Below are 57671 nucleotides of genomic sequence, written 5' to 3' on the forward strand. Positions count from 1 at the left end.
CGGAAAGGCCATCGGAGCCATAAGAGCGGCCCAGTTGACCCTGATCCTGGAAGCCGGGCTTTCCTTCGAGGCCCTGGAAAACGTTTACATGTCAGGGGCCACGGGGACCTACGTGGATGCCAGGAAAGCCAGGAAGATCGGTTCCTGTCCGGATTTCTCGAAGAAAACCGTGCAGTTCGGAAACACCTCGATAGCCCTTGCGAGAGAACTTGTGCTGGACGAGTCCAGGCTTGACGAGGTTATTGCCCTTGCCAACAGCATCACGGCCGACCACCTGATGATGGCGACCTCTAACACCTTCAAGAACATCTATGTCTGCGAGCTCTCCTACTGGACCGAGGGCATGCCCCTGAAAAAGTACACAAAATTCATGAAAATGTACAAATATCCCCCCTTCCCGGAACCAGTCCAGGCCCCGGAACTGGAAAGGAGAGCCGCAAAAGATATCGAAGGGCCCGAAAGTTCGGTCATCGAAATCGTCCGGGATATAGGGACTGTCATCGAAGTTCCCGTAGAAGACTGCATTTTTTGCAAGCGCTGTAACGAGGAATGCCCTGAAAATGCTCTGACAACCATTGAAAGAGACGGAAAACGATTTGCAAGCTGTATCACCCAGAACTGTCTGGGGACAAGTTGCAGGCGCTGTGCCGAGGCCTGCCCTGTAAACGCGCTAGACTTCAAGAATGTCTCAATGCCGAATGCAGGCGAACTGCAGAGCAGGGACGTGAGCGAGGAAGTGGCCGGGTACTGCGATTTCAAAATTTGAGAATAAACCACAGAAAAATACAGAACGACAAGAAACGACATGGAAAAACATGGAAAGACACGACACGGTAAACGGCCTGCTGGCCGTTGGATAACCGGGTTTTTTAAAGAATGGGTCAAATATAATATCAAGTATTTTTGTTTACCATTTATTAACCACGGAAAACACGGAAGCCGGCCTGCGGCCGGTGAGTAAGTTGGATCTTTATGCAATAGGATTCAAAAACGACCCTTTGATTCATTAAAGATGACTAAAAAATACCGGAAAACCGTAATTTCCGTCTTCCCCGAGTTCCGCTTCGGGATCGCAGTAAATCAAAGATTTACTGGGAGTTGCACTGCAAGTGCAACAGCACGAGGTCCGTTTCGCTCGCTTTGCGAGCTCAAGAGGACTAAACAACACCAGAACAACCTTAAATATCGTCTTTCTGCCGTCTTTTTCCGTGTCTTCCGTGTGTTCCGTGGTTTGAATGCACACACCAAACACCCCCTCACACAAAAACACAATATGTATGAGTATGAAGCAACTCCCAAAATAAAACCTGAAGTTATATTTTCATCATTCCTAAAAAGAATCAATTCGGAACTCATCCGGATAGCAAAATTCGGTTATAAAAAAAGCTTATAAATAGTTCCGGTTTTTCGGGGAAATGGGGGCTGCACATGCCCGGGTTAATGGGACATGTGCTCTTTTTTTACAGCATTGCGTTTTAATGGTTTGATCCCGAATGATTTAGAGCTGTTCGAAAAGCAGCATGTTGTTCAGGACGGACTGGATCTTCCAGTAAACGAAGTTTCTATAGCTGGCGGGGTTCGGGATGTCGTAGATTGCCATCCCCCCGACGTTCCAGGAGACGTTGGAGACAAGTTCGCTCCGCTGCAGTTCGTCCACGAATATTTTGAGCTTGCTGAAGTCGTCGATGTGTTCCCTCCAGTCTGCGGCCCTCATTTGACTGTCCCTGTCTTCCTCCGTCATTTCCACTTTCTGCAGGGCGAAGGAATAGGTCTCAAGCAGCTCGATGTTCGTTTTCGAGGCGTTCTTGACAATAGGATTTCCCTGCCTCATGCTCTCCCTTAACCTGTCCGTAAAACTGAAAATTTCAGCAGATACCAGTTTGTTATCGACTATCTTTTCAAGTAAATCTTTTATCTGTTCCATGGTTTTCTACCCCTGCTTAAATAAGGCCCAATAGAATGATTCCTCAATGAGCAACTTTTCTACGGTCAATTTCTCAAAGAGTAAATTTTCAAATGAATAATCCTTAATGGAGTATGTCTTCAAAGAATGAAAAAGTATGAGCAACTCCTAAAATAAGATAGTCGGTTTTCTGTATTAAAATTACCTTTTATTTAGGAAGATCTCCCTGAAACAGGAAAAGAAAAACAAAATATTAAAAGGTAAACAAAACGAGCTCAAAAAGAATATACACATAAGATGTTTTGGTAAATCGAAACTGAAAAAACAGACATAGAAAATTTGGTGGGATAGCGCGGATTTGAACCGCGGTCCAAGCGTCCCAAACGCTCGAGGATGGACCAAGCTACCCTACTATCCCACTTGGGTACTTCCCCTCAAAGGTCATCATCATATATATAGTTTCCGATTGGGAAGTTATATTTCCTTTTTTATTCCCAGCGCCTTACCAGATCATTTTCAATCCCGAGCAGATCAAGGGCCCGGCCTGCCATGGAGTCGATAATATCATCGAGGGTCTCGGGCCTTGAATAAAAGCCGGGACAGGCGGGGAGGATGCTTGCTCCTGCTTTTTTAGCTTTCACCAGGTTTTCCAGGTGAATAAGGTTCAGGGGAGTCTCCCGGGGCATGAGGACGAGTTTTCGTTCTTCCTTGAGGCAGACGTCCGCAGCCCTTGAAAGCAGGTTGTCCCCAATCCCGTTTGCAATCGTGCCCAGGGTCTTCATGCTGCATGGGGCAATTACCATCCCTCCGGTCTTATACGAGCCGCTCGCGATAGAGGCTGTAAAGTCTTTGGGGGCATGGGCCCAGGTGGCAAGCTTTTCCACTTCTTCCGGAGAATAATCCGTTTCGAGCTCTATGATCTGCTTTGCGGCCTCCGTCAGCACAAGATGGGTCTTTATACCCTTTTCTGCCAGAGCTTCCAGAATCCTGATCCCGTACCGGACCCCCGAGGCCCCGCTGATCCCTACTATGATTTCCATTGTTTTTTCCACTCCTCAGTTTTTACTACCTGGTTTTTACCACTCGACCTTTTTACTCATCAACTTCGTCAATAAATTCTGTAATCATTTTCTCCGAAGCCAGGACGATCCACTCAATCTCCTCAGAGCTTATGTTATCAAAATGGATCCCCACCACAAACACCGTTGTTTTCCGGGTGGCCCTGCTAACCTGCCTGGCTCCTTCCAGAGCAATCCGGTCGTCCCGGTGGCCGGGGAGGGTGATTACCGAAGAACTCGCACGCTGGCTCTTTTCGTCAAAAAGTCCCACCGCCACGGCCCCGACGTGTTCTTTTCCTCCGGTCAGGGTCAACAGGTAGTCTTTCCCCAGTTTTTTGATGTCGAGTACGAGTTTGATTCTTCCGGCTTCACTTTTAATGCAGTTCAAAACAAATTCCCTTCCCCGATTTCGCTTAACTTAAATTGCTTTGAATTTTTCTTTATGTCAAAAAAGTCCTTTGCCGCTTTTTCCACGGCATCACAGTGTTCTTTCGGGCTGTAAACCCCTATCCTCCAGTTGTCTATGTGGGCCTCCTGAAGAATGGACACAAAATGAGAGGCTTCGTTTAAGGGGATTATCTTATGGTCGGTTTTTATAAGGCCCCGCATTTCCAGCATCTCGGGCATCTTCGGGATGTCTACGAGAACATCCTCGGGCTCGACTCCGGCCATACTGGCAATCTCCCGTTCCAGCCTGCCGACCTTTCCCCTGTGCCTGAGCACTCCTCTCCCCACCTCTTCAAACCCTGTGTAGAGGGCCCGCTTGTAAAGCCTCCGTTCATCCAGCCTCCTTGCCAGATCGCTCGCATGGCCTCCGGCCTGGCGCATGGCGGCCACAAGGTCGATATCGTCCATCCCTTGGAGCCTTGAAGAGTCAAGTTTCTTTTCTTCGATCATAGTCTCCACGGCCTTTGAGCACATGGCCTCCGAGATGCGCGTTACGTGGTGGTAGTAGACCGAAGTGTTCATCCAAAACCTGGAAACAAGCAGGGACTCGGCGGCTTTCAGACCCCCCAGGGCCACAACCAGCCTGTTTTCAGAGAACTGCATTTTATTAATCAGGCGGTTATAGTCCACGACCCCGAAGGCAACCCCTGTGTAATGGGCGTCTCTGACCAGGTAGTCCATCCGGTCCACGTCGATTTCACTGCTAAGGACCTGCCCTATGGAAGATTCCCCTTTGATATGCCGGGCAAGTTTTCCGGGATTTAAGCCGTGCTTTTCCAGGACCTCCCCGATTTCTCCTTTCCCGATAAGATCCTTTACGTCGTCGTGCTTCCTCCGGGTATACCTGCTAATTATGTTTTCCGTCACGTGGGAAAAGGGGCCGTGCCCCACATCATGTAAAAGGGATGCTACTTTCAGTTCGATTTTTTGGTCCTCGGACACGGAATCAACATGTGACATCAGCATGGATGCCAGGTGCATGACCCCCAGGGAATGTTCAAAACGGGTATGGTTGGCCCCCGGGTAGACCAGGTTTGAAAAACCAAGCTGTTTTACCCGCCTGAGGCGTTGCATTCGGGGAGTGGAGATAAGGTCCTGGGCAATATCGTCCAGTTCAATGTAACCGTGCACAGGATCGAGGACAACCTTCATCATTTTTAAAACAGATGTCATGAAAAACTCAGCAGGATACCCGTGCCTTTAGGCATGAGAGGAATGCGTCAACTCCACCCCTGCTACCATTTGAATTAATGTTGTTGTTCTTGCAGACAAACGCTCACAGAATTTTTTTACATTGACGCTATCTGATATTTTATTTCCGAAAATATCCATTATAGCAAAATGTCCTGAAGCCCGTTTGCCTTTTACGATACCAGTTCCTTTTATGGTTTTGATTCGGTCGAATTTTCGTAACCCAAATAATTTAGCAGTCGGGATTTTCTTCTCAGATCTTTTGCCCCTCGTTTGCTGGTAGTCCCCCGAAGAAACGTGTTTTTTGTGGTAAACAGTGTTATCCGGCTTTACCTTTTCCCCGTCCTCGCAACAGATAGCAATAGCATCATTATAGTGAGTTTTTGGAAGCTCTAAAAACTGTTCTCTCTTAAACTTGGTCTCAAAACCGAATGTTTCCTCAAACTCCCATTCTGATTTTTTAAGCTGGCTCTTGATAATTCCCATCTCTGTTGCGTGCTTGGTTTTTGATCTCTTTTTCTTTAGTTCAAACTCTCCCGCATGGAGTGCCTCGTGACAGGTACGGCATAAGGTAATCAGGTTATCGGGCGTATCGGGTCCACCATCGGACCTGAAAATTATATGATGGCACTCTAACCTTTTTTCCTTTGATTTGCCTTTGCAGTGCTGGCATTTGTACCCGTCCCGATCCAGTACGAAAGCCTTTGCATTGTAGAAAGCCTTTTGTGGGCCTTCCTGATACTCAATACCTGAAACTTTCGGGTTTGTGATCCTGTGAATGTCAAATGAAGCTGTTTCTACCTTCCACTTCGTAACTGGTAAGATGGATTCCACAAAGTTTTTTTCTCTGATATGTGATTCCAGCTTGCTTCGAATGGAAGGGGCCAGCCTTCCCTCTCTTTTCGAAGCTGCCCGATTATTGAACCTTGCGGGCCTGTACCGGGTTTTCCTGCTTCTCCGGTTTCTTCGGTACATCCTCCTTTGCTCCATCTTTTTAGAAACGTCTTGTCTTAACTGGATTTCCGATTGATAAATTACTTTTCCGTTAGCAATAGCAGCACACCCAATAACTTTAGATCCGGAATCGACTCCTGCAATAATGGGCTGAGTGTACTCCTTACTTTCGTAAAGCAACTTGATAGTGAATGGTATTTTTCTGACCACTTTTGCCTTACCGGTTTTTAGCAAAATTCTGGCTTTTGCCGGGTTGGTGGGCATCAATGGATTTCCATCTATGTTCTGTACAAATACAAACATTTGTAATTACTCCTAATTGAATAGGGTTATGCGTATCCGGGCTTGATGGAGTCAATTCCGGAATTCGACTTCCTCTCGATCTGATACTGAAAGGTTTGTGTGATGAAAGCACTGTCCCTACCTCTCAAGACTGTTTAACCGGCATCCTTAGAGCCTGAAACTGAGGCGGTATTTCAGGGTAACTATAATATTCTTTCGTATCGTTTACCGAATTTTCTAAGCTCCTTAATCGGTGATCTGGTCAACCAGGGCACATTACATGCCCGTCACTTTAGTGGCGGGTAGTTGACTATATATTGAGGTTACCATTATCAATGCCTGCGTACTATTAAAGCTAAACCAAAAGCTGAACCAGTTCCAGCAAACTCTACAAAAAAAAACTAACAAAGGTAAAAACTCATGATTATATTTTCAGGCGGCACCGGCACTCCAAAATTGCTTGACGGGCTCAGGACCGTTTTTCCCGAATCCGAACTGACCGTTGTTGTGAACACTGCCGAAGACCTCGAAGTCTCAGGAAACCTGATATCTCCTGACCTTGATACCGTGCTCTATCTCTTATCGGACCGGATCGACCGGAAGAAATGGTGGGGAGTCGAGGGGGACACTTTCAGGACTCATGAACGCATGAAGGAACTCGGAATCGATGAAGGAATGATGATAGGGGACCTGGACCGGGCAACTCACATCCTCCGCTCGGCTTTCCTGAAGGAAGGAGACAGCCTAACGGAGGCAACCGAAAAACTCGCGGCCCTCTTCGAAGTCAAAGCGTCCGTTCTCCCGATGTCCGATGCCCCCGTCTCCACCTTTATCGAAACTCCCGAGGCCCCCCCAATGCATTTCCAGGACTTCTGGGTGGGAAAACACGGGGAACCCGATATACTCAAAGTGGATATCCGAGGACTTTCCAAGGCTGCCCCCTCGGAAAAGGTCCTCGAAACCCTTGAAAAGGACGACCTGGTCCTTATAGGGCCGAGCAACCCCATAACAAGCATAGGGCCAATCCTGGGCCTCAAAAACATGCGCGAGCTCTTAAAAGAGAAAACCGTCATGGCCATCAGCCCCATCATAAGCAACGCCCCGATAAGTGGGCCGGCAGGCAAACTCATGGAAGCCTGCGGGCTTGAGGTCTCCTCCTTCGGAGTTGCGGAGCACTACCAGGATTTCCTGGACTTCTTCATCTTCGATGAAAGGGACAGTGCGGAAGAATCCGCTTTTGAAAGCCTCGGGTGCGGGGTGGCAAGGGCCGATACCCTCATGACCTCGCAGGAGAAGAGTGCGGAACTTGCCAGCTTCGTACTTGAAATTTTCGAGGAACTTGCCTGAACAGGGCAGACCTCACCTTTTTTCATTTTTAGGGTTATTCTTCTTTTCAAGCTTTTTTCTGCGAATATTTTGCATTTTACATGCCGGGCAGCTCTTATAATTTCTCTGTTTGCACTGCCTGTATCGGCTGAAGAAAATGGAGAAAGGTAAACCGCTGTTGACACAGAAATGAAGTTATTATTTTGCCATAGGTCACCGTTTTTACCATTGATTTTTCGATTTCAATATTTTATTTCCCATATTTATATAGATTGTCTCTGTATAATTAATATTTTACTGTATTGCATGGTTTTGGAAGAAATACTAAAAACCAAAATATAATAAAAAGTCTCATTTTTTTTGTTTAACTGTGTAAGATATATGTAATAAGTCCTATATAAAATAGCTCTTTTTATCAAATGTAGGTATTTTTTTATAATACTTATAATCAATTTAGTAATACTAAGTGTAAATTATTATCACTATAATATGCATTTAGTTAGGATATTGGCAATATTTATAACATCGAATCTGGCTGTAGACTGTTGGTTCAAAAAGGTCTTGTTTTTAGAGTACTCTAAGGATCCGCAACGAAATAACCTACGCAATTTAGCATTTATTGTAATTTCTATTGGCGACCTTGATCATGAAAATCAACACACCCAATAGAAATTATGCATAGGTTATTCAGTGACGACTCCTAAGGTATTTATTGTGTGAACTTTCCTTTTTTACCGATATTTGGGCAGCCGTATTTACTAAAAAACATGAATAATCTGGAAAAACGCAGGATTTGTAAAATTTTAAAAATTTCTGGAAGATGTCAATTTAATATTGAAAAATCAAAGGAGATTTATTTAAAATGGATAATGGAAAAATACTGCGAATCGCGTGTTTGATGACGCTTGTTTTTGCACTTGCCGTAATGCCTGCATCGGCTGCAAACGGCAACGAACTTGCCAAAAATATATTCAATGCAGCTGAAAATGAAATCGGAGAAATCGGGGAAAACACCATTATAATTACAAACCTCGGCTATCCTGAGGATACCTGGGCATACAGAGACGCATTTTTTGAACAATTTTTTGAAAACGACCTGGTCTTTACGGAAAACCTGGTAAATGTCCAGAACCCTGCAATAAGCCCCCTCTGGTTTGCTTTCTTTGATAAAGGATCCGGAAAATGTACATATATCAGGGTTGAAGGAAAAGATGTTGCCTACCAAGCAACAGAAAGGATCGATTTCGCTTACCTTGATGCAAATCAGGCCAATTGGACTGAAAAAATGAACAACAAGGTTTTTGAAGGATATGAATTTTCAATTTTCACAATTGCCAATGCTTGCGTCAGAGGAATTGACTATGAACTTCTCCGCTGCCTGGAAATCCACAACCATTTCTGCCCTGGAGTGTTAAGTGGATACATGATTGCTCAGTGGATGGAAACCAACTACCCTCTTGAAGACAGCCAATCTTATACAGTCTTTGGATGTCCGACCTGGTGCAAGGAAGATGTTTTCATTAAACTCTGGGATTGTACACCTGGAAAACACAAGTTCTGGAATGGAGAACTTACGGAAGAACAGAACGAAAAATTAGGAGGAAATCCGGCCGGAATTTTTGTGGTCTGGGACTCAAAGAGCAACTCCGGGAAAGCAGTTGTTCTAGACTATGACAGCTCGATATGCGAAAATGACCCTGCTGATGAATGGTGGGCTTCTAAGTACAAGATGGTCCTTTGTCTGCTGGACAGCAGCTATGACGAAGTTGTCAGTGAAGCTGCCTGCATTGATATCAATGCTGATAACTTTGCCCGCATGAAACTTGCTGACGTAAACCCCTATGTGGAACTTGGATTACTGAATCCGGCAAAAGAAGGCACAGATGTGCTTTTTAACAATGCAAAAGAAGAACTGGGTCTGGGAGAGGAAGATAAATTCAGCCCTGAGAATACCCTAATTATTAGCAACATAGGTTGCCCTGAAGGAACAGAAGCCTATATTAATGAATTCTATCCCACGCTTCTTGAAGAAGGCTTGAGTATTACCGAGAACTTCATCAATGTTCAGAACTCAAAATTCAGCCATCTCTGGTTTGCTGTCTTTGATAAAGACTCTGGAAATTGTGTATTCACGATAATCGAAGACGGAGAAATCACTTACAACTCAAAGGAAAACATAGATTTCGATGAGCTTTATAAATCCCTTGCAGCCCAGGCTGCCTGGAACCAAAAAATAAAAGACAAAGTATTCAAGGGCCAGGAATTTGCCATCGTAACCATAGCAAACGGCTGGGCAAAAGGAATGGACTCGAATCTGGTTCGGAGTGTTGAATTTCACAACCACTTCTGTCCGGGGGTATCCAGCGGATATATTATCAGTGAATACATAGAAGAGCATTATCCTCTTGGAGATTCTGAAAAATATGTTGTATTTGGCTGCCCTGTTTGGTGTAAGGAAGATGTGTTCCTTAAACTCTGGGACGCAACTCCGGGTATCAGAAACTACTGGGCAAAAGACCTGACCACTGAAGAGATAAACCTTATAGGAAATAATCCCGCGGGAATCTATGTGATCTGGAATTCAACTTCCAATTCCGGAAATGCGGTTGTTATGGGCTTTGACTTTGATGTAGTCAGAGAAGAATGCGGGGCCAGGTCCGACGACGCAGGCTGGGCTTCCAAGTATCTTATGGACGAGTGGCTTATAGACAATCCAAAAGACAGCAGGGTTGTTTATGAAATAGCCAGCTACGAAATTGATGCTGAAGACCTTACAGAAATGAAATTGGCAGGTGTAAATCCCTACGCAGTTCTTGGAGTTATTTAAATAATTAAGGACTATGCTGCTTTGGAATTTATCCAAAAAATCCACTGCATGTAAATATACACAGAGAGGTGTGCCTATGGCATGCCCTCTATATTTTTTATTGTTATAATAAATGATAAGCTCAGGCAAGCAGGGGGAGTTCACATCAGTAAGGCCGGATGAATAAGACAAAAATGCCTGATATATCTATTATTTCTTCTTTTTTCGATGAGTTATATCCTTCTTATTATAATTAGTTATTAAATATTAAATGTATCAAATATTCTTTTCACTGATATCGTTATCTATTATGAATCCCATGCATAAGGCGACAAACCATAATTTTCCTTCAATTTATCCAAAAATTTTCCTTCAATTTATCCAAAATCACGATTAACGGCTATTTATCAAGGGCCTTCTTTTCCCTTAAGTTCATATTATAATGTTTAATTTGTTTGATACCCGGTAGAATTTAGAATTATTTTTGGTATTTTTCCGGCCGGTGAAGGCATGGTGCTTACCTCCGGCCCATCTTTTAGATATTTTAAATTTTAAACATATACTAATCAATTAAAGAGTTAAAACCATGCTTAAGAGACTGATAGATTCCCTCGTGAACGCTCCTATTATCAAAAGGGGAGAGTACAACTATTTCATCCATCCGATCTCGGACGGAGTCCCTTCAATCGAACCCTGCCTGCTTGAAGAGATTGCCGATCACATCCGGGAAATCGCAGACACTAACGTTGATTTTATCCTCACCATTGAGGCCATGGGTATCCCCGTTGGAAGCGTCCTTTCCTTAAAGACCGGCCTTCCTTTATCCATTGTCAGGAAACGCCCCTACTTCCTTGAAGGGGAAGTCGAGCTTTCTCAGAGCACAGGCTACTCGAAGGGCAGCCTCTACATAAATGGACTCAAGAAAGGCGACAGGGTCCTGATCGTGGATGACGTTATCAGTACGGGAGGGACTCTCTCCGTACTCATAAAGGCCCTTCAGAATATGGGGGTTGAGATAAGCGATGTTGTGGCTGTGATCGGACGAGGGGTAGGCACCGATAAGTTAGAAGAACTGGGAGTCAAGCCCAAGATCCTCGTTAGCATTGAAGTGGGCGAAAAAGGCGTGGAGATTAAAGATGTCTGTGAGAATAAGTGAAGCTTTTGATTTCCGGCCTGAGTATATAATAAGCGTTATCCGAAAAACCGGGGCAAAAGTTGTCGGATTCCAGTTTCCCGAGGGCCTGAAAAGAAAAGGTCCCGAGCTTGCAGAGCGAGTGGAAGAGGCAACAGGTGCGGAAATCATGATTTCAGGAGATCCCTGTTTCGGGGCCTGCGACCTGGACCAGACCCTGCTCTCAAATGTGGACCTCCTCTTCCATTTCGGACATGCCGAACTTGAAGATACCGAGCTTACCCGGAAAATCTATTTCATCGAGACCCGCTCGGCCGTTGATATCGTGCCGGTAGTCGAAAAAGCTGTCCTGGAACTCCGGGGGCAGAGGATAGGGCTAATTACCACGGTCCAGCACGTCCATAAATTACCCGAGGCCTGCGAGCTGCTTGAGGCCCACGGGAAAACCTGTGTCGTGGGGACCGGAGACTCCCGGATTGCGTACAGGGGCCAGGTGCTCGGCTGCAACTTTACGGCGGCCCGGGCCGAAGCCTGTGACGAGTACCTTTACATAGGGAGCGGGGACTTTCACCCCCTCGGGGTGTCTCTCTCGACCAAAAAAAGGGTCCTTGCAGCTAACCCTTTTATGGGGGAAGTCCGGGAAGTGAACCCCTCAAAGGTCCTTCGTCAGCGCAGCGCGGTGATAGGAAATTCTCTGGACGCAGAGGTCTTCGGTATAATTGTTTCAAGTAAAAACGGGCAGATGCGGATGAAACTTGCTCGCTCCCTCAAGGCCCTTGTGGAAAAACACGGGAAAAAAGCGCACCTTATCCTCATAGACCTGGTCATACCCGAACAGCTCCTCCAGTTCAAGGTGGACGCTTTTGTAAATACGGCATGTCCCAGGCTTGCCATTGATGAGGCCGGCCGTTTTCCGGCTCCCATGCTAACCCCCCAGGAACTTGAAATAGTGCTAGGAGAAAGGGAATGGGAGGAACTCGTCCTGGACGAAATCACGGATGACAGTATTTAAGGAATGAGTCAAATATAATATCAAGTATTTTTGTTTACCATTTCTTAATCACGGAACACACGGAAACCGACCTGATGGCCGGTGAGTACGCCGGGACTTTAAATACCCGAGTTTCGTTTCGGGATCGCAGTAAATCAAAGATTTACTGGGAGTTGCACTGCAAGTGCAACAGCACGAGGTCCGTTTCGCTCGCTTCGCTCACTCAAGCGGACTAAAAAACGCCAGAGCAGCCGTAATTGGCGTCTTCAGGCATTCTTTTTCCGTGCTTTTCCGTGACATTCCGTGGTTTGGATGCACACACCAAATGTCTCAATCAACAAAAATACAACCTGTATGGGTATAAAGTGATTTCCTGACTGAAAATATGAAGTTATTTTTCAGCCATTCCTAAGCTACCCCGGTGCCGGAGAAGGGGTAAGCCGTCCCGAAAAAGGGGCCTGATTGTGGAAAATATTTTTTTGATGATGAATAAGTATATAACAAAACAGGGAAAATGAAACAGAGAAAACTTGAGATGCTGCTTGAAGAGGTAGAGGCTTTTGTCGAGCCGGACCTTGAGCTTGAGCAGTATCCAACTCCGGCTCCGCTAGCAGCGGAAATTTTACATTTCGCCTACATGCAGGGAGACCTTGAGGGTACGGTACACGACCTGGGTTGTGGAACCGGAATACTTGCAATAGGGGCAAAACTGCTCGGGGCAGAAAGGGTGGTCGGGTTTGATACCGACGAAAAAGCCCTGGTGACTGCAAGAAAAAATGCGGAAAAGATGGGAGTCGATGTTGAATTTATCCGCTCCGACATCTCTGAAGTTTCAGAACCTGCAAAAACCACCCTGATGAATCCGCCTTTCGGAGCCAGGGTCAAGGGAAAGGACCGACCTTTCCTTTCGGCAGCATTAAGAACGAGCGAGAGGATATATTCCATACACAACCGCGGAAGCCTCGCTTTCATCCAAAAGTTCATTAAGCCTGCGGTAATTACACATTCGTATGTGGCCGGGTTTCCGATCAAAAAGACCTTTGATTTTCACAAAAAGGAACGTGAGGTAATTGAAGTGGAAATATACAGAATAACCCGGTCCTGAGTTTCACCTGGCTGCTAAAAATCCGCAGGAAACGGATAACAGATATATTGAAGTGCAGCCTGACTCCTGATTTAATCACGGTCAATTACCCCCTAAAACCTTCGTCTGAGGACTCAGGTTTTTGAGGAGGGGGCTTGTTTCGACAAGTCCCTGATTGAATAACCTTTCGTTATACTGGTCATGATATTCGAGAATACTCCACACGTTCTCGGAGATTTCGATCTGGATTAAACATCCCTGAGAGGAAGGGAAAGTGTTCAGGCCGTTAACAAGCCAGTATAACAGGGGCGATGTGGACCCACTCCTGCAAAGGAGGACAGAACTACTAAGGTCACTGTTGACCAGGTTGAATATGTCATGATACATTCGGAGACTTCCTCAGGCCAATTCCCTATTGTGTAGCATTAAAAAGCCCTGAGAGCCAGGAACGGTGCGCTACACATGACAGGCATATCCAGCATTGGCGGAGGGGAGATCGTTTCAAAAACTACGTTACCTGCTACGGGAACCTGTTTCAAAAGCAGAGTGGAGAAATCCAAACGTGGAACGGAATGCCTGAAAGTTGACGATATTCCTCCCAACTAAAGTCGCAGGCATCCTGCCTAAAAAATCGCATAATATACCATCGCTATTTATGATCATTTGAATGAGGGATTATGATTAGAATCCGGAAAAAGAATAAAACCAGCAGAAGAAAATTATCCGCTCCAGCTAATCCTAAAGCCGGAAAACCCCTCCCTGATAAACCCGAACCAAAGGCCGTTCCGAAAAAGGAAAATGCTAACAGGGGAAAAGAGGAAAGAGGAGGGGCATATGAAAATAAGGGGCAGCGAGAAAAACCTGGGTCTGCGTCTTCGGGAAAGCCAAGACATGCGCCTTCGGGAAAGCCAAGACATGCGCCTTCGGGAAAGCCAAGACATGCGCCTTCAGGAAAGCCAAGACATGCACCTTCAGGAAAGCAAAGGTCTGCACCTTCGGGAAAGCAAAGGGAACCCGTGGAAAAAGAAGAACCTGTTCTTGAAATGGGGGAATTTGTCCTTCCTGGAGAATTTGTAGGAACAAGCGAGGAATTCAGAGCAGGAGAAGGCACAACCCTGATTTCCGGAGACATCTTCTCCACAGCAACCGGTCGGGTGGCTATCGACAGAAAGGGCAGAGCCGTATCCGTGAAACCTGTTACCAGCACGCCCAACGTAATTAAGGACGGGGACATAGTATACGGGAGAGTCTCCGGGGTCAGGGAGTCAGGAGTAGCAGTGGAAATCGCAGCTGTCGAAGGCCGGACCGAAAGAGCAATCGTGAATCTGAGCCTTGGGGACATCCATGTTTCCAATGTAAGGGACTCTTATGTCAAGCGACTCGCAAACGAGTTTGTAGTAGGAGACCTTGTGCGGGCGAAGGTCGTGGACTGCGGAAAGATGCGCCTTTCAACGAACGGAGAATCCCTCGGAGTCATGAAAGCCTACTGTTCGGACTGCAGGGAAGAACTTGTGCAGGATGGGAAAAAGCTTAAATGTCCACACTGCAATAGAATCGAAACTCGCAAACTCTCTGCGGAATACGGAAAGGGGATTTACTGATTTGTCCCTTTTTACGTGGAGCCTGAAAGTGTATGGCATTCCTCCCACAATTAAAGTTACAGGCATTCTGCCTGAAGGATCGTGAAGCCTGATGGAACTAAATATTATTTCTAAAACTGAAACTGAGCTTGAAGTTGAATTTAAAGGCGAGACCCATACCCTTCTCAATTCCCTGAAAGATAACATGGTAAGAGATAAGAGAGTGGAAATCGCTTATTACGACATGAAACACGTAAGCATCAGCGAGCCCGTTCTTTTCATGAGAACCAACGGTGAGGACCCCCTTGTGGTCCTGAAGGACGCAGCTTTGGCCCTTATAGCCAATTGTGACGAGTTCACCGAGGTTTTCAAAAAGGCCGTAAAAGCCTGAAAGAAAGGCAACATAAGAAATTTCATTTGCACCTGCCCCCGGATATCCGGGGCTTTTTGCTTTATTTTTCTCGGATTTTTCTCAGATTTTTCTTTGAACGTGTTAATAATTTCCGATAGTTTTTAATATTTGTTCTTAAGTTTTCATCTTCAAGGTTTTCCGCCCTTGCTTTTGCAATACTTTTTTATGAGTGTCCACTGTAAGATTGGGTATATATGCGGGAAATCCGCCAAATAAGAGGTATTAGATAAGGACGAGCAACATGACACTTGACGATTCATCCCTTCAGAAATTTGGATTTATCAAGCGGGAAACGCTTGGAAGTATAAACATCGACCCCCTCCAGACCGGCGGTATCCTGACGGAAGCGGCCCGAAAGTCCCTTGTGGAATGGGGGGATGGCTACTCGGTTTGCGACTACTGCGGGGGGATACTTGACCAGATAAAAAAACCTCCTATACAGGAATTCGTGCACGAGGCCCTTCCGGAGTTTCTGGGCTGTGACGAGGCCAGGGTCACGAACGGGGCCAGGGAGTCAAAGTTCGCGGTCATGCATTCTCTGGGAAAACCCGGGGACTGGGTAGTCTTCGACGGCCTGGCTCACTATTCTTCCTATGTGGGAGCCGAAAGGACGGGCCTGAATATTAAAGCCGTACCCCATGAAGGCAGTCCCGAATATTATCTGGACCCCGAAGGGTACGGGACCGCAATCGAGGAGGTAATCAGGGAAAGCGGAAAACCTCCGGTAATGGCCCTTATTACATATCCGGACGGAAGTTACGGGAACCTTTTGGACGCTAAAAAGATCGCTTCTATCTGCCACGACTACGAGGTCCCGGTCCTCCTGAATGGGGCCTATTCTGTTGGCAGGATGCCCATTAACGCGAAAGAACTGGGCGTTGATTTCGTTGTGGGAAGCGGGCACAAGTCCATGGCGGCCTCGGGCCCCGTAGGGGTTCTCGGAGTAAGTGAAGAGTATGCGCCGGTTGTTTTCAGAAAGTCGCAGTACAACAAGGCCAAGGAAATAGAACTCCTGGGCTGCACCGCAAGGGGCGCAACGGTCATGACCCTTATGGCCTCTTTTCCGGAAGTTGTGAAAAGGACCCGGAACTGGGACCATGAAGTCGAAAACGCTCGCTGGTTTTCGGCCCGGCTTGAGGATATGGGCTTTGTACAGCACGGGCAAAAGCCCCACTCCCACGACCTGATGTTCTTCGAAGCTCCCAGGTTTTTCGAGATTTCCCAGAAGGTCAAGAAGGGCAGGTACTTCCTCTATAAGGAACTCAAGAAGAGACAGATTCACGGGATCAAAGCCGGTCTTACAAAGTACTTCAAACTCAGCACCTTCGGGCTTGGCCGGGAAAAGCTTGGCATTGTTGTGGACTCGTTTGAGGAGATCCTGCAAAAATACGAAGATCTCTAATATTCTCTAAAAAGGCAGGGGTCCGGCAGAGCTTCCCGGCCTCCGGCATCTTAGAAATCTTTATAAGACTGTTTTTTGGTTACAGGACCGGAAGATTCCGAAAAAAATATTGTTCCCTTGTGCCGGGCCAAACCCCTTCCATTCCCGGCAAGTATTTATATAAGAACACTCATTCAATTACTCCGATTAGAGGGGCTGTGGCCTAGCCCGGCATGGCGATGGGCTCCAGCGGATAAATGATGAACAACGGGTCTACTGAGCTTCTACCCGACGGGGTGAGGCAGTGAGGAACCGTTGGAGCACTGATATGTGTTCAAAGAACGTTTAGCTGTTTAGGCAGCTGTTCGGAGAGACCCGTCGATCGTGAGTTCGAATCTCACCAGCCCCACGTACCTTTTTTCTATATTTTTTGGTTTTTATTTGGTTTGGTTTTTATTTTTTGGTTTTTTGGTTTTTATTTGGTTTGGTTTTTATTTGGTTTGGTTTTTATTTTTTGGTTTTTTGGTTTTTATTTGGTTTGGTTTTTTGTTTTTTATTTGGTTTTTGGTTTTTGGTTTTTTGATATCAGTACCCTGCGGCCGAATACATTGTAATGGTTTTTGCTCCTTCCATATTCCGCTTTTTTCAGCCAATACTTTCACATAACTTCCACAAAGTTTAAGGGCCTGAAGTCTTATCCTCCCCTCACAGTTAATAAAGTTATTAGTGGAGTTTATCTGCTTGAAAAGGGAAAAAGAGGAAATTGTTGTGCTGGCCCGGGCCGTGCACGATGAGGACAGGAAGGAAGGTAAGTCATTTTATGCGGTAGGGGTCAACGAAAAGGGTGAACTCCTGAGACTCCAGTCTATCAGGTCCAGATATGGAGAAAGGGAGTCCGAGTTCGGGAAACTGGATTCTCTGGAAGTTACCTTCACAAGACCCGAACATGGCCTTTGCTGGGAGAATCGGGAGGTGCTTGGACACAGGAATCTGCACAAGCCTCTCAAAAAGAGAAAACTAGGGGAACTCTTTCTCCCTCTGACAAGCTCTCTTGAAGAATTGAATGAGGAAGGCGCAGGCCTTGGTATTGTCAGGCCCGAGCTGCTTGACGTGGAAATCAGGGTCAGGGATACAGAATTTTACGACCGGCAGCGCTATTTTGAGCTGTTGCGAGAAACCCTGGAAAAAAGAGGCATGGACGAGAATGAAAATGGAGACAGAGTTAGAAGTGGAAGTAGAAGTAGAAGTGGAAGCGAGAACAGGTCCGGGATACCGGTGGAGTTGAACTATACATTCAGGTGCAAAGGCGAACCCGACTGTCGGGGACACAGTGCCCTCCTGGCCGATCCGGATTTAGTTGAATTTGTCCGGGGGCTGGTGCGAAAAAACAGAAGGAAAGGGGAAAAGGAAGAGGAATCCGGGTTCATCGAGAAAAAACTCAGGGAACGGTTCTTTGATTTCATGAGGGAAAAAGAGCTCTTCTTTATAGTGGCCAGAAATTCCGTGTTCCGGGCCTGGATGGTTATCGGCCTCTTTTATCTGGAAAAGGACAGGAAGCAGAAAAAACTTATTGAATTCTGTGGCAGTCCTGACCCGGCCCCTTTTTTCACTCCCGCCTGAGCACAGAAATGGGGTTTTGAAGGATTGTAGCCTCTGCATTCCTGACCCCTTCAAAATGATCTTCTATACGGCTAAAGGACGTTTTTATAATATTAAGACTTAAAAATGAATATAAGAGCCTTTAAAACACAGGAAGTAAAAAATACAGCTCACAGGCTCTAAATCACTTGAAAAGAGGGACCATTAATTAGAACCACAGCCCCATGCATATCAGAATCCAACTTAAAAATCATTTATAAATCTAATACTGAATATAAACCTGAAAATGGACTTATACTTAATACAGGGGCTTTAAGTCCCGTGAAAGGAAAACTAAAATCTGGAAGGAGCCTTAAACCCTACACGATTCTAATTTTTCTGCTGGCCCTGACAATCCTCTGCGCCTGGCCAGTGGCCGCAGACACGAATGCCAGCGACCCGATTCTTGAAAATCCCGGTGAAGGAAATGATAGCGAAGGAGCCGTCGCCGAAGAAGAGGAAAAACTGACGCTGGAACCCACCGGTCAGATTCAAATTTCAACGGTCCCGAACGGTTCCGAGATCTATATAGAGGGAGCCTACAGGGGCAAGACCCCTGCCCTGATAACGGGAATCCCGGTTGGGGATTACGAAGTTGTCCTGAAAGGGAACGGCTATGACGATGCCTACGAAAAGGTTTTTGTCAGGCCCGGGGAAACGGAGGTAATCTTCCGAAACCTGGGCGTGAAAAAAGGGGTTCTCAGCATCTCTTCAGACCCTTCCGGAGCAAGCATTTACCTTGACGGGAAATACAGAGGAGTGACCCCCAATGTCTTTGATGCCGAGATCGGAGCCCACACACTTGAGTTAAAGAAAAACTGGTACGGCACGGTTTCGCAGGAGGTTGTCGTGTCTTACGAAGACCCCCTCGTGCTGGAGGCAAAACTTCACATCAACCTGCTGTTTTCTGCTGCGGGAGTACTTTTTATCCTCTTTTTTGTGCTTTTCGCAAAAAAGCATCCCGAGGTACTCAGGGTCAAAGTCCCCACAGGCAGTGGCGGATTAAAAAAGTACGGGAAAAACACGGGCCGGAAAGATAAAATAAAAAAGAAATTCAGGCCCGGATCAGGACCTGAATCCGGGCTCGAATCAGGGTCCGAATCCAAATACCTGGTGGATCTGGATAAACTCCCGGAACCTGAATTCAAATACAGCAGGGAAATTCGAGAAAAATAGTTGAAGCTTTTCTTGCTAAATATTTTAGCATTCAAGTTCCTTATTCAGGAAAAGCTCCAGCCGGTCCATGCCTTCTTTTATATTTTCCAGGTTGTTTGCATAGGAAAAACGCAGGTAACCCTCGGCTCCTTCTCCGAAATCAATTCCGGGGGTAACGGCAACCCCCGCCTCATTAAGAATGCGCCGGCCCAGTTCGAGGGAATCGTTGCTGAACTTTCGGGCATCGGCCAGTACGTAGAAAGCGCCTCTGGGTTCGCTCTGCACGTCCAGGCCCATCCCGATAAGCCTTTTTAACATGTACTGGCGACGTTTGTTGTAGGTTTTGACCATCTCGGCGACATGGTCCTGCGGGCCTTTGAGGGCTGCTATGCCGGCTTCCTGGACAAAGCTGTTGGCACAGATAAAGAAGTTCTGGTTAAGTTTTTGGAAGGGGCGGACACACTCTTTCGGACAGATAACATAGCCCAGTCTCCAGCCGGTCATGGCGTAAAGCTTGGAAAAGCCGTTCACGACAAAAGCGTTATCGGTGTATTCAAGGATGCTGTGTTCCTCTCCGCTGTAGACCAGACCCTGGTAGATCTCATCCGCTATAATGGGGATGTCTCCTGCAACCTCAGCCATTCCTTCCAGGCTCTCTGAGGACATCACATGCCCACATGGGTTTGAGGGACTGTTGATAAGCACGGCTTTGGTGCCGGGGTTCAGGTACTGCTGCACGGTGTCGGGCTCAAGGGCAAAACCGTTTGTCTCGTTTGTGTAGACATATGCAGGTTTCCCACTTAGATATTTTACAAAGTTGGGATAACAGGAGTAATAGGGATTGGACATGATGACTTCGTCCCTCCTCTCAAGAAGGGCCATGAAGGTTAAGAGGAGCGCGGGACTCGTACCTGAGGTTACGACCACCTGCTCAGGACTCAGGTCCACTCCGAATTTCTCCCTGTAAGACTCCACAATAGCCTCCCGAAGAGCCGGGAGACCCTGGCTGTGGGTATATTTAGTAACCCCCCGGGCAATCGCGACGCTTGCAGCCTCGCAGATATGGGGAGCCGTGGGAAAGTCAGGTTCTCCAATTTACAGGTGGATGATGTCTCTACCTTCAGCTTCCAGTTTCTGAGCGCTTTCCAGTACTTCCATTACATAAAAAGGCGGGATGTCCCTGGCTCTTTGGGACAGGACACATTTGGATTTTTTCTGAGACATGAATTAACCTTTTAAAAATGATTGGGATAAATGCCACAAATGTAAAACGAATATATGCCTGAACCTGCCTATGTATTCAATACTTATATATTCTGTGGAATGTAGACGCTCTTCCCTGAAAGGAACGAGCCCAAAAAAGTTTTCTCGAGCTCAGTCCTCAGTTTTCAGCTCTCAGTTTTCAATCCCCATACCGAATTTTCTCGATTACTTCCACGTCGGGAGCTGTCCAGGCCTGTTCTTCAAGTGTCTTTGTGAAATTTCTCTGGAAGGTCTGAAATATTTCCAGGTTTTCAGGGATTACGGTCAGGTATTCATAGTCTCCGTATGCTCCTGTGAAAAAGGAGCAAACAGTCTCATCAAACTGCTCTTCAATCCGCTGCGGGTACCAGAAACCGTTCTGGGAAAGCAGGACCAGGATAGGGGCAGGAATCGGGGTATCTCCCGAATAAATGTACAGCCCCACAAAAATCTCTTCTGCGGATTTTGAAATCACCAGCTTTTTTTCAAAGCCGGGCTTTCCGAGTTTAAGAAACCAGTCTCCTTTAAGGAGGTCTCCAGGTTTTTCAAGTAACCTGTGAGCATTCAGGATTTTCTCGGCAAACTGCTGGATTTCCAGAATCATGCTCCTGCGCTGGGCTTCCGGCATGTCCAGACAGGACCTGCAAAGCTCCTCTCCCGAAAGCCGAAGCTTTTCGAGTTGTTCCTTCACTTCAGGCCGAGCTTCGGTTTCGGTTTCGGTTTCGGTCCGGAGGCCTGCCCCCTGCTGCCCCATATACATTTCCGGCTGATTTACCATAAGCTTAGCCACCCCTCAATATTATATATGGTCTTTAATTTTTATAAATATTGGGGGTATGGCCGTCGTTTTCCTGTTTTTTTCAAACTGTTAGGAAGCTCAGCCTTCCAGCAGACTGTTCCCTTCCGGTGAGCTTTCCCAAAGCTCTCCTCTCCCTCCGCCGACCTCAACCGGAGGCTCCCTCTCCCCTCCTTCTCCGGAAGCAAGCCACCTGACCCCCAGATAAACAAAAGGCGTATCAAGAAGAGCAAAACCAATTTTGAGAACCCAGTAAGGCAGAACCATCAGGAAGATGCGGTAAGAGGTAAATTCCGGGGTCAGGTGATAGAACGCTATGAACATAAAGATAAGCGAATCTATAAACTGGGAAACGATCGTGGAGAGGTTGTTCCGCAGCCAGAGGTGTTTTCCTCCGGTTTTCTGTTTCCAGAAATTAAAGGCCCAGAGGTCGTGGTACTGGGCGACCAGAAAAGCAATAACGCTCGCGATGATTATGCGCAGGGAACTTGAAAAAACGCTTTTATAAGCTTCGTTTCCCTGATAAAAAGAGGCAGGGGGAAAATGGGTGCTTACGAACACAAAAACGACTGCCAGACAGAGGGCGAGAAAACCCGAATGCACGAAAACTTTCGAAACCTCTTTTCCCTGGACCTCTTCCACAACATCAGTTATAAGGAAAGTAAAAGGGTATGAAAAGACCCCTACGGAAGTTATAATTCCAAAAAAGCTTATTATCTTACTCCCCAGGAGGTTGCCAATAAGCAGGGAACTTACGAATACCGTAAGCAGGAGCTGGGTTTTATATTTTATGTTTTTCATGATCTCACGGTGGGGGGTTTTTAAAGAAATTAAAGGAAATTAAAGGATTTTGAGGGGTTTTTACGGGTTTTCATGGGTTTTTATGAGCTTTATAGGAAATATAGGGTTTTTAATGATTTATAACTTTTGTATAATGTCCAAAGAAAATTTTGTACATTAATGCTTCTTACGGCAAGAGGCTCATCTGTAAGGTTCCACCCGCCTGAAAAGGTTTTCGGGGTCCCGGTCCACCTCATCGCAGATGATTTTATGAGGGATTCCGGAAGGTAGGACGGAATAAGCCCTGTTATCGGTCAGCCTGAGCCCCCAGGTCTCGTCCGTGAGCAGAAAATAAGAATTTTCAAGCCTGACTCCTTTTGCTTCGAGTCCCAAGCGGATTTCAGGGTCCGAAATGTCCTGCCGGATCTGTTCGGCGGCTGTTACCTGAGTCCCCTGCCCTCCTTTCTTTATGAGGTAGAACCGGTCTTCGGAGAGCACCCGGTCAGCAGAACGGATAACAAGCCGATAGTAGGTCCTGCTTTTTGTGGATTTTTCCCGCTCGTTTTGAAGGTATAAAACGCTGCGCCCGTTATGGGCAATGTCAGAGAGAATATCTTCTCTTCTTGAAAAGGACTCCACGTTAAGCGTCGGGACGTCCAGGTAAACGACCGGGAACTTTTTGGACAGGGAGTCGGCGGTCGCCTGATGGGTCTTTTCTCTCGGGACATATTCGAAGCTGAGCCGGATTTTGGATTCAGAAAGGTCTTTTCCAGGCTCTGCTTCAAATTCGACCTCAAACCTGGCCTCAAACTCTAAAGCCTTCCGTTGATATGCCTTTACCGCTTCCGTGGAATCGTTGTAAATGACGATTATCCGGTCCCCGGCAAAGAAAAGCTTTGCAAGGGAGAGGGCAAAGTCCAGGGCCGCAAGTTCGCATTCAAGGTTGCTTGCAGGGAGACCTGATACTTTTGTTGTGGACTGGTGGACCGGTTTTCCGGCCCTCAGGACCATGCAGCCTATATAGGAAGCTTCGTTTTCGTTGTAAGAAGAATCGCAGTAAATCTCAAGCATGACTAGTTACTCCCTTTTTATATACAGATGAAAAGTTGAAGGAAAATGGAATTCTTTCTCATCCGCTATTGTTTGCATCACGATTGTACAAAAATATTATGATTAAGGGCTCATGCCATGATATAAAGGGGATAAAAACAAAAAGTAGCCAGGATAACAAAAACAGTATAAACAACAGAAACAGGTTGGTCAATAACTCCTGCTTTGGAGAGGTCTTCAAAGACGTCTTCTTGTCTTTGTACCCAAAGTTCTCGTTTGTCTTGGCCCTGAAGAGATTCCCATCCCGGGTCTATCCGGAAGATTGAGGGGGTCCCCAAGTCATAAATCAGATAAGTCTCTACTCTTTTAATACACATGAGCAAAGTTTCAATTGTCCGCTGTCCCGATTATTCAAATGTAAAAGAGGCCATAGCCGAAGCTTTGGACCTTCTCGGAGGCCTTGAAATAATCATTTCTCCTGGCGACCGGGTCCTCCTGAAACCAAACATCATTGCGGCCCTGCCTCCGGAAGCAGCGGCTACGACCCACCCGACCGTGGTGGCTGCGATGTGCGAGCTTGTCCTGGAGGCAGGAGGAATCCCGGTTGTCGGAGACGGGGCCGGGATCTCAAGACCTGGAGCCACCGCAAAAGCTCTGAAGGTCTCCGGAATCGAGGCCGCCGCCCGAAAAGCCGGAGCTGAGGTCGTTAATTTTGAGACCTCGGGCTATACGGAAATGGAAGTCCCGGCTCCCCTGCAGTTTCCGAAACTCTACCTCGCAAAACCCGTGCTTGAGGCCGACGTTGTAATCTCCCTCCCGAAACTCAAGACCCACGAGTTGACCTACTATACGGGCGCGGTCAAGAACTTTTTCGGGGCTCTTCCCCTGAAAATGCGAAAAGAGGCCCACCTCCTGGGAGAGCATGAACCTTTCGGGGAAGCCGTGGCCGACATATACTCGGTAATCAAACCCCACTTTGCGCTCATGGACGGGATTGTCGGGATGGAAGGGAACGGCCCCTCCCACGGTACTCCGGTAAATTCAGGGCTTGTCCTGGCAGCTTTCGACTGCGTGGCTCTCGATATCGTGGCTGCCGGTCTCATAGGTTTTGATCCGATGCAGATCCCAACGACTGCGGGAGCCCTCAAAAAAGGATATGGAGACCCGAATCCCCTGATCCTGGGGGCTTCTCCGGAATCCGTGAAAATGAAGTTCAAACCTTCGGCAGGGGGAATCACAACCCTTCCTCCATTCCTGACCCGGCACATGGGCAAATTTTACAGTATCAAACCCCACATCGTGCAGAGCGAATGCACCCACTGCGGGGCCTGCTACCTCAACTGTTCCCCGAAGGCTGTGGAAAAGCAGGAAGACGGCAGTTTCAGGATAAATGAAGATCTGTGTATCCTCTGTTATTGCTGTCGGGAACTTTGCCCGAACGCTGCGGTGGAAATGAAAAAATCCCTGCTTGCGAAGTTTTTGACCCTGAAAGAATGAGACAGGAATAAGGTAGCTCCAGAACCCGGTTAATTTTTTTTCTGAATATTCACCATAGTTCGGAGGAGATTAGAACCCTGGTTGAAGGAATAGGGGGCCTGAATGCCTGGTCCTGAACAGAAATTCGGGACGAATCCCTTCTCCTTTCCACCTCTCATTTTAAAAAAATATTTGCAAAGTCTTGTGGCCCGTTATAAGTTTTTCTTTTTATAGTGTGATGCAAGCCCTTTTATCATAGAAAGCCGAAAATAAATATAAAAATTTTTGTTGAGATACGGAAAAAATACTATCAGGAAAAGTATTTTCAGCTTATTTATTTCAAGATAAAAGGTGATTCAATGCTCCAAGCTTATATTGAAACAGACTATGCGCCGGAAGTCTGCACACTATGTAAAGGGTCAGGATGTTGGGAAGGAGGAATCTGTAAAGCCTGCGGAGGACAGGGTAGTGTTCTTGTTGCCCAGCCTGCCAGGATATGTCCTGTTTGCGGAGGCACGAGCCAGTCGGGAGACGGGGTCTGCAGGGCCTGCGGAGGAAGCGGTTGGGCCCGGTTTTAACTTTGCAGACGGGAAAAAGGGGGTCCCCGTCCTTGACAATTCCGGTTTGCCAGAAATGAGAGGGGGGGGAATTGATTGTATTACTTTTCTTTTTTGTCCTCTACGTTTTCCAAGAAGCCCTCCCCACGAGGAGTGGGTAGATAATACGCATTTTCTCCGTCATCCTCTTCCTTTTCAATGTAGAGTGCATCTTCAAGCATGCTCAGGTGGAATTTAGCCTGATAGTCGTTTAACTTAAATTCCTCTTTTATTTCTTCATAGGATTTTTCCCCTTTTCCAACGGAAATCAGGATGTTCCGGCGGAGGGTGTTCTGGAGAACCTTCAGGCCGAACTTGTGGTCTTCGGTGGGGTTCCTTGTTAGCTTTCCTTCCCTTTTTACTTTCTCAAGCCATTCTTTTTTTCTGGCGGAATCGTCTGTGGACATGATGGATCATTTCTTAGTTTCGTCAGATCATTTAAATAGATTTTGAAATTAGTATATTTTTTATGAGATCTTATTATATGAAGGCTCGATTCAGATTAAAATGTCTTATGATGTAAAAATTAAATAGATGATACCGCATAGTACGTAAAAGTACCCAATAGATATAATTAGTATCCATAATAAATTATATTGTATCCACTATAAAAGCAAAAGAAGTGCTCAATCTGCTAAAGGTATCAAGAAATACATTAAGCATCAGAAATATTTGACGAAATAATTTCAATGCTCCATTGCTATTCCATGAAGCATTAAAGTAAAAGAAAAGAAGAAAGATTAGAAATCGAGGTCGAGCCAAATTGATAATTAAACGTGTTGAGCAAATCCAGTTTCATTCCAGGGAAATAGGGGATTTGTGCCATAAATCCAAAAACCTGTATAACTTCTCTGATTATATTATCAGACAGGAGTTCTTCAATAACGGAAAATGGATCAGGTACAATAAACTTTATGGGCTTGTGAAGGCCTCTGAGCCTTACAAAGAGCTTCCTGCTAAATCTGCTCAACAGACTCTAAAAGTACTTGACCGTAACTGGAAATCTTTTTTCGAAGCTTTAAAATCTTACAAAAAGAATCCTGAACTTTTCACAGGCAAACCAAAGCCTCCAAAGTACCTGGAAAAAAACGGGGAATACCTGTTAATTTTTACAAATCAGCAGGTCAGTATCAAAGACGGAGTGCTCAAGTTTCCCAAAGTAGTTCCGTTATCCATCCAGACAAGACTTCCTGATGATACTAATTTGAGAGAAGTCAGGATCATTCCAAAACACGCAGGATACACCTGTGAAATTGTTTTTGAAAAAGAAATCGAAGATCCCATACCTCTTACTTCCGGTCGAGTCCTGGGAATTGATCTTGGAGTTGTCAACCTTGCAACTATTGCAAACAATTTTGGAGAAAACCCAATTATTGTTAAGGGCGGGGTTGCCAAGTCAGTAAACCAGTTTTACAACAAGCAGAAAGCAAAGCTCCAGAGCACTTATGAGAAACATGGGATAAAGACCGGAAAGGGTGTAGAAGTACTTACCCATAAACGAAACTCACGGATTAAAGACGTACTCCACAAACTGAGCAGGGCAATAATCAACTATGCTCTGGAAATGAACGTGGAGAATATCATTATCGGAAGCAATCCTTTCTGGAAACAGAAAACCAACATGGGCAAGAAAAATAATCAGAATTTTGCTCAGATCCCCCACAGTACCCTTATTTCAATGGTCGAGTACAAGGCTGGAGAGGTTGGAATTTCGGTTGAACGGATCGAAGAATCCTATACAAGCAAATGCTCTTTCCTTGATAATGAGCCAATGGAACACCATGAAGAATATCTCGGAAAACGGGTCAAAAGAGGGCTTTTCCGAAGTGCCACGGGAGTTCTTCTTAACGCTGATGTCAATGCAGCATATAATATGATTAGAAAAGCAATCCCTAATGCCTTTGCAGAGGGGATAGAGGGTGTTGTGCTTCACCCTGTTAGTGTTAATCCACTATACAAAGAACAGTTTAGATCACAAATTTATAATAGTTTGTGATACTAATTAGGACTTTTCATAGCATAAGTTTATGAAAAAGAAGTTAATTGTTATCTTTGCGGTTTCAGGCGACTTTGAGCCATAATTTAGCGATTTTTCATTTTTTTGATTGAAACCCTGAATTTGCAGGAAGAATTCGTTCTTCAATCAAACTCAAAATTCGGCAGCCAAAGACTTTAATCAAGAAGAAGTATTTAAAAGATTATAAGCAATTTCAAAATCCGGTTATTTTTTAATTTACACCAATCACTTGATTTTGGAACTGAGTCTTGCAGTACCAAAAACTATTTTAATAAAAAGCAACATGTAAGGCAACACTGACAAGCGTGCGACCGTGGTTTAGCGGCTATGACCTGAGCTTCCCAAGCTTAGAACCCGGGTTCGAATCCCGGCGGTCGCATCCTGAAACTTCTTTTTGTCATCTGTTTTATTGTTTTTGATATATTTTATCATAATTTTTCAGTCCTGTACTCCACTGTCTATTTTTGACCCCTGCATTACAATAATTTTTGGGGCAGATGGGATCTAATTTTGAGTTGGGGATTTCGTTGTTTGAGAAAATCCTGGCTGAGAAATCTCCCGGAAACCAGGAAAAATATCCGGACATGGTATAACTTTATAAATTTGTTAATGAATATTAACTTTATAAATAAAAAACATTATATAGATTATTATAAAGATTTTATCCTCTAAACCTTATTTTATCATACAATTTGATTTTTTCAGATTGTGGGGAATCTGTACTAAAATTTTGATTAATGGGCAGAATATGGAGGGGCTCTATGAAGACTGAAGTACTGTTAAGTATCGTGGCAATTGCAGCTGCACTTTTCCTTGTAGGCGGAAGCACCTATGTGCATTTCAATGATGTGGAAGTGGCAGGGGTCAATAATTTCACGACCGGGACTCTTGACCTGATGGTAGAAGGCAACGATGATGTACGGAAACTATGAATTTTTCAAATATCAAACCCAGGGACAGCAACACTTCAGCAGCCAGCTGGCTCATTACTAACGGGGGATCAATTGCCGGAAATCTCAGCATCAAAATTAGTTCAACTATATAAGCTGGAGTCACCTTCCTCGATGTTTCTAATTGAAAATTAGAAACTCCTGTTAAACCTATGGTTTAACACGACAGCCGAAGGCTGGCAGGTGGGGGAGGAATGCGTCCTCCTCTACAGGGGCCGGATTTTCACTGAAAACGTTTATATGATGTAGCGTGAATTTATATATTGCATGGATTATATAAAAACATTGGAACTAAAAATCCTAAATCCTGATCGTGATTTAGAGGAAACCATGCAAAAGTACGCAAAAGGGATGAATTACGTTTCTGAAATTGTTTATGGAAACGGGGAACCAATTTCGTCAGCTAAATTACAATCTTTAGTTTACGCCCATCTAAGGGAGGAACTGGGGCTCAAATCTCAAGTAAGTTGCAACATTCCAAGACAGGTAGCAGGAACTTACAAAACAATTGTTGAACTTATAAAAATCGGAATGAGTCACTGGCAAAGGATAACCTATTCCGCAAGTTCTATGACTCTATCCTACAAAAGAGATTTCACTATATTTCCTGATTCGGTGAGCATTACAAGTTATAGTTCTGGAAGAAAAATTTATAAAATACAAAATTATGAATATGCTTTACAGTTCTTTTCAGAACCGTGGAAATTTGCAGCTTCCAAAGTAGTGAAACATAAAGATGGAGATTACTATTTTCATTAAACAGTATCAAAGGAAATAGAGGAAAAGCCAATTACAGAAGCATCTAACTTTATGGGTGTCGATGTTGGCTTAAACTATTTAGCTGTAGGTTCTACAACTGATAAAAAATGTGTTTTTTATAAAGGAGGACACATTAAAGACCTTCGTAACAGATACAAGAAACTTAGGGCAAGATTACAATCTAAGGGCACTTTATCAGCTAAAAGAGTTATAAAACATCTATCTGATAAAGAGAAACGGCTTATGAAAGATGTAAATCATTGCATTTCTAAAAAAATAGTTTCTTTTGCACTTGAAAATGAAGTATCAGTAATAAGTCTTGAAGACATAACCGGGATAAGGGAAAATACAGTACGGAAAAGAAAAAAAGTAAATAGGTATCATCATAGCAGTTGGGCATATAGGCAACTACAGGATTTCATAGAGTACAAAGCAATTGAAAAAGGTATTTCTGTAGAATATGTTGATCCTGCCTATACATCTCAAGCCTGTTCCCGGTGCAACCACATACAGAAAAGTAATAGAAAGAAAAATGATTTTAAGTGCAAAGTCTGCAGTTTCGAGCTTCATGCAGACCTTAACGCAGCAAGAAACATAGAGAACAGAATACGAGAAGCCAGGTATATCTTGGAGTCTCGGGGGTGCCCGTCAACCACCCAGACGAATAAAATGATCTGAGAGCATAATCAGGGATATTCAAGCCCCTTCCTCGGCAGCCGGAGGCTGACAGGTGGGGGTAGTTGACTAACAAACAATGAAAATACAATTACAGAACCTGAAAAAGATGTAAACGACATAACAGACGGCTCCGATGGGGGAGAACTTGGCGATTTTCTTAAAGTGGTCTTCTGGATGGATGTTGATAAGAGTAATGACTGGAATGATGGGGATTACTATCTTAAATCAGAAGGGGGGTTGATCCTGAAATCGTGGATAAATTCAAAACCATAAGTGAGAGTGTCGAAGAGGTTTGTGAAATCACGGATCTGCGCGTCCGCTGGGTCGGACACAGGCTGCACGCGGAAGTCAACGCGACCGTGGACCCGAAACTTTCGGTTACAGAAGGGCACGAAATTGGAGACACTATCCGGGAAAAGCTTCTGGAAGATTATTCATATATCTCAGAAACAACCATCCATGTGGACCCCCTGACAGCCTCGGGAGAACACTTCCACTGCAGGCCCGGAGAATTGAAGGCAAAAAAGGCGGTACATACCTGATGCCTTTTTTTCTCCTATTCCTTTTCTTTTCCCTCTTCCATTTCGCCCTTCTTTTTTTTCAACTTTCCTAAAAAATTTTCAATATTTTTTTTCACTCAGTAAACACAACTTCCACCTGTTTTACGTCCCAGAGAGCCTCGAGTTTTTCCACGATATCCCCTTTGATAGCTGACGCGAACTGGTGGTCCAAAGGCAGGTCCACCACGACCCTGATCACCCCATCATCCACCGAAGTCTTCAGGACAAGCTCGGTCCGGATGACATCAAGGCCCGTTAGCGGGTTCATAACGTGCTTGAGCCTCCTTCTGACCACATCCACAGTCGTGGGCTCCTTTTCGGTCACAAGCCCGTGCCGCTCTTCGTAGTCCCGGATTGCCGAGCGCAGCCCCTCCACGGCAAGCACGGAACAGTGTGCCTTTATGGGAGGAAGCCCCCCCAGTTCTTCCGAGGCCTGTTTCCAGGTGATTTTTTTGGCATCTTCGAGGCTTTTCCCCTTTGCAAGTTCGGTAATTACCGAGCCTGTGGCGATATTTGAGGCGCAGCCGTAGGACTCGAATTTCACGTCCTCGATTGTCCGGGTCTTCTGGTCAACCTTGAGATAAACGGCTACCATATCCCCGCAGGCCGGGCTTCCTTCAATGGACTTCCCATCGGGGTCCTCTATTTTCCCCACATTTCTCGGGTGGCGGAAATGTTCAAGCACCTTTTCACTGTATGGAAACTTCATATTCTTTCCCTCCCCATTCTTATTTTCTTCCCCATATCTCATTTCTTGCCCAGGGGACTGATTTCCCTGAGTTGAGCCACCACTTCTTTTACGTTATCTATTATAGCGTCCGCCTCTTCCATACGGTTATACCTTCCGAAGGAAAAGCGCACCGAACCGTGAGCCCTCTCGTGGTTTCCCCCTATCCCCAGAATCACATGGCTTGCTTCCAGGGAGCGGGAAAAACAAGCCGAGCCCGTGCTCACCGCAAAACCCCTCATGTCCAGGTGCAGGGTAATCGACTCCCCCTCCACGTAATGGAAAGTCAGGTTAGCATTCTGGGGCAGGCGGGAATTCCGGCAGCCGTTCAGGATCACGTCCGGGATTTCGGAGAGCGCCCGATCGATTACCCTATCCCGCATGGCCTCAAGCTGCCGGGTCTCTTCGGGTGTTACCAGCTTGACAGCCTCCGCAAAGCCCACAGCTCCCGGGATATTCTCAACCCCAGCCCGCCGGTTTTCCTCCTGAAAACCCCCGTCCATGAACTTATGAAGAGGTGTCCCTTTCCGAACGAAAAGCCCCCCTACTCCTCTCGGACCGTGGATGGTGTGCGCAGAAAGGGTCACCAGGTCCACCGGCAATTTTCCCACGTCCAGGGGCAGCCTGGTAAAGCTGTGGGTCGCGTCCGTGTGCAAAAGAACATCCTTTTCCTTACAAATTTCGGAAAGAACCCTGAGGTCCTGGACTGTTCCTATCTCCTGGTTGGCCTGCTGGACCGAAACCAGGACCGTATCTTCCCTTATGGCCCCCTCGAGGGTTTCCGGGTCCACTTTCCCTTCCGGATCCACGTTCAGGTAAGTGACGTCAAACCCCTGTCGTTCAAGGGCCTTTGCCGTGTTCAGGACAGGAAAGTCCTCTATCCTGGAAACGATGATGTGCTTTCCCTTTTTGGTCTGAAGGGCCGAGACAACACCTTTGAGGGCCATATTACTCGATTCCGTGGCCCCTGATGTGAATACGATTTCTTCGGAGGCTGCTCCCAGTTTTCCGGCTATGTTTTCCCTGGCTTTTTCAAGCCCCTCCTTTGCTTCGATTCCCATCGAGTACCCGAATTCGGAAGTAGCTACCGCATAGATCTCTAAAAAGTAAGGCTTCATGGCCTCCAGTACCCGCTCGTCCAGCCGGGTACATGCGCTGTTGTCAAGATATGTCATATCCTCGTACATTCCAACCCTCCCTCAAATTCAAATGAAAAGTGTTATGCTGGCGCCTCTGGCTTCCTGGATATAGGTGCCAACCGCCCCCCAGTCGTCCACCCATTCCGTCCGGATTTCCTCTTTCTTAATTCCCATGATTTCCATGGTCATCTCACAGGCAATGACCTTTCCGCCAAGTTCCTTATAGTCATTCATGAGCTTTTCAAGAGGAGCAACATTTGCCGCTTTCATACGGCCCGCAACCATTTTTTTCCCCAGCCCCATCATGTGCATTTTGGAAAGCGGGCCCTTTTCAAGTTCTCCTTTTTTGAGCCGCATAAGCCCCCAGAAGGTGAAGAAAATGGAGGCCTCCATCCCCATTGCAAGGGCCCCGTTTCCTATTATAAGCGCACTGTAAAATTTGTCCATATCCCCGCTGTGAAGTATTATAACCGCTTTTTCGGACTTAAACTCCTTCTCAGGCATTTTGTGTCCCCCCTCAGTATCCTGATTTCAATCTCCCCTTCTCTCCGGCTCTTTATCGCCGGATCTTAATCTCCCACTCCTTTCCTCCCTCTTTATCCTCTATCCCGAGCACTTCAAGTCCTAGGGCCTCGCAGGCCATCGGGATTTCCTTTTTGGATGCCGGATGCGTCCCCTTTACCAGCACGAGGTCCCCGGGCGAGGCTTTCCGAAGAGCTTTCCTGCATTCCACAAGCGGTACCGGGCAGGTCTCTCCCCGAACATCTATTTCTACTTCTGTCATGTCCTTTCCCCCAGATTTATAGAGCTTTTCTCAACTTTTCAGCCACATTTTCGAGGTCAGAACTGTCCGTTTCGGTCCAGACCACCGACTTGATCCCTCTGCCCCCATCTCCTTTCTTTCTCGGGATCACATGCACGTGGACGTGGGGTACTTCCTGGCCCGCAACTTTCCCGTTGTTGATCCCTATGTTCGAGCCTTCGGCCGAAAAGGCCTTTTCAACGGCAAACGTTATTTTTCTGGCAGCCTCAAAGAGCGCGGCCACGTCTCCGGCCCCCATGTCAGTAAATTTGTCAAAGTGCTTTTTCGGGGCTATGAGGGTATGACCTTCGCTTGCTGGATTTATGTCAAGAAACGCAAGAATGGAGACGTCTTCATATACTTTAAAGGAAGACAGTTCCCCGGATACAATTCTGCAAAATAGGCAGTCGTCTCTCATGGATTCCCCCCATAATACTTTTTAGGTTCAAGCTTATATTATATTTCTGTATTCAGATTTTTGTTTCCGGATTTCTGTGCTGCAGAATTTTATCCATGGGAAGAGAAACCTGTTCATCCAGGCTCAACAAAAACATTTTGTAACTATTCAGCCTACTGATAAAAAAAGCATAGTTTCAGCTAATGTTGCAACTATCGGATAATAGCGGCGCTCCATTGAGCGCCGCTCGAATAGCATCCATGACATTCAAGCTATTCTTTCTAATAGTGGATATGTATCCCCGAATTCTGCAGAAAGCTACCGCTCCTTCGATGCTTCGGAAAGTTCCCGAAATCTTCTGTTGTAGCTTCATCATTCTGATGTCTCGCTCTGCTTGATTATTATCAAATGGAACTCTCAGGTCATTGAGGAATTTCAGAATCCTATCCTTGTATTTTATGAACCTATCAAGGAGATTCTTTGCTTTTGTTTGTGCTGGTCTTCCTCTTTTTTTAACCTGTTTTGAGAGGTCAGGAGGTGGATTTTCTTCAATTCCCTCTTTAATTATTTTATCGTATATTTCCTCGAATGCCCTGACTTTTATTGGATCTATTGGAATTTCCATTTCTCTGCATTCGTCGGTATATTTTTTTACTTCACTCAGAAGTTCATTTACTTTTTTAGCCCATTGCTGCTCAAAATTCTCTTCAACTCCAGTGAGGTCCCTCTTAAGATGAGCATTGCAGAGAGCATGTTCACATCCATATTTGTTGTATGATGCCCAACCATCATGAACTACTACCCCCTTGTATTCTGGAAGAAAACCCAAAGCATTCATTGCCTCTGATCCTCTTTTTGGATGTACAAAATAGTATGTCCACAGACTGTTTGAAACAACATGGAGCCACCATTTTGTCCCTAAAACCCTCATTCCTGTTTCATCACAATGTACAGAATAGGCTACCCGTAGATGTTCGAAAACAGCTTTTTCGAAAGGTTCCAATTTCTGGAATAATTCCTTTTCAGCTCTTTTTATGGTAGCAGGGCTGATACGTATTCCATAAAAGTCCTCTGACAAATCACAAATCCGTTTATAAGGAATCAATTGAAAGTTCCTTAAATATACAAGAGAGGATAAAAGGCGAGGTCCATATTGAATAGGGAATTTTATAGAGTCTGGAAAAGTACCTTTGTTTATTTTCCCACAGTGAGGGCATTTCTTGGACTCAGCACGATGTTCGGTAAATATGATGTTCACAGGAGGAATATCAGCTTCTTGCCTGCGTTCACAGTCCCGAACTTCAGTATCTTCAAGATCATGACCACAATTTTCACAGCAGTGAGGGGAATGAAATATTATATGGTCAGGATCCCCAACCATTTCGAAAGTACTTCCAGAATGACCTTTTTGACCACCAGGTTTTTTCCCACTTCTTGTGCGGCTACTCTTAGGTTTAGGTTTTTCATTCACAAAAACGTCAGTAGAAGGAGGTTTACTGCTGTTTTGGCTGTTTTGATTTAGACGAGCCTCTAAAACCCTTACACGTTCCTCAAGTTCAGCAATTTGAGAAGCCTGTTTCTCTATGATAGTCTCAAGTCTCTGAATTACAGCAACGACTGCTTCAGGGCCTTCTTCATAGATTTCAAGAATCTCTTCACGTGTAAGCATGATACTGAAGAGATAGAGTTATTTTATATGCAATTTTTCCTCGAAACGAGGAAAAATTGCCTTTGTTCAAAGTATGGCTGAATAGTTACAACATTTTTACAAATAATGCCCCATATTTCACTAATTGTATTCAAATACATTACAAGGCCTTTCCACTGAAGCATTTACTTTGAAGAAGGCTTTCTCGGGAAACATCCCGGAGGCCGGTATTATGAAAAAGAGGAGGACTGAAAAATAATGGGCGAGATTCTAAAAGGCGCAGGAGTCGGACTGGTCTGCACAATAATCTTCTATTTTATCCCCGTGGTGAACGCGGTGGCTCCTTTTCTGGGCGGGCTGCTCGGCGGGTACGTGGCCGACGGAGGAGTCGAGGGCGGGCTCAAGTCCGGGGTTTTGATGGCTCTACTTATGGTAATTCCGGGCTTTTTGCTTGCCGGAATACTGGGGGCTGTCCTCGGGGAAATCCCTGTACTGGGAGCCCTCCTGGCGGCCTCTACCGTAATAATCACCCTTTTCGTTGTCGCCCACACGGCGGTGCTGGGAATCATCGGCTCAATAATCGGAGCTCTACTGGTTGAAAAAAGGATGATCTGACTTCTTTCTCCCTGCCAAAAATTCGGTCCGGTTGATCTTGTAGAGTTTCCATATTTTTCAAGTCTCCGGACCAGCCAGCTTTATCTATCACTTTAAATATATTATATATCGCTGAAAAGGAAGGGAAGAGTTAGAGCAGCTTTCTGCCGCAGAATATTTTAAAAAAGATAGAAGGTGTTTGATTCCATGAGTGACTCAACCATTGAAGGCCTCAACTTTACCCATGTCGTTCTTGAGGGGACTCCCTACGAAATCGGCTATATGCAGGGAGAGACTATCAAAAATTATCCAGAGGCTGTGGCCTTTTTCACCTCAGGGGAAGGACAGTTTTCAGACCTTGAATTTGCAAGGATTCAGGACGCTTTTGATGATTTCTGTCCCGGCCTCAACGAGGAACTTGAGGGTTTTGCCGACAGCCTGCAGGTCTCTCCGGAGCAGGTCGTCTATTATGGAAATACCTTTCTCAGGGGAGGAGGGGATTCCCCCGCCGTGCGGAGGGACGTCGGATACAGGGATACCGGAAACTGGGATACCGGAAACTGTGGCCATATGGTAGCTCTTCCCCCTATCACCGAAAACGGGCATGTGCTTGTGGGGAGGAATTACGAGTTCAGCGACAGTATGGACGACCTCCGCCTCTGTACGACCCGGGTCCGGGGAAAAGCGGCCCACATTGGCTTTTCCACCTTTATTTTCGGAAGGGGGGACGGGATGAACGAGCACGGGCTCTCCGTGACGATGTCCTCTGCAGGGCTGCCCGTGGGGATGGGGGAAGGAATGCAACCTCCTCACCAGGACGGGTTTCATTTCTGGGCCTTAATTCGGGCCCTGCTCGACCAGTGCAGATCAGTAGAAGGGGCTCTTAGCCTTGTCCTGAACATGCCGCTTTGCTGCAACCTGAACCTGATAATCGCGGACCGCTACGGAAAAGCTGCTCTCGTTGAAATCGTCGGGGAAAATAAGGCTATAAAAAGCCTTGACTCCGGTTCGGAGGAACAGTGCCTCTGGTCCGCAAACCACCTGAGCCTTCCCGAAATGGTCGAGCATCTGCCGTATGCCATGAGAAATTCCCTGGTCCGTTCCGGGATCATCGAATCAGGCCTGAAACAATTTGATGGAGTAGAGGAGAAAAAGGAGGGGGGGTCCCCCCAATCCCACTCGCCGGCAATCGGGAGGGAAACTCTCCGCAAAATCCTTTCCGACCCCTATCCTGAAGGGCTCTGCTGCCCCTACTATAACGAGTTTTTCGGGACCCTACGATCAATGGTCTTTGACCTGACGGCAAGGGAAGCTGAAATCTGTTTTGGGTCTCCGGCCCTTAACGAATGGCATACCTTTGATTTCAAAAACAATGTCGTGCCCGGGATCTATAAAGCAAAAATCGTAAAAGAGAAAGCAGGACCTGAGTTCTGGGAAATGTTACCATTAAAGTTGTAAATTTGGATTCGTCCATAACCCATACTTTTTTATTTTAATAATCCTGTATTTTATTTATACTCTATGTTTCTTGATAAAGTTTCAAATTGCCGAGGGCTCCACATGGACAAACAATTTTATGAAAATACCAATGTAATTGATTCCGTCAAAAAAGATGGGTTTAAGATTGAAATTCTTGAGTACAAACACCTGAAAGGCAGCAAGGACGCCTCTCTTGCCGAAGAGCTTTTCTATGTCAGGAATGCCGGCATGTCCCTGAAACAGGTCAAGGTGACCCTTGAGGACAGCGCCTTAATAACCGAGGCCGGGGCCCTGTACTTTCACAAAGGGAACATTGAGGCTGTCGCAAACATAGGAGGTATGGGCGGGCTTGCCAAGAAGCTGATTAAAAACAAGCTGACAAACGAATCTACCTTCAATCCCATGTACAGGGGGACAGGCGAAGTCTTCCTTGAGCCGGGGTTCAGCCATTTCATAATTCTTGAACTTGACAACGATTCCATTGTCGTTGACAAGGGGCTTTTTTACTGCTGTGAAAAGGGGCTTGAGGTCGGGGTTGCAAGCCAGAAAAACCTATCTTCAGGCTTTCTGGGGGGAGAAGGCTGGTTCCAGACCAAAATTAGCGGGAGCGGGATCTGTGTGCTGGAAATCCCTGTGCCTCTGGAAGAGATCCTCAAATACGAACTGGAGGATGAAAGGATTCAGGTCGACGGGAATTTCGCCCTGCTCCGCTCGGCTTCCGTAAAATACAGTGTCGCCAAATCAGGCAAAGCTTTCATCGGGGCCCTTACGAGCGGGGAAGGTCTCCTGCAGACCTTTGAAGGCACGGGCAGGGTCTGGCTTGCGCCCACGCAGCCCGTCTACGGGAGGCTGAAAAGGGGAGTCACCGGATTGTCCCAGGCCGGTAAAAACATCAACAACCCTACCTGAGACAGGAGGAGGCGCTTTCTTCACCCGGGAGGGGCAATAACTTTAAGTGCCCCTCCGAACCTGTACCACTTCCCAGTTCTCTTTATTCTGAAGATTTGTTGCCAGTAGTTATTCTGTATTCAAACATTTCAGCATTGAAGGGCAGGACCCCCATCTCCCAGGTCCCCGGTGTTGCTCCCTCAGGCAGGCTGTAGGTCTCGATGTACGTTTTCATGCTTTCATGGTAAAGTCCCGAGTAATTAACTTCCCAGGGCGGGAGGTAATCGGATCCCATATCCACAACTCCGCTGTATTCAGTACCTGTTAGTATGGGAGTCACGGATCCTTCGGGACCCTTGAGGGTTAGCTCAAATGAAGGGTCATCTCTTTCCCGGTCAGGGTCGTACCACTGGTAATAATCATACTGTTGCGAACGGACTTCAATTGTTACCGGACTTTCTGTCTGTACCTCAAATGTTTTTAAGTATGGTTCGGTGGGCTGACTCCACACATTAAAGTCGAGATAAATCATGCCATTGAATTCCTCTATCGAAGGGTCGTCGATGTTCATTTTTATATTGCCACAGTAATGGCCCCGTGCCCCTTCAGGTACTTCCAGATGCACATTTACTGTTGCGATTTCTCCCGCTTTTACTTCAGAAGGCGCATTTATCGTAATGGCATCTATTCCAAAGGCCTGTCCCGGTGGATATTCATACATCATTTCCCCTTCCCAAACTTCAGGCTCAATGGTGATATTGTAGTCCGCTATGTTCTTTAGCATGATCTTGTAATCATATTCCTTACCGGCTTCTACCATGTCCCCTATATACGAGGGGAAGATCATGATTTTAGGAGGAGTCCAGACCTCAATACTGAGGGACATACTGTTGATGTATTCAGGATAGGAGCCGTCGTATTCGATGACATCTTCCGTAAAAGCAATTTCCACTTCATAGTACCCGGAGTCGGCGTCTTCCGGGATATTAACTTCGATTTCAAAGCTTTCCTCTTCTCCGGGTTTGATTTCTTTTTCCGAAGGGCTTATACTGATCCAGTTTTCCTCAATATAATTCTCAGCGAATGGAGGTATAATTACCTTTGAGCTTGCGTTAATAGCTTCTTCATTCAGGTTTTTCAGGATCACATTTAGCGATTTATTATCCCCTGCCTGTATCCATAAGTTATAGTACCGGGGTTCAATATCGAGTTTTGCAAATTCGTATGAACCCTCATATTCAAAAAATTGTTCAGGATCGGGAATCTCTTCAAGTGCAGGAAAACCCTCTGAGCCAGAATATACGCCTGTGGCCCTCAATATCGCGGTTTCCATAGTTAGTTCGCCCATAGTGGGAACCGTAGTTACGGCTGCCATCGCCGGGGTCGTTATGAGGGAAAGAATAATCAAAACAGCTATTCCGGAAAGGATTACCGTTCTCGGAGACCTTATGTATCCGTTCATCTGATTCCTCCGTTGTTTCTGATTCTTGATTCTTAATTTTTTTCTGTCTTTTCCCGTTTTTCGATGGCTCAATGATAATTAAGAAATCGTTTTTATTATAGTACGAGTTTTATTCATATTACTATTTGCTTTTAACGGCATTATTGGCAGTTAATTTAATTTTCAAGGATTATTAGGATGTATTTTATCATTTAGAAGATTAATATAGAGTTATTATTAAAAATAACTATTTTTAGTACATTTTAGGCTTATATTAGCCTAAAAAACCGTTATTATTCCTTATAATCCGTCTTAAATTCTTTTTTAGAATTCAAAAATCTACCTTCAAAATCATTTTTCCGGATAAATCCCCACCGTCTATTTGTCATGATTGATATTTATAATATTTTTTCAGTTCAATTATATTATTATACTTCCTGTTCTCCTATAACTCATTGAAACAAAAAAGATTTGTCTCCTGCATTCCCTGCATAACTGTGATTTATCCCGGAAATTCCGGATTTTTCGGCAACACAGCACTTTAAATCCGGAAAACTAAAAATTAAAAAATCGTTTGCAAAAAATTAAAAAATCGTTTGCAATGATTGAAATACTTTATCCGAAGTGAAAATGTATGTTCTCAACTCAAAATGGTAGTCTGGAAAAACTTTGCGAAATCTCGTTGACTCTTGGTGACATCTCCGAAGATATCTTTGGGGGTATATGCACCAGAAATAACTTACTCCATAAAATGAGATTTACGGGCAAAAATAACCCTCAGGAAGAGTCACGCTACATGTGTCTTGGCCTGTGCAGGCCTGTTAAGGTAGAGGAAGAACTTGTCTACCCCTATGCAAGCGGGACTGCTTCCGCAAAGTATGCCCTCCCTCCCGCTCGTTTTCACTTCTTGCTTCCCTACAAAAACACCGAAGGAACGGTAAAGGCTCTTTCGCCTTCCGAACTGGAAACCGGTTATCCATTGACTTACAAACGGGTGCTGGAGTTTGAAAAGGAGTTCCACCACAACGACTCTCCTCTCGACTCCGCCGACTGCTACAGTGTACAGGGCAAAAAAATCCTTGAGTACCTGGGCACCCCGAAAATCATCGTTAACGAGTACTATGGGCTCCAGGCCGCCTTTGACCCTGCCGGAAACCACCTCTTCGGAGAAACCTGCGGCATTGTACTCAAAGACCCCGAAAAATACAATTACGTCACAGCGGTCCTTAACAGCCCCATTGCAAAACAGCTCCCTGCGCTCTGCAAGCATGATAATCTTTACTTCAGCGCCCTCGCTCCCGAAGTCCTGAGACATTTCCCCATCGCCTTCCCGGAAGACGAACTTACGGAAACCCTCATCTCCACCCTCTCCGGCTATCTTAGCTTCCTGCAGGGCCAGAAATACGCAGAAAATGCCATGTTCGGTTCATCGTCCCGCTACGACGAGCTTACAGCTTTCTACAGAAACCTGATAGATCTCCTGGTAGTGGACACCTACATCACAAACGACCTTGACCCCGAATTCCTGGAAATTCTCAAAACCCATGTCTCCGGATTCGAAGGATTCCCAGGGGCTGAAAATAAAGGGATGCCCGAAAACGAGGAAAAACTGCTGGCCGAACTTCAGGCTGTCAGGGAAAATCTCCTCGGCGCTCCCGAACTCGGAAAGTGCAGGTTCAGCGGCAGGTTTACAAACGTCCTGAACGGCATTTGTGTGTGCTGAACAGGATTTAATTTTGTACTGACAGTGCTTTGCCGGGATTTCAACCGGGGGCCGGGAACTTCACAACCTATTTTATCCCGGCCCCGAAACCGGCCCAATTATCTTTCCTTCTCGACTTCACGGCCAGGTCAATGATTTACATTTTTGTGGAACTGCTGGCAGACACCGTGGAATAAGGAAGTTTTTCCGGCAAACACAACCTTTTTTATCATGACGTTATTGGTCTTTATCCCGGAACAACTCGTCGGGCATATGCACCGGGGGATACGCTGCCGGATGGATATTAAAAAATTGTGGATATGATAGTCCTCAGCCTTTACCTGCCAGGTGGCAGCCTGCCTTAAATTATAAATATCGTTTTCGCTGTTTTTCTTTTATGGAATTGAACCCTGAAAATGAAATCATTGAAACACTTGCAAAGACAATCCTCGTTGCCGCCCGGACCGCCCCCAAGGGAAAAGGCGTTGACGATATCGTGACCTGTCTCCTCGATTCCGGGGAAAAGGCCGAACTTGCCGATAAAATGGAAAAACTTGCCGACATCAAAGGCCTCAAATTCCTTATCCGGGACGCTGCAAACGTAAGGGACGCTGACGTCCTTGTCCTTATAGGCCTGAAGGCCTCCGGGACGAGCGACCTGAACTGCGGAGCCTGCGGCTTTACAACCTGTAAGGAGATGCGGGAATTTGAAAAGGTTGAGAAGGAGTTTAGAGGCCCCCAGTGCATGATAAAGTACCTGGACCTTGGGATTGCCGTGGGAGCCGCCGCAGCAAGGGCAAAAGACCTCTGCATTGACAACCGGGTCCTGTATTCGGCAGGGGCCGCGGCCTGTTACTTCAAAATGATCGACGCCGATGTGGCAATGGGGCTCCCACTGAGCGTAAAGGGAAAAAACATATTCTTTGACAGACCCTCTACGAGAGAGCCCTCCGAGTGAAGCGTCAACTACCCGCCCCCTCTGCCGAAACCTGCGGAAGCTCCTTTTTAAAGGGTTTTTGCAGGGTTCAGAGGGTTCGGAACTTTTTTTATGAACCTCCACTGTTCTGTGCCGACTTACTTTTAATTTTCCAGGGACAATCACTAAAATCTTTGATTTAAATGACAAAATAAATATACTTAAATGTGGATGGACATATATTTATATATAAATCGTGTTAACAAGCAATTAATGTCAATTACTTTACAAATCGCGTTGCAAATTATGTTAAAAGTCATGTTAAAAACAACTTTATAATTCTATATTTTTAGAGGAAAAACATTTTATGACTTCGGCATGAGTCCCGGCCGAGTCGGATCATTTAATTGAAAAACGGAGGGCATAGTATCATCCTTCAACTCCATCCTGCCGCTTACCCTTATATGGGTATGCTAATTTTATCGGCAGTTTTATCAGTCCTGCTTGCGGCAAAAATGCTAAAAGCGTTTGATTACCGGAAGGTTCCTTTCGCAAGGTATTTTGTTATTCTTATGCTCTCCATGGCCTTATGGTCAATTTTTTATGCAGGAGAGCTGGGCAGTATGGACCTGAATTCCAAGTATTCTTTTGCCCGACTCCAGTACCTGGGAATGGCCATTACTCCGGTTGCATGGTTCATGTTCTCGGCGGAGTACTGCGGGATATCCCTGCACTATATCCGCAGGATTGAGAAATTTCTATTTATTGTCCCGGGCCTTACTTACCTCTCAGTCCTGACCAGTGATTACCACAGCTTCCACTATAATGGCTATTCCCTTGATTTGTCAGGAGCTTTTCCTTTTCTGATATTCGATCACGGACCCTTTTTCTGGGTATTCTGTGTCTATTCCTTTATTTTGATCTTCCTGGGACTTTTGTTTTTTATAAGACAGTTCATCCATGCAGGGGCTCCTTACAGGGCCCAGGCCGGAATTTCCCTCTGCGGGGCCGTAATGCCGGTTGTCGGAAATCTGCTTCATGTGGGAGATGTGGGAATCTTTGCCCTCCTTGACCCGACGCCCTTTCTGTTTACCCTTAGCGGAATACTGCTTTTCTGGAGCATTGTTCACTATGAATTCCTGAACCTTGTCCCGGTCGCCCGGGAAAATGTAATTGAGACTATGCAGGACGGCTATGTCGTGCTGGACCCAAGGGGTAACATTGTGGACATTAACCCTGCGGCTCTGGCCCTGACGGGCAAAACAAGAAAAGACCTGCTTGGAAAACCTTTAAAGGACATGTTCGGGGGAGACTACGATCTTTTTTTCTCCGGGGAAGGAAATGAAGGTGAAGAGCGAGAGGGAGGAGCGGATAAAGGGGAAACAAACGAAGAATGCAGAGTAAGTAAAACAGAAGAGATATGCAGGGGAAGGAGAACAGGGGAAGAATGCAGAGTCAATGAAGCAGAAGGAGAACATGAAACAATATTCCCCGATGGACTTTCAATAAAAACCGGTTCGGAAAAAGGGTTTTACAGTCTATGCACCACCCCCCTGGCCTCCGGGGCCTGTAAGGATGGGAAACTGATCGTTATCCGGGACATTACGGAGACTCATCGATATCAGGAGGCCCTTAAACAGGCAAACAAAAAAATAAACATGATGAGCAACATCACCCGCCATGACATCCTGAACCAGGTCAATGTGCTTTCGGGTTACATGGAGCTGCTCTACGAGTTTCTGCCTCCGGACGTTAAAGCCGAGCCGAAGGTGAAAAAATACACGAATAACCTCAAAAAAGGGGTAGAAACAATCCATTCCCAGATCCTTTTTACAAAGGACTATCAGGATCTTGGGGTCGTATCTCCCGTATGGCAGCCCGTAAGCCAGCTCTTTAGAGAAGCCGCGTTTACCTTTTCAAATTCCGAGATTCACTTTTCCATACAGGAAGGAGACCTGGAGGTATATGCCGACCCTCTGCTCAGGAAAGCCTTCTACAATCTTTTTGATAACGCAAGTTCCCATGGCTTAAAAGTCAGTGAAATTTCAGTCAGTTTCCTGGAAGTCAAAGGTTCTATGCTTATTGAGGTCCGGGACAATGGCATTGGAGTTCCCGCCGACATGAAAGAACATATCTTCGAAAAATCAGTTGGGAAGAATACGGGACTCGGACTTTTTCTGGTAAAGGGAATCCTTTCCATAACAGGGCTGGACATAAAAGAAGTCGGAAGGGAGGGGGAAGGGGCAGAGTTCGTGATAACCGTGCCTGCCGGAAACTGGCGAATAATTTGAAAGAAAGTTAAGCTCAGGCGAACTCTGAAAAAAATTGTAAGAATTAGGGGTCGAGGCTCAGACGATCAGATATTTGCTATCCTTTATCTGGACTCTTGTATCTATTCCCAGGACTCCTGCAATCTCGATTCCTTCGCTTCCTACTTCGGCCAGCCGGTTGTAGATATCTTCCCTGGTAATGTATTTCTCGGTCCTTCTGCCGTCGGATTCCTCTATCTTGACTATGATCTCTTCTTTGTTGTTTCCTTTTGTCAGGCATTCCTGCACAATCGTCCCGTACTGTTCGGCAATGACTTTCAGGCAATCGAAGACCTGGTTTCCCGATACGGCATCTTCTTCGTCAAGCAGGACTTTTTCGAGCAAATAGGACCGGATACTTCCCTTGAAATATTCCTGGGTTTTGTCCGGAATCCGGGCCAGACTTTCCTGGTCTATCATCCCGGAAAGGTCTTTATCGGCACTAATTTCCCTGTCTTCGTCATAGACAAAATATCTGGAATCCCCGCCTTCGATTTTAAATTTGTGGCTTGCTTTTTTGTTTTCGAGGACGAGCCTAACATTTTTCTGACTGTCGTATTCGAGAGAAGTAACGATAAAGTCCGAAAGGTCCTGCATTTTAATTTTATCTTCTTTCCTAATCAACCCGGTCCGGGTCCAGGTTGGGAGACTAAACTGGCCCAGGAGTTTGTCAACAGTCAAAACGTCATCCGTTAACTCCAGGTTATATCTGTATTGCAGGCCTGAAACTGCTCCCCCCATCTTTCCCGAAAAGGCATTCCCGTTTGCGGATATCTCAAAATTTTTTTCAGCTCCGTAAACGCCGGAGACCAGAAATTTGTTCAGAGCTTCCAGGATCTTTGATTCAAATTTTTGATATTCATGAGCAGACTCCTTTTCTATTTTTTTGAACTCTGTCTCAAGAATTTCCCGTCTCTGTCCGACATGTTCACTGCATGTCCCCAGCACTGCCTCCACACAGGGCCTGAGCTCATTGGAGTTGGTTTCTTCCGCGAGTTTCTTTACCAGCGAAATGAAGCGTTCCTCAAAGAGGTCAAGCTCATTGAGTTTATTATCCAGCGCAACAAGCGCTTCTCTATTCCTGCCCTTTATTTCAATTATTGAATTTTCCAGAGGGATTACTTTTGCCGTGGTCTCTATAAAAAATTGTAGATCACTGATGAAATCCCGCTGTACTGGCAGTTCTGTAGAGTCCTGGTACGTATATCTCATAAAAGCACCCTGAATATCTGAACAACACTTAGGAATGAGTCAAATATAATATCAAGTATTTTTGTTTACCATTTCTTAACCACGGAACACACGGAAGGACACGGAAACCGGCCTGATGGCCGGTGAGTACGCCGGTCCTTTAAATACCCGAGTTCCGCTTCGGGATCACAGGAAATCAAAGATTTCCTGGGAGTTGCACTGCAAGTGCAACAGCACGGGGTCCTTTTCGGGAGCTACGCTCCCTCAAGAGGACTAAAAAACACCAGAGCAGCCGTAATTGGCGTCTTCAGACATTCTTTTTCCGTGCTTTTCCGTGGTTTGGATGCACACACCAAATGTTTCAATCAACAAAAATACAACCTGTATGGGTATAAAGTGATTTCCTGACTGAAAATATGAAGTTATTTTTCAGCCATTCCTTAGATCCTAAAACCCTCAGTTACCCTATGTTTCGTATATAATACACAGATTCCAAAACATTGCCATAAATATGAACTTTTAAATCTGCCTGCAAATCAAGGTAAAGAACCATGGATGAACACGAATTTCGGTTATCTGTGTTTATCTGTGTCCATCCGTGGTTTATTCATAAACTTTGGAATCGATGTAATAGTCTATTTCATGAACTACCCCCTTCTATAATTTAGACCCTCCGATTGGTAGAAGGGGATAGTTGACTCAGTTCTCCTGCGGCCGGGGGGACCCCCACCCCCGGCTTCCTTTAGAGAAGGATATCCCTTACCGGGTCCAGAATCTCATTTATGTATTTTGTGGCCGCGTTTTTGAGGTCCATCGGATGTAAATCCTCTGCCGCAAAAGCGTTTTCGAGTTCCGCATAACTTTCGTATGTAAGGTTCCCTCCGAATTTCTCCGGACGTTCAATGATAATTTTTTGGTATCTCGGGAAGATATGATAGCGGAAGAGGGCAAGGATCGGGTTTTCTTCCGTGTCTCCCATCTTGCAGAAGGCCTTTTTGAACTTCTTTTTAATCTCATCCGCCGTATCGTCCACGGAAATGAAGTTGTCACTTGAGGAGGCCATTTTTGTCCCGTCGAGCCCGAGGAGAATGGGGGTATGGATGCAAACAGGGGCCTTAAAGCCCAAGCTTTTAAGGTTTTCCCTGGCAAGCATGTGGATCTTTCTCTGGTCGATGCCTCCGACAGCCACGTCAACCCCGAGCATTGCGATGTCTATGGCCTGCATAAGGGGATAGACCATCTGGGAAACCGTAGGGTTGTCCATTGCCCGGCCCACCTCGTCCATGCTTCTTCTGGCCCTGTTAAGAGTCACATCTTTTGAAAGTTTGAGGACGTTGAGCATATACTCGGAACCAAGCTGGTATTCTGAACCGTATACGAAATTTGTCTTCTCTTCATCCAGCCCGAGGGCAAGGAAGCAGCGCCTGTTGTAGTCCGCAACTTTCTTTACCTCTTCAAGAGTGCCCTTTTTGTTCAGGTAAGCGTGCACATCCGCAAGCAGGACTGTAATTTTGAACCCCGCTTTTTGCAGGTCGATTAGCTTGTTTACGGTAAGGACGTGCCCCATGTGGATCTTTCCACTTGGTTCGTACCCCACGTAAGCTGTAGGGGCTTCTTTTTTCCTGAGAAGCTCTTCCAGCTCTTCTTCGGTTATAATCTCCTGAACATTCCTTTTTATAAGCTCAAGTTTATCCATTGCCTTTACATTCCTGCCGTTTATCTTTAAGTTTAGTCTATTATTTATCTCAGACAGCAGAAGACTCCTTCCTCGACAGTTCCGACTTTGGAGGAACTGGCAGGTGGGAGATGAATGCGTCGAGACTAAGGCCCCCATTTTTTGTTTAACAGGGGACCTTAATGTTGTTTGACAGTGACCTTATGTTCTGTCCTCCTTTGCAGAAGTGGGTCCACATCGCCACTGTTATACTGGCTTGTTAATGACTTGAACACTTCCCCTACCTCTCAGAGATGTTTAATCCAAATCGAAATCTCCGAGAACGTGTGGAGTATCCTCGAATATCATGACCAGTATAACGAAAGGCTATTCAACTAGGGCTTACCGAAGCAAGCCCCTTCCTCAAAAACCTGAGCCATTAGGCGAAGGTTTTAAGGAGGGGTAGTTGACGTAAATATGTTTAAATTCAATTTACCCGGGCCGGTTTTTTGCGAACCTGAGTTTTTATCCTATATTGAAAATCTCAGTTTATATTAATAAGTTTCCGTAACGTAAATTATATTATGTTGACAACGGCGTTCAAATTTAGTTTTGAGAGGATATTTTGAAATTCCTGTCACATGCGTGTATGACAATATGGAGATTAATCGCATGTCGGCATAGATTTCCCGGTTCTCTATGACAGCTTTTACAGCTTTTACAGCTTTTACAGCTTTTACAGCTTTTACAGCTTTTACAGCTTTTACAGCTTTTACAGCTTTTACAGCTTTTCTAATTTTTAAATTCAGTCTTCATTTTGTCTTTTGAATTTATGAATAACATCCCGTATTATTATGATGTCTGCGGCTGTTATTACCCAGCGATAGGGGATGATTACACCTTTGCTGTTCATATCAAAAAGTTCCCTGTTAATATCAGAAACCGCAAGTCCGCTGATTTTCTGGTCCTCTACGTTAATCACCAGATCCTGCAGTTTTCCCACATATACTCCGCTGCTCGTGTATATGTTTAAGCCAAAGAGTGATGTTAGTTCTTCCCGCATGATATCCCTGCTTTATAAATTTATTCAATATTGCTTTCCTATCTATACGAAAAACACACTTATATAGCTTACAGTTTTTTGAAACATTATCCTCCTGTTTTAGAGGAGATAAGCACCGTTTCTGAACGATCTATTTTATAATAGTCTTTGATATATATCCAATTTGTTGATCTCAGGTAGCAATTTTTTATTGATTTTCTTTATGAAGTTAAACGGCAGGCTGGCGGGAGAAAGTTTGAGTAAAAAGTGAGAGTTGGGATAAGAATTTGGGTAAGAATTGGGGGAAGAGTTAGGGTAAAACTCAGCTTTCAAAGAAGAGCTATTTTTGCCTTGATTTGCCACAAAAATCAGTGGCAAGGAAGATCCGTTAAAAAAAATATTTGTAAGGCCTAAGTTCTAAATTACATTTAAAAAGCCTATTGTATCTGTTTTTTGAAGAAATATCTTTATATACGTAGAACCTAAATTTATATCATGGTTTTTTTAAAACAGAAAATAATCAACGGTAAAAAATACTGGTATATTATTAAAACTGGCAGAATTGATGGAAAAGTGAAAACTATATTTCAGATATATTTAGGCAATGCCGAAAAAATATTTGAAATGAAAAAACAGAGTGAATCATTGCCCTACATGAAACTGAAATCTTTTGAGTACGGCAAACTTGCCGCACTTCTTCATGTGAATGAAGAGCTTGGATTCGTTGACATAGTGAACAAGCACACTATGAAAAAATCAATCGATGGTTTAAGTGTCGGAGAGTATCTTTTACTTGATATAGTGGGGAAATCTCATGGAGTTTTAAGTGAAAACGGTATTGGGGAATGGTTCAAAAAATCGGCCTTATCTTTTAAGTGGAAATTCCGTATCTATTCAGCTACCTCTGTTTCTAACTTATATTTCGTATAAACTCAACAATTACTTTTTTCATATAGATTAATATAAAAATCATCGGATTTTGGAATGAGGTTTATGAAATGTGAAGAGATTCTTACTCAATGCCGTTCAGACCCTGAATCCATTGTTTCATATATTGAGGATCTTGAGTCTCGGTATGAAGATCTTGGATCTCGGTATGAAGATCTTGGATCTCGACACGAAGAGCTTGAATCTCGGTATGAAGATCTTGGATCTCGACACGAAGAGCTTGAATCTCGATATGAAAATCTTGAATCCGAAAACACCGAACTTCGAGAAAGACTTAATGAGTTAGAATCTCGCCTAAAAAAGAATAACCAAAACCAAAAAAGAAATCGACTTCCCTCTACTAACAATTCTACTGATAAAATACCTCAATCAAAAGGTTCACAAAAAGGAAGTTTTAGACGTCCTGGCGGCCAAAAAGGGCATCCTGGTTCTACATTAAGGATGATTAAAAATCCTGATAAAACAATCATTTATAAGCTACATAAATGTGAACATTGTGGTTGTAACATTGAGAAGATTGAAGTTATAAATTACGAGAAGAGACAAGAATTTGAAATAATTGTAAGGCGTAAAGTGACCGAACATCGTGCTGAGATCAAAAAATGTCCTTATTGTAACCGCAAAAACAAAGCTGCTTTTCCGAAATCAATTACAAAACCTGTCCAATATGGCAATATGGTTTTAACAATTGCAATTTACCTCCGAAACTACCAATTGATTCCCTATGACCGAATCAAGAAATTATTTAAAGATGCCTTTGGATTTGATATAAGCGTTGGTACAATAATTAGGGCAGAAAATAAGTTATTTCACAAGTTGAAAGGTGCTACAAACCACATCAAGAAGCAACTGATAAAAGAAAATGTCATCCATGGTGATGAAACTGGAATCGACGTTGGTGGTCAAGGGGAATACTGCCATTTAATCTCTACAAAAAAATATACATACTATTTCCATAATAGGAGTCGAGGATCAAAAGCAATGAATAAAATGGGAGTGTTGCCTAAATATAGAGGAATTATAGTCCACGATTTCTGGAAACCCTATTTTAAATACAAATGTGAACATGCGGCATGTAATGTCCACATTCAAAGAGAACTTAAAGACATTTATAACATATTCAAGCAAGTGTGGGCTGAGGAGATGTCTGATCTCCTATATGAAATTAAAAAATGCGCAGACTTTGCCAGAAAACAGGGCATACAAATAGATGAAGATACGCTCAAGACCTTTAAAGAAAAGTATCAGTCAATACTAATGAAAGGATTTGAGGACAATCCTCCACCTGAAATCTCGAAAGACAATGGGGTTAAAAGAGGAAGAAAAGCGCAGAGCGATGCAAAAAATCTCCTTGATAGACTTTCAAAGTATGAAAAAGAAATCTTGAGGTTTGCTACGGATCTAAGAGTTCCTTTCAGTAACAACCAAGCAGAAAGAGATCTCAGAATGATAACAGTTCAGCAAAAAATATCGGGAGATTTTAGGAAACCCCATGGAGCAGATGTTTTCTTTAGAATTAGGGGATACATATCTACACTAATAAAGAATAATATACCTACTATAAGTTCACTTCATGCGGCGATTGAAAATGTGCCACCCTTACCCTGAATAGATACGAAATTCCCTCATAAATTAAATTGTCAGAATTTTTTGAATCATATGAATTACATTGATTCCGACACAATGAAAAATATTGAAGACGATTTGTGCCGAGTTCTCATCGAAAAAGGACTAACCCCTTCAGTACTGTTTGTGGATGAATCAAACTGGTTCACTTATGCTACCAATTATGATGAAAAAAGTGAATTGCTTCATAAAGGGTATAACAAAAAGCATCGTAAAGACAAAAATCAGGTATCTGTAGCGCTGGCTGCTAATGATTACAACTTACCTTTTATTCACGAGACATATCCAGGAAATGTGCATGATTCAGAGGAATTTTCAGGTCTGGTTGACAAAATAGTAAACCGTCTAACCGAATTGAATATTTGTTCGGAAGACCTTGTTCTTGTTTTTGATAAGGGAAACAATTCAAAGGACAACATTGAAAAAGCAACTTCAAAGATGAATTTTGTAGGGGCTGTAAAAGCAAATCAGGCAGATGATCTTCTTGAAGTGCCATTATCTAAATATCAATTTTTATATGAAAGCTCAGAAGGCCACAAAATTTATGGCTATCGGACAAAGCATCAGTTTTACGGGACAGAATTTACAACAGTAATTACTTTCAATGAAGGAACTCACAAACTTCAAAAAAGAACTTGTGAGTCAAATATGTCAAAAATAACTGAGAATCTGGAAGACCTACAGAGGAGACTGGAAAGCAACAGAGGAAAAGCAAGAAACAGGAGCAGTGTAGAAAAAGAGGTTGCAGACATTATTATCAAAAAATACAGAAGTATGGTGAAATATGAAATTACTGATGCTCCTGAAGGTAAGAAAAAACCTCAGTTAAAGTTCTGGATTGACGAAGAGAATAAAAATAAGCGCGAAAATTCATTAGGAAAAAATATACTATTTACAGATAAGCACCGTTGGCACACTAAAAAAATTGTGCAAACATACAACAATAAAGGCGCTATAGAGGATGATTTTAAGCTATTGAATGATCACCTGCTTGTCCCTGTGGGACCGGTGTACCACCACAAAGATGAAAATATCAAAGTTCACGTATTTCTGTCTATAATTGGCTTACTTTTCTACAGATATTTAGCCTGGGAGACAAAGAGATATGGTCTTTCTATGAGAAGACTAATTGAAAATTTGTCCGAAATTAGGCTGGCAGTTATCCAGGATAAAGAATCAAATAAGTGTAATATTATTCTGGAAGAGATGAGTACAAAGCAAGCATCATTATTTTCTTTCTTGAACTTGGGTAATTACCTGCCACCCCAATAAAAACGTCATCAGTAGGATTATTCATTCCTTAGGCCCACACAAACAAAGCCGCTTGATAACGGAAAAACATGCATCTTTGAAAGTAAAGTAAAAAGCTAAAATATGCTTCAGAAGCCTGTGGGACTGGACTGTTTCAAAAATGATGCAATTATATCAATGGAAGTTATCTGTAATTTTCAGACGAAAAAAAAAGGAAATAAAGAGGAAAAGAAGAAAAGAAAAATGGTTCGGGGAGAATCAATTAAAGCTCCAGTCCCAAAATTCCCTGCCGAATAGAATCAGAAGATTTTTGGAGGGTTTCAAGCTGGCTTTCGCTAAGTTCGAGTTCCAGGACCTCTTCCACCCCTCCAGCCCCTATTTTTGCGGGCACCCCGAAGTATATGCCTTCCTGCCCGTACTCTCCCTGCAGATAAGCGGAGGTCGGGACTATTCTCTTCGAGTCTTTAAGGACAGCTTCCACCATTTTTACAATCGAGGCCGAGGGGGCATAAAAAGCGCTTCCTCTCTTAAGAAGCTCGACAATTTCAGCTCCCCCGTTCACGGTCCGCTGGACCAGCCTGGAAATAGCTTCTTCTGAGAGCAGTTCCGGTAGGGGAATTCCGGAAACCGTTGTGTACCGGGGAAGGGGCACCATCAGGTCGCCGTGGCCCCCTATGACCATGGCTTCCACATCCCGCCTAGAACAGTTGAGTTCTTTGGCAATGAAACTTGCAAACCGGGCCGAGTCCAGAACCCCGCTCATCCCGAAGACTTTCTCGGATTCAAATCCGCTTGCCTTCAGGGCCACATAGGTCATAATGTCAAGGGGGTTCGTTACATTGATTATGATGGATTCCGGGGCGTATTTTGCGATGTTTTCAGCAACGTCCTTTATAATCCCCGCATTCGTAGTTATCAGGTCCTCCCGGCTCATCCCCGGTTTCCGGGCAATCCCTGCGGTTATCACTACCAGGTCCGAGCCGGCAATGTCCGCATAATCGTTACTGCCCGTAATATCAGTATCATATCCCATTACCGCCCCGGCCTGCATAAGGTCAAGAGCCTTTCCCTGGGGCAGCCCCTCCACAACATCAGTCATGACGATTTCGCCAATTTCCATTTCAGCAAGCCGCTGAACAGCAGTTGCTCCAACATTCCCCGCACCAATAACAGAAATCTTTGCCATTAATTTTACACCTGCAGCTTAGAGTTTTTTTTGTAAACTCTGTCATTATTATGAAGATTAATTTGTTTGGCTTAATTGTTTATACAGATTTTATTGACCCTACATTATTATTTTAATATTTATCATTTTGTTATTATTAATATTTACCAGGTTCACAGAGAGCCCGTTGACTCCCGAAACATCATTTTTATTAAACATTACTTTCATTGTTGAATTAGAACATGTTGACAAATACCTATATTCATATCCAGGGCGTAGGAAAAACGCTCGAACAAAAAATCTGGGCTTCCGGAGTCCGAAACTGGAAAGAGTTCCTTGAAAAACAGGAAGAACTCCCCATATCCTCTGCAAAAAAGGCCCGAATCCTGGAAGAAATAAAAGCATCTTCCGAAAGGCTGGAGGCCAGAGACTACTGTTATTTTTCCAGTTCTCTTCCCTCCTCCGAGCACTGGAGGGCTTACCCCAGGTTTTCGGATTCCGTAGCTTTTGTGGATATCGAGACCACAGGGCTTTCTCCGAGCAGGGACTACATCACTGTTGTAGGGATTTACGACGGGAAGGAAGCAAAGACCTTTGTAAAGGGAATTGACCTGGATGAGATCGTCGATGAGTTTGCAAAATACCAGATGCTGGTCTCCTTTAACGGGGCCCGTTTCGACCTTCCTTTCATAAAGTCCGAGTACCCGGAAATCGAGTTTGACCAGCTTCACATTGACCTTATGTACCCCCTGAAACGCATCGGGTACAGCGGAGGCCTGAAACATATAGAAAAACTCCTGGGCATCTCCAGAAGTGATGACACGGAGGGGATGAGCGGGTTTGATGCGGTCCGCCTCTGGAAAAAATATGAAAGGGGAGACCGGAAAGCCCTTGAACTGCTCCTTGAGTACAACAGGGAAGATATCGTAAACCTTAAACCGATTATAGAAATGACCTATCCGGAAATGGTTGAAAAGGCCCTCGAAACCTGCAAGCACTGAGTTTGGATACTGAGCTTTAGGGGCAGAAGGGCCTGCTTTAAGGTCCCGTTTCCGGGAAAGGGTAATTCTTTCATAGAGGATTGCTCCCTTTTTCGGAAGTTTTCATTTCATCAGGTTTTTCACTTGATCGTATTTTTAACTTCATTTCACAGTTTATAATCGATTAATTTTGATCTGCTGTAAAAAGTTGATAAAAGAGGGGTAATTAAATGACAACAACTTTGAAGTTCGGGGATAATGTTTCGATGGCAGACGTGAGAAAACTCTCTGCCATGAAGGACGTTGTTTTTGACAGTGACTGGTTTGAGGAGGCCGGAGACCGGGAGCTCTATTATATGTTCCGGGACCTTGCTAAAAACGATTCGGACCTTGAATTGATAAAGTCCCGGCACCTGAGGTACGACATTACCCGGATCCCGGCCGGGATGCTTGGGTCGGAGTATGTCAAGACTCTGGGGCATTACCATCCCAAGGTCTCAGGGACAGGGGTTTCCTACCCTGAACTCTATCAGGTCCTGGAAGGTTCGGCGACCTATCTCATTCAGAAGCGGGTGGAGGGTCGGGACGATATAATCGAAGATTTCGCAGTGCTTGAGGCAACGGCCGGGGACTGCGTGCTGATCCCCCCGGGCTACGGGCACGTTACCGTAAACGTCTCAAACGAGGAGCTTACGATGGCAAACTGGGTATGTCGCGATTTTTCTTCTATCTATGAACCCATAGGAAAACTCGGGGGGGCCGCCTATTATCTGCTTGCTGCAGGCGTTGTTAAAAATCCGGGATATAAGGATACACCCCCTGTACGCTACCTGAAGCCCAAAGACTTTCCGGAGGCCGGGCTGGTTTCGGGAAAAGATATGTATGACCTCGTGCATGAGGAGGATAAACTTGGGTTTATTACAGCTCCCCAGGATTTTACCTCCTTCTTTGAAGGCGCGCTGGACTGATGGAATTACAGGGAGAGAAACAACTCCTACCCTACACACTCTGGCCACGTTTTGCTACTGCCCTTTGCCTGATGTATTTCTTTCCCGGATACCCTGCGGCTTCCGTTCATGATGCCTGGCTTTTGCCTGCTGATCTGTGAGCTGTCCTCTGTAAAAATGTGGGATGGGTAAACTAACACATTAATTATAATAAGTATGAATGCCTTGAAACATTCAAGAGGAATTAAGATGGAAAAAAATGGCTACCGCATTCAATTCACATCATCGAGGATCAGGGACCTCATGTTTCGGACCACCTTTGATCCAAAGACCATGGAAGGAGATGTCATACTCAACGTTTCTATGATTGACAGGGAGGACCTGGACGATGTACTTGGAATCTTCAAGATGGTTATTTCAAGCGGGCTTTCCGTCAGTCCCTATTTAAAAATCATCTCCGAAGGGGAGTCCATAGGGGATCTCAAAGTCGAAAAAGGAAAAGTGGGGATAGGATCCGTATGCAGTGTAACTATTGACGGGGTCCTGCTAAAGGCCGGTATTCCCATAAACCCGAAACTCGGGGGGGTTGTCCAGATAAAGAACGGTACTCCTGTCCGTTTCACGGACGTTCTGACCTATGAGAGCACAACTGTAGATCCTCTTGAAGTCCTGATGTCTCAGGGCATTACTTCAGTTTCGGACATGCTCAGGAGCGGGTCCGGCAAGATCCTGGCCAACCTCAGGGAAGCCCCCATGATCGCAAGGGACGATATAGAAAGCCGTCTCGCCGATATGATGGAGGCGGGTTTCAGCGGCATCCTGGAGGTGGGTGAACCAAACACCAGGGTCCTGGATGTGCCCGTGGAAAGGGACCACCTGGGAATTGTGGTCATTGGCGGAACAAACCCCATGGCTGTTGTCCAGGAGTACGGGATTCATATCGATACGAGTGCAATGTCCCAGCTTATCTCCTTTAAAGAAATGACCCGTATTGAAGATCTGGTCTGAAGCCCGGACCTTTCTGAATCTTATTCTATTTATTTTTTTAATTGTCCCCCTATAAAGGAGTCCAGTTTCTGCGTAAATTCGTCTCTCGTTCCTTCTGGAATCGTGGCCCCTGCGGCAATATCATGGCCTCCTCCGGCTCCTCCCACCTCTGCCGAAACCTTTTCCATGGCTTCCGAGAGGTTCACTCCTCTCCGGAGAAGATCCTGGGTGGCCCTACCCGAGACTTTGATTCCGCCTTCGGTGTTTGCAAAGGCGATGATGGGCAGGTTCCGGTTAGGCACGATTGTTGAGCTCATACCTGCAATGATGCCCACGATGGTTTCCTTGATCTCCGAGCCCGCATCGAAGTACTGGATATTTTTAAGCTCTGTCACACCTTTTTTCTTGACGTACACAAGCCCGTTTACCAGATTCTGCCGGTGTTCCGCAAGCAGCTTGCGGGCGTCCTCATAAGCTTCTTCCCGGTTACCCATGCAAACGGCAAGCCCTATCTCAGCGTGGTCGTAACGGGCAGTTGCGTTGAGGAGAGTTGCGTACTCGGAAGCGTCCCGCATTTCTGTGCCCTCGCGTTCCTTGAGGAGTTCGTAGACTTCTCCTACAAGGCGCTCAATTTTGTAGGTGGGAAGCCCCATGTGCAGGCAGTACTGAACAAGGCCCGAGACGAGTTTCTGTTTTTCAGAAGGCTCCATTTCGATCCAGCGTCTCCACCTTTCTTCTTTGCTGAAGCGGAGGCCCTGCCCCTGCAAAAAATCCATACAGGCGTCTTCGTCGCCCGTCAGGCCCGGGAGATATGGGTCGGATGAGTACTGCAGGAGCTTGAAGATGGGCCGGGTCTGTTTCCCGAAAAGGGTCAGGTCTTTTTTATGCCGGAGGACCCCTGCTTTGACTCCCTCCTCTAAAATTTCCCGGTTTATACTCGTAAGCTGCCCCATTTTCAGGTGCTGCATATCTCCTACCGCCCCAACGATTGCAAGGTCGGCAAGGTCCTGGTTTTTCCCGAGAGCTGAAGCCAGGATGTAAGTTGTGCCGGAACCGCTCAGTTCGTAGGACCCGTTTGCTCCGAAGAGATGGGGGTTTAAGTGCAATTCCGGGAATTCGAGTTCTCCCTGAGGACGATGGTGATCTGAGACAATGGCCCGGATGCCCCGGGCCTTCATGGGCTCGCACATGCCGCTTCCCAGGTCCGTGAAGATCACAAGTTCGTGGTTTTCATCGGCTATCGTATCAAGGGCCTTTTCGTCAAGCTGTTTTACAAAACGGGTGCTGTATTCTATCCCCGTGCGTTTCAGGGCCGTGCAGATGATCCCAGCAGCAGTCAGCCCGTCGGCGTCAATATGAGAAACCACATGGACTGATTTTTGGGATTTGATCACTTCGGCACATTTGCCGGCCCTTTTCCTGAAATTTTCCATCTGTTCTGACATTTTTATCATCTTCCGCAGATTTAGTTACCGTAGATTTCGTGGTTCCCTTATTCGAGTTCCTTTTTTCGAGTTCTTTTTTTTAGGAATGGTGAAAATATAACTTCAGGTTTTATTTTGGGAGTTGCTTCATACTCATACATGTTGTGTTT

The 57671-nt window shown here is 45.2% G+C and carries 52 protein-coding genes, 3 tRNA genes and 2 pseudogenes (1 of these 57 cut by a window edge); 32 read left to right on the forward strand and 25 right to left on the reverse strand.

Translation table 11 applies throughout. From position 1 onward, the window contains the following. Window positions 1-766 carry the final stretch of a methylamine methyltransferase corrinoid protein reductive activase gene (locus tag ACZ5QV_RS03710; protein ID WP_464601277.1) on the forward strand. It extends 920 nt beyond the left edge of the window, so 766 of the gene's 1686 nt are visible here — the last part of the coding sequence; the start codon falls outside the window, past its left edge; it ends in the stop codon at window positions 764-766. A gap of 732 nt (window positions 767-1498) precedes the next feature. On the opposite strand, the gene ACZ5QV_RS03715 is transcribed toward ACZ5QV_RS03710, so the two are convergent. From ACZ5QV_RS03715 to iscB, 6 genes are all read right to left on the reverse strand, one after another. After that, complete coding sequence (locus ACZ5QV_RS03715; RefSeq protein WP_464601278.1) at window positions 1499-1924, reverse strand: hypothetical protein; 426 nt, start codon at window positions 1922-1924, stop codon at window positions 1499-1501. 319 nt (window positions 1925-2243) lie between these two features. After that, window positions 2244-2321, reverse strand: a tRNA-Pro gene (locus ACZ5QV_RS03720). Window positions 2322-2391: 70 nt separating this feature from the next. Continuing rightward, entirely contained in the window at window positions 2392-2943 is a 552-nt protein-coding gene (locus ACZ5QV_RS03725; protein WP_464601279.1) for a UbiX family flavin prenyltransferase, read from the reverse strand. 52 nt (window positions 2944-2995) lie between these two features. Further along, complete coding sequence (gene lpdD, locus ACZ5QV_RS03730; RefSeq protein ID WP_464601280.1) at window positions 2996-3349, reverse strand: prenylated flavin chaperone LpdD; 354 nt, start codon at window positions 3347-3349, stop codon at window positions 2996-2998. Then, window positions 3346-4560: an HD domain-containing protein gene (locus tag ACZ5QV_RS03735; protein ID WP_464602025.1), complete on the reverse strand. Its 1215-nt coding sequence runs from the start codon at window positions 4558-4560 to the stop codon at window positions 3346-3348. Before ACZ5QV_RS03735 ends, lpdD begins: the two co-directional genes overlap by 4 nt. Before the next feature lie 48 nt (window positions 4561-4608). Then, the gene (gene iscB / locus ACZ5QV_RS03740; protein ID WP_464601281.1) at window positions 4609-5856 is read right to left on the reverse strand and encodes an RNA-guided endonuclease IscB; all 1248 of its coding nucleotides are present in this window, start codon (window positions 5854-5856) and stop codon (window positions 4609-4611) included. 399 nt (window positions 5857-6255) lie between these two features. On the opposite strand from iscB, the gene cofD reads away from it, so the two are divergent. From cofD to ACZ5QV_RS03785, 9 genes are all read left to right on the forward strand, one after another. Continuing rightward, window positions 6256-7182, forward strand: a complete 927-nt coding sequence (gene cofD, locus ACZ5QV_RS03745; protein ID WP_464601282.1) for a 2-phospho-L-lactate transferase — start codon at window positions 6256-6258, stop codon at window positions 7180-7182. A gap of 841 nt (window positions 7183-8023) precedes the next feature. After that, the gene (locus tag ACZ5QV_RS03750) at window positions 8024-9988 is read left to right on the forward strand and encodes an FmdE family protein (protein WP_464601283.1); all 1965 of its coding nucleotides are present in this window, start codon (window positions 8024-8026) and stop codon (window positions 9986-9988) included. 565 nt (window positions 9989-10553) lie between these two features. After that, window positions 10554-11123 carry a hypoxanthine/guanine phosphoribosyltransferase gene (gene hpt / locus ACZ5QV_RS03755; protein ID WP_464601284.1) on the forward strand — a complete coding sequence of 190 codons (570 nt, stop codon included), beginning with the start codon at window positions 10554-10556 and terminating at the stop codon, window positions 11121-11123. Continuing rightward, on the forward strand, window positions 11104-12111 hold the full coding sequence (dph2, locus tag ACZ5QV_RS03760) for a diphthamide biosynthesis enzyme Dph2 (protein WP_464601285.1): 1008 nt from the start codon (window positions 11104-11106) through the stop codon (window positions 12109-12111). Before hpt ends, dph2 begins: the two co-directional genes overlap by 20 nt. Before the next feature lie 493 nt (window positions 12112-12604). After that, the gene (locus tag ACZ5QV_RS03765) at window positions 12605-13195 is read left to right on the forward strand and encodes an METTL5 family protein (RefSeq protein ID WP_464601286.1); all 591 of its coding nucleotides are present in this window, start codon (window positions 12605-12607) and stop codon (window positions 13193-13195) included. Between the two features lie 656 nt (window positions 13196-13851). After that, window positions 13852-14775: an exosome complex RNA-binding protein Csl4 gene (locus ACZ5QV_RS03770; protein WP_464601287.1), complete on the forward strand. Its 924-nt coding sequence runs from the start codon at window positions 13852-13854 to the stop codon at window positions 14773-14775. Between the two features lie 91 nt (window positions 14776-14866). After that, the gene (locus ACZ5QV_RS03775; RefSeq protein ID WP_464601288.1) at window positions 14867-15145 is read left to right on the forward strand and encodes a DNA-directed RNA polymerase subunit L; all 279 of its coding nucleotides are present in this window, start codon (window positions 14867-14869) and stop codon (window positions 15143-15145) included. A gap of 262 nt (window positions 15146-15407) precedes the next feature. Next, the gene (gene pscS / locus ACZ5QV_RS03780; RefSeq protein ID WP_464601289.1) at window positions 15408-16568 is read left to right on the forward strand and encodes an O-phospho-L-seryl-tRNA:Cys-tRNA synthase; all 1161 of its coding nucleotides are present in this window, start codon (window positions 15408-15410) and stop codon (window positions 16566-16568) included. Between the two features lie 191 nt (window positions 16569-16759). After that, a tRNA-Trp gene (locus ACZ5QV_RS03785) sits at window positions 16760-16956 on the forward strand. An 82-nt stretch (window positions 16957-17038) separates the two neighbouring features. Here ACZ5QV_RS03785 and ACZ5QV_RS03790 read toward each other — a convergent pair. Further along, a complete protein-coding gene (locus ACZ5QV_RS03790; RefSeq protein ID WP_464601290.1) occupies window positions 17039-17209 on the reverse strand; it encodes a hypothetical protein in 171 nt (56 codons plus the stop codon). 79 nt (window positions 17210-17288) lie between these two features. On the opposite strand from ACZ5QV_RS03790, the gene ACZ5QV_RS03795 reads away from it, so the two are divergent. Together ACZ5QV_RS03795 and ACZ5QV_RS03800 are read left to right on the forward strand one after the other, a co-directional pair. Beyond that, window positions 17289-18167 (forward strand): hypothetical protein, encoded by an 879-nt coding sequence (locus ACZ5QV_RS03795; protein WP_464601291.1) that lies wholly within the window; start codon window positions 17289-17291, stop codon window positions 18165-18167. A gap of 300 nt (window positions 18168-18467) precedes the next feature. Beyond that, window positions 18468-19361 (forward strand): PEGA domain-containing protein, encoded by an 894-nt coding sequence (locus tag ACZ5QV_RS03800; protein ID WP_464601292.1) that lies wholly within the window; start codon window positions 18468-18470, stop codon window positions 19359-19361. 24 nt (window positions 19362-19385) lie between these two features. Here the strand turns inward: ACZ5QV_RS03800 and ACZ5QV_RS03805 are convergent, their stop codons facing one another. The 5 genes from ACZ5QV_RS03805 to ACZ5QV_RS03825 form a co-directional block, all read right to left on the reverse strand. Next, window positions 19386-20435: a pyridoxal phosphate-dependent aminotransferase gene (locus tag ACZ5QV_RS03805; protein WP_464602026.1), complete on the reverse strand. Its 1050-nt coding sequence runs from the start codon at window positions 20433-20435 to the stop codon at window positions 19386-19388. After that, window positions 20436-20564, reverse strand: coding sequence for a hypothetical protein (locus ACZ5QV_RS03810; RefSeq protein WP_464601293.1), 129 nt, complete (start codon window positions 20562-20564; stop codon window positions 20436-20438). Between the two features lie 178 nt (window positions 20565-20742). Next, window positions 20743-21360: a hypothetical protein gene (locus ACZ5QV_RS03815; protein ID WP_464601294.1), complete on the reverse strand. Its 618-nt coding sequence runs from the start codon at window positions 21358-21360 to the stop codon at window positions 20743-20745. 99 nt (window positions 21361-21459) lie between these two features. Further along, on the reverse strand, window positions 21460-22179 hold the full coding sequence (locus ACZ5QV_RS03820) for a queuosine precursor transporter (protein ID WP_464601295.1): 720 nt from the start codon (window positions 22177-22179) through the stop codon (window positions 21460-21462). Window positions 22180-22359: 180 nt separating this feature from the next. Next, the gene (locus tag ACZ5QV_RS03825; RefSeq protein ID WP_464601296.1) at window positions 22360-23229 is read right to left on the reverse strand and encodes a ribonuclease H family protein; all 870 of its coding nucleotides are present in this window, start codon (window positions 23227-23229) and stop codon (window positions 22360-22362) included. Between the two features lie 354 nt (window positions 23230-23583). On the opposite strand from ACZ5QV_RS03825, the gene ACZ5QV_RS03830 reads away from it, so the two are divergent. Then, window positions 23584-24705 (forward strand): DUF362 domain-containing protein, encoded by a 1122-nt coding sequence (locus ACZ5QV_RS03830; RefSeq protein WP_464601297.1) that lies wholly within the window; start codon window positions 23584-23586, stop codon window positions 24703-24705. A 338-nt stretch (window positions 24706-25043) separates the two neighbouring features. After that, on the forward strand, window positions 25044-25262 hold the full coding sequence (locus ACZ5QV_RS03835; protein ID WP_464601298.1) for a transcriptional regulator: 219 nt from the start codon (window positions 25044-25046) through the stop codon (window positions 25260-25262). Window positions 25263-25342: 80 nt separating this feature from the next. Here the strand turns inward: ACZ5QV_RS03835 and ACZ5QV_RS03840 are convergent, their stop codons facing one another. After that, window positions 25343-25687 (reverse strand): winged helix-turn-helix domain-containing protein, encoded by a 345-nt coding sequence (locus ACZ5QV_RS03840; RefSeq protein ID WP_464601299.1) that lies wholly within the window; start codon window positions 25685-25687, stop codon window positions 25343-25345. A 356-nt stretch (window positions 25688-26043) separates the two neighbouring features. Here ACZ5QV_RS03840 and ACZ5QV_RS03845 point away from each other — a divergent pair, with 356 nt between their 5' ends. From ACZ5QV_RS03845 to ACZ5QV_RS03870, 6 genes are all read left to right on the forward strand, one after another. Next, window positions 26044-27276 carry an RNA-guided endonuclease InsQ/TnpB family protein gene (locus tag ACZ5QV_RS03845; RefSeq protein WP_464601300.1) on the forward strand — a complete coding sequence of 411 codons (1233 nt, stop codon included), beginning with the start codon at window positions 26044-26046 and terminating at the stop codon, window positions 27274-27276. Window positions 27277-27604: 328 nt separating this feature from the next. Then, window positions 27605-27676: transfer RNA gene (locus tag ACZ5QV_RS03850), tRNA-Gly, on the forward strand. A 382-nt stretch (window positions 27677-28058) separates the two neighbouring features. Further along, window positions 28059-28229 (forward strand): TasA family protein, encoded by a 171-nt coding sequence (locus ACZ5QV_RS03855; RefSeq protein WP_464601301.1) that lies wholly within the window; start codon window positions 28059-28061, stop codon window positions 28227-28229. A 285-nt stretch (window positions 28230-28514) separates the two neighbouring features. Then, on the forward strand, window positions 28515-29006 hold the full coding sequence (locus ACZ5QV_RS03860; RefSeq protein ID WP_464601302.1) for a hypothetical protein: 492 nt from the start codon (window positions 28515-28517) through the stop codon (window positions 29004-29006). 15 nt (window positions 29007-29021) lie between these two features. Next, window positions 29022-29684 carry an RNA-guided endonuclease InsQ/TnpB family protein gene (locus tag ACZ5QV_RS03865; protein WP_464602027.1) on the forward strand — a complete coding sequence of 221 codons (663 nt, stop codon included), beginning with the start codon at window positions 29022-29024 and terminating at the stop codon, window positions 29682-29684. A 251-nt stretch (window positions 29685-29935) separates the two neighbouring features. Beyond that, complete coding sequence (locus tag ACZ5QV_RS03870) at window positions 29936-30226, forward strand: cation transporter dimerization domain-containing protein (RefSeq protein WP_464601303.1); 291 nt, start codon at window positions 29936-29938, stop codon at window positions 30224-30226. Between the two features lie 91 nt (window positions 30227-30317). Here ACZ5QV_RS03870 and ACZ5QV_RS03875 read toward each other — a convergent pair whose 3' ends face one another. The 6 genes from ACZ5QV_RS03875 to tnpC (ACZ5QV_RS03900) form a co-directional block, all read right to left on the reverse strand. Continuing rightward, entirely contained in the window at window positions 30318-30953 is a 636-nt protein-coding gene (locus tag ACZ5QV_RS03875; protein WP_464601304.1) for an iron-sulfur cluster assembly scaffold protein, read from the reverse strand. Between the two features lie 38 nt (window positions 30954-30991). Beyond that, window positions 30992-32158 carry a cysteine desulfurase family protein gene (locus tag ACZ5QV_RS03880; protein WP_464601305.1) on the reverse strand — a complete coding sequence of 389 codons (1167 nt, stop codon included), beginning with the start codon at window positions 32156-32158 and terminating at the stop codon, window positions 30992-30994. 18 nt (window positions 32159-32176) lie between these two features. Next, window positions 32177-32614 (reverse strand): DsrE/DsrF/DrsH-like family protein, encoded by a 438-nt coding sequence (locus ACZ5QV_RS03885; protein ID WP_464601306.1) that lies wholly within the window; start codon window positions 32612-32614, stop codon window positions 32177-32179. 52 nt (window positions 32615-32666) lie between these two features. Beyond that, on the reverse strand, window positions 32667-32894 hold the full coding sequence (locus ACZ5QV_RS03890; RefSeq protein ID WP_464601307.1) for a sulfurtransferase TusA family protein: 228 nt from the start codon (window positions 32892-32894) through the stop codon (window positions 32667-32669). A gap of 16 nt (window positions 32895-32910) precedes the next feature. Then, window positions 32911-33330, reverse strand: coding sequence for an HIT family protein (locus ACZ5QV_RS03895; RefSeq protein ID WP_464601308.1), 420 nt, complete (start codon window positions 33328-33330; stop codon window positions 32911-32913). Between the two features lie 175 nt (window positions 33331-33505). Further along, complete coding sequence (gene tnpC / locus ACZ5QV_RS03900; protein ID WP_464599339.1) at window positions 33506-34978, reverse strand: IS66 family transposase; 1473 nt, start codon at window positions 34976-34978, stop codon at window positions 33506-33508. A 237-nt stretch (window positions 34979-35215) separates the two neighbouring features. Between tnpC (ACZ5QV_RS03900) and ACZ5QV_RS03905 the strand changes: the two genes are divergently transcribed. From ACZ5QV_RS03905 to ACZ5QV_RS03915, 3 genes are all read left to right on the forward strand, one after another. Continuing rightward, window positions 35216-35572, forward strand: a complete 357-nt coding sequence (locus ACZ5QV_RS03905) for a DUF5518 domain-containing protein (protein WP_464601309.1) — start codon at window positions 35216-35218, stop codon at window positions 35570-35572. Window positions 35573-35758: 186 nt separating this feature from the next. Continuing rightward, the gene (locus tag ACZ5QV_RS03910) at window positions 35759-37009 is read left to right on the forward strand and encodes a C45 family autoproteolytic acyltransferase/hydolase (RefSeq protein WP_464601310.1); all 1251 of its coding nucleotides are present in this window, start codon (window positions 35759-35761) and stop codon (window positions 37007-37009) included. Between the two features lie 102 nt (window positions 37010-37111). Further along, window positions 37112-37939 carry an AIM24 family protein gene (locus ACZ5QV_RS03915; RefSeq protein WP_464601311.1) on the forward strand — a complete coding sequence of 276 codons (828 nt, stop codon included), beginning with the start codon at window positions 37112-37114 and terminating at the stop codon, window positions 37937-37939. A gap of 82 nt (window positions 37940-38021) precedes the next feature. Here ACZ5QV_RS03915 and ACZ5QV_RS03920 read toward each other — a convergent pair whose 3' ends face one another. Continuing rightward, entirely contained in the window at window positions 38022-39380 is a 1359-nt protein-coding gene (locus ACZ5QV_RS03920) for a COG1470 family protein (RefSeq protein WP_464601312.1), read from the reverse strand. Window positions 39381-40155: 775 nt separating this feature from the next. On the opposite strand from ACZ5QV_RS03920, the gene ACZ5QV_RS03925 reads away from it, so the two are divergent. From ACZ5QV_RS03925 to ACZ5QV_RS03935, 3 genes are all read left to right on the forward strand, one after another. Beyond that, window positions 40156-41082: a hypothetical protein gene (locus tag ACZ5QV_RS03925; protein WP_464601313.1), complete on the forward strand. Its 927-nt coding sequence runs from the start codon at window positions 40156-40158 to the stop codon at window positions 41080-41082. Window positions 41083-41458: 376 nt separating this feature from the next. Next, complete coding sequence (locus tag ACZ5QV_RS03930; RefSeq protein WP_464601314.1) at window positions 41459-42019, forward strand: ferredoxin domain-containing protein; 561 nt, start codon at window positions 41459-41461, stop codon at window positions 42017-42019. Window positions 42020-42447: 428 nt separating this feature from the next. Continuing rightward, a complete protein-coding gene (locus ACZ5QV_RS03935; RefSeq protein ID WP_464601315.1) occupies window positions 42448-44268 on the forward strand; it encodes a histidine kinase N-terminal 7TM domain-containing protein in 1821 nt (606 codons plus the stop codon). 57 nt (window positions 44269-44325) lie between these two features. Here ACZ5QV_RS03935 and ACZ5QV_RS03940 read toward each other — a convergent pair whose 3' ends face one another. The 3 genes from ACZ5QV_RS03940 to ACZ5QV_RS03950 form a co-directional block, all read right to left on the reverse strand. Beyond that, complete coding sequence (locus tag ACZ5QV_RS03940; protein WP_464601316.1) at window positions 44326-45498, reverse strand: chromosome segregation ATPase; 1173 nt, start codon at window positions 45496-45498, stop codon at window positions 44326-44328. Between the two features lie 721 nt (window positions 45499-46219). Beyond that, a complete protein-coding gene (locus ACZ5QV_RS03945; protein WP_464601317.1) occupies window positions 46220-47173 on the reverse strand; it encodes a tyrosine--tRNA ligase in 954 nt (317 codons plus the stop codon). 763 nt (window positions 47174-47936) lie between these two features. Further along, complete coding sequence (locus ACZ5QV_RS03950; protein ID WP_464601318.1) at window positions 47937-48194, reverse strand: PRC-barrel domain-containing protein; 258 nt, start codon at window positions 48192-48194, stop codon at window positions 47937-47939. 474 nt (window positions 48195-48668) lie between these two features. Between ACZ5QV_RS03950 and ACZ5QV_RS03955 the strand changes: the two are divergent. The 3 genes and pseudogenes from ACZ5QV_RS03955 to ACZ5QV_RS03965 all read left to right on the forward strand — a co-directional run. Continuing rightward, a pseudogene (locus ACZ5QV_RS03955) lies at window positions 48669-49058 on the forward strand (IS1634 family transposase); the annotation flags it as partial. A 108-nt stretch (window positions 49059-49166) separates the two neighbouring features. Further along, window positions 49167-50729 carry an IS66 family transposase gene (gene tnpC, locus ACZ5QV_RS03960; RefSeq protein WP_464599444.1) on the forward strand — a complete coding sequence of 521 codons (1563 nt, stop codon included), beginning with the start codon at window positions 49167-49169 and terminating at the stop codon, window positions 50727-50729. Between the two features lie 9 nt (window positions 50730-50738). Beyond that, window positions 50739-52019 (forward strand): annotated as a pseudogene (locus ACZ5QV_RS03965) (IS1634 family transposase); the annotation flags it as partial. A gap of 241 nt (window positions 52020-52260) precedes the next feature. Here ACZ5QV_RS03965 and mdh read toward each other — a convergent pair. Then, the gene (mdh, locus tag ACZ5QV_RS03970; protein ID WP_464601319.1) at window positions 52261-53184 is read right to left on the reverse strand and encodes a malate dehydrogenase; all 924 of its coding nucleotides are present in this window, start codon (window positions 53182-53184) and stop codon (window positions 52261-52263) included. Window positions 53185-53405: 221 nt separating this feature from the next. On the opposite strand from mdh, the gene ACZ5QV_RS03975 reads away from it, so the two are divergent. The 3 genes from ACZ5QV_RS03975 (at window position 53406) to ACZ5QV_RS03985 (ending at window position 56098) form a co-directional block, all read left to right on the forward strand. Then, entirely contained in the window at window positions 53406-54164 is a 759-nt protein-coding gene (locus ACZ5QV_RS03975; protein WP_464601320.1) for a ribonuclease H-like domain-containing protein, read from the forward strand. Window positions 54165-54373: 209 nt separating this feature from the next. Next, on the forward strand, window positions 54374-55111 hold the full coding sequence (locus ACZ5QV_RS03980; RefSeq protein ID WP_464601321.1) for a glucose-6-phosphate isomerase family protein: 738 nt from the start codon (window positions 54374-54376) through the stop codon (window positions 55109-55111). A gap of 228 nt (window positions 55112-55339) precedes the next feature. Next, window positions 55340-56098, forward strand: a complete 759-nt coding sequence (locus tag ACZ5QV_RS03985) for a DUF128 domain-containing protein (protein ID WP_464601322.1) — start codon at window positions 55340-55342, stop codon at window positions 56096-56098. Between the two features lie 29 nt (window positions 56099-56127). On the opposite strand, the gene ACZ5QV_RS03990 is transcribed toward ACZ5QV_RS03985, so the two are convergent. After that, the gene (locus tag ACZ5QV_RS03990; protein ID WP_464601323.1) at window positions 56128-57522 is read right to left on the reverse strand and encodes a DHHA1 domain-containing protein; all 1395 of its coding nucleotides are present in this window, start codon (window positions 57520-57522) and stop codon (window positions 56128-56130) included. Window positions 57523-57671 lie beyond the last annotated feature (149 nt).

It is taken from the genome of Methanosarcina baltica, assembly GCF_055394095.1.

Excerpts from the sequence above, each read along its gene's own strand:
- ACZ5QV_RS03715 (WP_464601278.1), bottom strand. The coding sequence starts at position 1,924 with ATGGAACAGATAAAAGATTTACTTGAAAAGATAGTCGATAACAAACTG.
- ACZ5QV_RS03725 (WP_464601279.1), bottom strand. The coding sequence starts at position 2,943 with ATGGAAATCATAGTAGGGATCAGCGGGGCCTCGGGGGTCCGGTACGGG.
- ACZ5QV_RS03735 (WP_464602025.1), bottom strand. The coding sequence starts at position 4,560 with ATGAAGGTTGTCCTCGATCCTGTGCACGGTTACATTGAACTGGACGAT.
- iscB (WP_464601281.1), bottom strand. The coding sequence starts at position 5,856 with ATGTTTGTATTTGTACAGAACATAGATGGAAATCCATTGATGCCCACC.
- cofD (WP_464601282.1), top strand. The coding sequence starts at position 6,256 with ATGATTATATTTTCAGGCGGCACCGGCACTCCAAAATTGCTTGACGGG.
- ACZ5QV_RS03750 (WP_464601283.1), top strand. The coding sequence starts at position 8,024 with ATGGATAATGGAAAAATACTGCGAATCGCGTGTTTGATGACGCTTGTT.
- hpt (WP_464601284.1), top strand. The coding sequence starts at position 10,554 with ATGCTTAAGAGACTGATAGATTCCCTCGTGAACGCTCCTATTATCAAA.
- dph2 (WP_464601285.1), top strand. The coding sequence starts at position 11,104 with ATGTCTGTGAGAATAAGTGAAGCTTTTGATTTCCGGCCTGAGTATATA.
- ACZ5QV_RS03765 (WP_464601286.1), top strand. The coding sequence starts at position 12,605 with ATGAAACAGAGAAAACTTGAGATGCTGCTTGAAGAGGTAGAGGCTTTT.
- ACZ5QV_RS03770 (WP_464601287.1), top strand. The coding sequence starts at position 13,852 with ATGATTAGAATCCGGAAAAAGAATAAAACCAGCAGAAGAAAATTATCC.
- ACZ5QV_RS03775 (WP_464601288.1), top strand. The coding sequence starts at position 14,867 with ATGGAACTAAATATTATTTCTAAAACTGAAACTGAGCTTGAAGTTGAA.
- pscS (WP_464601289.1), top strand. The coding sequence starts at position 15,408 with ATGACACTTGACGATTCATCCCTTCAGAAATTTGGATTTATCAAGCGG.
- ACZ5QV_RS03810 (WP_464601293.1), bottom strand. The coding sequence starts at position 20,564 with ATGTCTCAGAAAAAATCCAAATGTGTCCTGTCCCAAAGAGCCAGGGAC.
- ACZ5QV_RS03815 (WP_464601294.1), bottom strand. The coding sequence starts at position 21,360 with ATGGTAAATCAGCCGGAAATGTATATGGGGCAGCAGGGGGCAGGCCTC.
- ACZ5QV_RS03820 (WP_464601295.1), bottom strand. The coding sequence starts at position 22,179 with ATGAAAAACATAAAATATAAAACCCAGCTCCTGCTTACGGTATTCGTA.
- ACZ5QV_RS03825 (WP_464601296.1), bottom strand. The coding sequence starts at position 23,229 with ATGCTTGAGATTTACTGCGATTCTTCTTACAACGAAAACGAAGCTTCC.
- ACZ5QV_RS03830 (WP_464601297.1), top strand. The coding sequence starts at position 23,584 with ATGAGCAAAGTTTCAATTGTCCGCTGTCCCGATTATTCAAATGTAAAA.
- ACZ5QV_RS03835 (WP_464601298.1), top strand. The coding sequence starts at position 25,044 with ATGCTCCAAGCTTATATTGAAACAGACTATGCGCCGGAAGTCTGCACA.
- ACZ5QV_RS03840 (WP_464601299.1), bottom strand. The coding sequence starts at position 25,687 with ATGTCCACAGACGATTCCGCCAGAAAAAAAGAATGGCTTGAGAAAGTA.
- ACZ5QV_RS03855 (WP_464601301.1), top strand. The coding sequence starts at position 28,059 with ATGAAGACTGAAGTACTGTTAAGTATCGTGGCAATTGCAGCTGCACTT.
- ACZ5QV_RS03860 (WP_464601302.1), top strand. The coding sequence starts at position 28,515 with ATGGATTATATAAAAACATTGGAACTAAAAATCCTAAATCCTGATCGT.
- ACZ5QV_RS03875 (WP_464601304.1), bottom strand. The coding sequence starts at position 30,953 with ATGAAGTTTCCATACAGTGAAAAGGTGCTTGAACATTTCCGCCACCCG.
- ACZ5QV_RS03880 (WP_464601305.1), bottom strand. The coding sequence starts at position 32,158 with ATGTACGAGGATATGACATATCTTGACAACAGCGCATGTACCCGGCTG.
- ACZ5QV_RS03885 (WP_464601306.1), bottom strand. The coding sequence starts at position 32,614 with ATGCCTGAGAAGGAGTTTAAGTCCGAAAAAGCGGTTATAATACTTCAC.
- ACZ5QV_RS03890 (WP_464601307.1), bottom strand. The coding sequence starts at position 32,894 with ATGACAGAAGTAGAAATAGATGTTCGGGGAGAGACCTGCCCGGTACCG.
- ACZ5QV_RS03895 (WP_464601308.1), bottom strand. The coding sequence starts at position 33,330 with ATGAGAGACGACTGCCTATTTTGCAGAATTGTATCCGGGGAACTGTCT.
- tnpC (WP_464599339.1), bottom strand. The coding sequence starts at position 34,978 with ATGCTTACACGTGAAGAGATTCTTGAAATCTATGAAGAAGGCCCTGAA.
- ACZ5QV_RS03905 (WP_464601309.1), top strand. The coding sequence starts at position 35,216 with ATGGGCGAGATTCTAAAAGGCGCAGGAGTCGGACTGGTCTGCACAATA.
- ACZ5QV_RS03910 (WP_464601310.1), top strand. The coding sequence starts at position 35,759 with ATGAGTGACTCAACCATTGAAGGCCTCAACTTTACCCATGTCGTTCTT.
- ACZ5QV_RS03915 (WP_464601311.1), top strand. The coding sequence starts at position 37,112 with ATGGACAAACAATTTTATGAAAATACCAATGTAATTGATTCCGTCAAA.
- ACZ5QV_RS03920 (WP_464601312.1), bottom strand. The coding sequence starts at position 39,380 with ATGAACGGATACATAAGGTCTCCGAGAACGGTAATCCTTTCCGGAATA.
- ACZ5QV_RS03925 (WP_464601313.1), top strand. The coding sequence starts at position 40,156 with ATGTGTCTTGGCCTGTGCAGGCCTGTTAAGGTAGAGGAAGAACTTGTC.
- ACZ5QV_RS03930 (WP_464601314.1), top strand. The coding sequence starts at position 41,459 with ATGGAATTGAACCCTGAAAATGAAATCATTGAAACACTTGCAAAGACA.
- ACZ5QV_RS03935 (WP_464601315.1), top strand. The coding sequence starts at position 42,448 with ATGCTAATTTTATCGGCAGTTTTATCAGTCCTGCTTGCGGCAAAAATG.
- ACZ5QV_RS03940 (WP_464601316.1), bottom strand. The coding sequence starts at position 45,498 with ATGAGATATACGTACCAGGACTCTACAGAACTGCCAGTACAGCGGGAT.
- ACZ5QV_RS03945 (WP_464601317.1), bottom strand. The coding sequence starts at position 47,173 with ATGGATAAACTTGAGCTTATAAAAAGGAATGTTCAGGAGATTATAACC.
- ACZ5QV_RS03950 (WP_464601318.1), bottom strand. The coding sequence starts at position 48,194 with ATGCGGGAAGAACTAACATCACTCTTTGGCTTAAACATATACACGAGC.
- tnpC (WP_464599444.1), top strand. The coding sequence starts at position 49,167 with ATGAAATGTGAAGAGATTCTTACTCAATGCCGTTCAGACCCTGAATCC.
- mdh (WP_464601319.1), bottom strand. The coding sequence starts at position 53,184 with ATGGCAAAGATTTCTGTTATTGGTGCGGGGAATGTTGGAGCAACTGCT.
- ACZ5QV_RS03975 (WP_464601320.1), top strand. The coding sequence starts at position 53,406 with ATGTTGACAAATACCTATATTCATATCCAGGGCGTAGGAAAAACGCTC.
- ACZ5QV_RS03980 (WP_464601321.1), top strand. The coding sequence starts at position 54,374 with ATGACAACAACTTTGAAGTTCGGGGATAATGTTTCGATGGCAGACGTG.
- ACZ5QV_RS03985 (WP_464601322.1), top strand. The coding sequence starts at position 55,340 with ATGGAAAAAAATGGCTACCGCATTCAATTCACATCATCGAGGATCAGG.
- ACZ5QV_RS03990 (WP_464601323.1), bottom strand. The coding sequence starts at position 57,522 with ATGTCAGAACAGATGGAAAATTTCAGGAAAAGGGCCGGCAAATGTGCC.